Annotated in this window: 44 protein-coding genes and 1 pseudogene; 29 read left to right on the forward strand and 16 right to left on the reverse strand. The window is 34.3% G+C overall.

The annotated features are described in order from the left end of the window. Window positions 1-141: 141 nt before the first annotated feature. The 4 genes from FLA105534_RS19075 to FLA105534_RS19090 all read right to left on the reverse strand — a co-directional run bounded on the left by FLA105534_RS19075 (window position 142) and on the right by FLA105534_RS19090 (window position 3,767). Window positions 142-333: a hypothetical protein gene (locus tag FLA105534_RS19075; RefSeq protein WP_173967679.1), complete on the reverse strand. Its 192-nt coding sequence runs from the start codon at window positions 331-333 to the stop codon at window positions 142-144. Window positions 334-480: 147 nt separating this feature from the next. Next, window positions 481-945, reverse strand: coding sequence for an Mpo1 family 2-hydroxy fatty acid dioxygenase (locus FLA105534_RS19080; protein ID WP_173967680.1), 465 nt, complete (start codon window positions 943-945; stop codon window positions 481-483). A 628-nt stretch (window positions 946-1,573) separates the two neighbouring features. Beyond that, window positions 1,574-2,821 (reverse strand): TMEM143 family protein, encoded by a 1,248-nt coding sequence (locus tag FLA105534_RS19085; protein ID WP_173967682.1) that lies wholly within the window; start codon window positions 2,819-2,821, stop codon window positions 1,574-1,576. 478 nt (window positions 2,822-3,299) lie between these two features. Next, window positions 3,300-3,767, reverse strand: coding sequence for a hypothetical protein (locus FLA105534_RS19090; RefSeq protein ID WP_173967683.1), 468 nt, complete (start codon window positions 3,765-3,767; stop codon window positions 3,300-3,302). A 576-nt stretch (window positions 3,768-4,343) separates the two neighbouring features. Between FLA105534_RS19090 and FLA105534_RS19095 the strand changes: the two genes are divergently transcribed. Together FLA105534_RS19095 and FLA105534_RS19100 are read left to right on the forward strand one after the other, a co-directional pair. Further along, entirely contained in the window at window positions 4,344-4,556 is a 213-nt protein-coding gene (locus FLA105534_RS19095; protein ID WP_173967684.1) for a hypothetical protein, read from the forward strand. A 126-nt stretch (window positions 4,557-4,682) separates the two neighbouring features. Further along, window positions 4,683-6,212 carry a SulP family inorganic anion transporter gene (locus tag FLA105534_RS19100; protein ID WP_173967685.1) on the forward strand — a complete coding sequence of 510 codons (1,530 nt, stop codon included), beginning with the start codon at window positions 4,683-4,685 and terminating at the stop codon, window positions 6,210-6,212. Window positions 6,213-6,289: 77 nt separating this feature from the next. Here FLA105534_RS19100 and FLA105534_RS19105 read toward each other — a convergent pair whose 3' ends face one another. The 10 genes and pseudogenes from FLA105534_RS19105 to miaB form a co-directional block, all read right to left on the reverse strand. Then, complete coding sequence (locus FLA105534_RS19105; protein WP_173967686.1) at window positions 6,290-7,489, reverse strand: alkaline phosphatase family protein; 1,200 nt, start codon at window positions 7,487-7,489, stop codon at window positions 6,290-6,292. 304 nt (window positions 7,490-7,793) lie between these two features. Continuing rightward, window positions 7,794-9,422 carry a chaperonin GroEL gene (gene groL / locus FLA105534_RS19110; RefSeq protein ID WP_173967687.1) on the reverse strand — a complete coding sequence of 543 codons (1,629 nt, stop codon included), beginning with the start codon at window positions 9,420-9,422 and terminating at the stop codon, window positions 7,794-7,796. 127 nt (window positions 9,423-9,549) lie between these two features. Next, window positions 9,550-9,906: pseudogene (locus tag FLA105534_RS19115) on the reverse strand (four helix bundle protein). An 82-nt stretch (window positions 9,907-9,988) separates the two neighbouring features. After that, window positions 9,989-10,264: a co-chaperone GroES gene (locus tag FLA105534_RS19120; protein WP_012023920.1), complete on the reverse strand. Its 276-nt coding sequence runs from the start codon at window positions 10,262-10,264 to the stop codon at window positions 9,989-9,991. A gap of 143 nt (window positions 10,265-10,407) precedes the next feature. Next, complete coding sequence (gene secG / locus FLA105534_RS19125; RefSeq protein WP_173967688.1) at window positions 10,408-10,746, reverse strand: preprotein translocase subunit SecG; 339 nt, start codon at window positions 10,744-10,746, stop codon at window positions 10,408-10,410. A 3-nt stretch (window positions 10,747-10,749) separates the two neighbouring features. Beyond that, on the reverse strand, window positions 10,750-12,069 hold the full coding sequence (locus tag FLA105534_RS19130) for a tetratricopeptide repeat protein (RefSeq protein WP_173967689.1): 1,320 nt from the start codon (window positions 12,067-12,069) through the stop codon (window positions 10,750-10,752). Window positions 12,070-12,171: 102 nt separating this feature from the next. Beyond that, a complete protein-coding gene (locus tag FLA105534_RS19135; protein WP_173967690.1) occupies window positions 12,172-12,675 on the reverse strand; it encodes an LptE family protein in 504 nt (167 codons plus the stop codon). Window positions 12,676-12,852: 177 nt separating this feature from the next. Then, window positions 12,853-14,106, reverse strand: coding sequence for a sigma-54 interaction domain-containing protein (locus FLA105534_RS19140; protein ID WP_173967691.1), 1,254 nt, complete (start codon window positions 14,104-14,106; stop codon window positions 12,853-12,855). A 132-nt stretch (window positions 14,107-14,238) separates the two neighbouring features. Beyond that, a complete protein-coding gene (locus FLA105534_RS19145; RefSeq protein WP_173967692.1) occupies window positions 14,239-14,610 on the reverse strand; it encodes a GxxExxY protein in 372 nt (123 codons plus the stop codon). An 87-nt stretch (window positions 14,611-14,697) separates the two neighbouring features. Continuing rightward, on the reverse strand, window positions 14,698-16,143 hold the full coding sequence (gene miaB, locus FLA105534_RS19150) for a tRNA (N6-isopentenyl adenosine(37)-C2)-methylthiotransferase MiaB (protein ID WP_173967693.1): 1,446 nt from the start codon (window positions 16,141-16,143) through the stop codon (window positions 14,698-14,700). Window positions 16,144-16,461: 318 nt separating this feature from the next. Between miaB and topA the strand changes: the two genes are divergently transcribed. From topA to FLA105534_RS19190, 8 genes are all read left to right on the forward strand, one after another. Beyond that, window positions 16,462-18,978 carry a type I DNA topoisomerase gene (topA, locus tag FLA105534_RS19155; protein WP_173967694.1) on the forward strand — a complete coding sequence of 839 codons (2,517 nt, stop codon included), beginning with the start codon at window positions 16,462-16,464 and terminating at the stop codon, window positions 18,976-18,978. Between the two features lie 3 nt (window positions 18,979-18,981). Then, window positions 18,982-20,133 (forward strand): formimidoylglutamase, encoded by a 1,152-nt coding sequence (locus FLA105534_RS19160; protein WP_173967695.1) that lies wholly within the window; start codon window positions 18,982-18,984, stop codon window positions 20,131-20,133. Between the two features lie 263 nt (window positions 20,134-20,396). Further along, on the forward strand, window positions 20,397-21,800 hold the full coding sequence (gene porK, locus FLA105534_RS19165; RefSeq protein WP_173967696.1) for a T9SS ring complex lipoprotein PorK/GldK: 1,404 nt from the start codon (window positions 20,397-20,399) through the stop codon (window positions 21,798-21,800). A 66-nt stretch (window positions 21,801-21,866) separates the two neighbouring features. Then, a complete protein-coding gene (gene porL, locus FLA105534_RS19170; protein ID WP_173967697.1) occupies window positions 21,867-22,514 on the forward strand; it encodes a type IX secretion system motor protein PorL/GldL in 648 nt (215 codons plus the stop codon). Between the two features lie 51 nt (window positions 22,515-22,565). Further along, the gene (gene porM / locus FLA105534_RS19175; protein ID WP_173967698.1) at window positions 22,566-24,107 is read left to right on the forward strand and encodes a type IX secretion system motor protein PorM/GldM; all 1,542 of its coding nucleotides are present in this window, start codon (window positions 22,566-22,568) and stop codon (window positions 24,105-24,107) included. Between the two features lie 44 nt (window positions 24,108-24,151). Next, entirely contained in the window at window positions 24,152-25,141 is a 990-nt protein-coding gene (gene porN, locus FLA105534_RS19180) for a type IX secretion system ring subunit PorN/GldN (RefSeq protein WP_173967719.1), read from the forward strand. 225 nt (window positions 25,142-25,366) lie between these two features. After that, window positions 25,367-26,356 carry a type IX secretion system ring subunit PorN/GldN gene (gene porN, locus FLA105534_RS19185; protein WP_173967699.1) on the forward strand — a complete coding sequence of 330 codons (990 nt, stop codon included), beginning with the start codon at window positions 25,367-25,369 and terminating at the stop codon, window positions 26,354-26,356. A 74-nt stretch (window positions 26,357-26,430) separates the two neighbouring features. Next, entirely contained in the window at window positions 26,431-27,480 is a 1,050-nt protein-coding gene (locus FLA105534_RS19190; protein WP_173967700.1) for an NAD(P)/FAD-dependent oxidoreductase, read from the forward strand. 2 nt (window positions 27,481-27,482) lie between these two features. Here the strand turns inward: FLA105534_RS19190 and FLA105534_RS19195 are convergent, their stop codons facing one another. After that, window positions 27,483-27,866 (reverse strand): DUF983 domain-containing protein, encoded by a 384-nt coding sequence (locus FLA105534_RS19195; protein ID WP_173967701.1) that lies wholly within the window; start codon window positions 27,864-27,866, stop codon window positions 27,483-27,485. Between the two features lie 298 nt (window positions 27,867-28,164). Between FLA105534_RS19195 and FLA105534_RS19200 the strand changes: the two genes are divergently transcribed. From FLA105534_RS19200 to FLA105534_RS19285, 18 genes are all read left to right on the forward strand, one after another. Continuing rightward, the gene (locus FLA105534_RS19200; RefSeq protein WP_173967702.1) at window positions 28,165-28,740 is read left to right on the forward strand and encodes a TerD family protein; all 576 of its coding nucleotides are present in this window, start codon (window positions 28,165-28,167) and stop codon (window positions 28,738-28,740) included. A gap of 154 nt (window positions 28,741-28,894) precedes the next feature. Further along, window positions 28,895-29,560 carry an HAD family hydrolase gene (locus FLA105534_RS19205; protein ID WP_173967703.1) on the forward strand — a complete coding sequence of 222 codons (666 nt, stop codon included), beginning with the start codon at window positions 28,895-28,897 and terminating at the stop codon, window positions 29,558-29,560. Between the two features lie 2 nt (window positions 29,561-29,562). After that, window positions 29,563-30,369, forward strand: coding sequence for a phosphoribosyltransferase family protein (locus FLA105534_RS19210; RefSeq protein ID WP_173967704.1), 807 nt, complete (start codon window positions 29,563-29,565; stop codon window positions 30,367-30,369). A 4-nt stretch (window positions 30,370-30,373) separates the two neighbouring features. Continuing rightward, window positions 30,374-30,928: a TerD family protein gene (locus FLA105534_RS19215; RefSeq protein ID WP_017496982.1), complete on the forward strand. Its 555-nt coding sequence runs from the start codon at window positions 30,374-30,376 to the stop codon at window positions 30,926-30,928. Between the two features lie 8 nt (window positions 30,929-30,936). After that, entirely contained in the window at window positions 30,937-31,545 is a 609-nt protein-coding gene (locus FLA105534_RS19220; RefSeq protein ID WP_173967705.1) for a TerD family protein, read from the forward strand. 6 nt (window positions 31,546-31,551) lie between these two features. Continuing rightward, a complete protein-coding gene (locus FLA105534_RS19225) occupies window positions 31,552-32,640 on the forward strand; it encodes a toxic anion resistance protein (RefSeq protein WP_173967706.1) in 1,089 nt (362 codons plus the stop codon). 19 nt (window positions 32,641-32,659) lie between these two features. Next, window positions 32,660-33,625 carry a hypothetical protein gene (locus FLA105534_RS19230; protein WP_173967707.1) on the forward strand — a complete coding sequence of 322 codons (966 nt, stop codon included), beginning with the start codon at window positions 32,660-32,662 and terminating at the stop codon, window positions 33,623-33,625. Between the two features lie 12 nt (window positions 33,626-33,637). Next, a complete protein-coding gene (locus FLA105534_RS19235) occupies window positions 33,638-34,189 on the forward strand; it encodes a TerD family protein (protein WP_017496978.1) in 552 nt (183 codons plus the stop codon). Between the two features lie 21 nt (window positions 34,190-34,210). After that, complete coding sequence (locus tag FLA105534_RS19240) at window positions 34,211-34,870, forward strand: TerD family protein (RefSeq protein WP_173967708.1); 660 nt, start codon at window positions 34,211-34,213, stop codon at window positions 34,868-34,870. Continuing rightward, on the forward strand, window positions 34,870-35,283 hold the full coding sequence (locus FLA105534_RS19245; protein WP_173967709.1) for a hypothetical protein: 414 nt from the start codon (window positions 34,870-34,872) through the stop codon (window positions 35,281-35,283). The genes FLA105534_RS19240 and FLA105534_RS19245 overlap by 1 nt, the downstream gene beginning before the upstream one ends. 12 nt (window positions 35,284-35,295) lie before the next feature. Continuing rightward, window positions 35,296-35,934 carry a vWA domain-containing protein gene (locus FLA105534_RS19250; protein WP_017496975.1) on the forward strand — a complete coding sequence of 213 codons (639 nt, stop codon included), beginning with the start codon at window positions 35,296-35,298 and terminating at the stop codon, window positions 35,932-35,934. A 159-nt stretch (window positions 35,935-36,093) separates the two neighbouring features. Further along, window positions 36,094-36,729, forward strand: coding sequence for a vWA domain-containing protein (locus FLA105534_RS19255; protein ID WP_173967710.1), 636 nt, complete (start codon window positions 36,094-36,096; stop codon window positions 36,727-36,729). A gap of 1 nt (window position 36,730) precedes the next feature. After that, the gene (locus FLA105534_RS19260; RefSeq protein WP_173967711.1) at window positions 36,731-37,219 is read left to right on the forward strand and encodes a hypothetical protein; all 489 of its coding nucleotides are present in this window, start codon (window positions 36,731-36,733) and stop codon (window positions 37,217-37,219) included. Between the two features lie 252 nt (window positions 37,220-37,471). Continuing rightward, window positions 37,472-38,524 carry a TerY-C metal binding domain-containing protein gene (locus FLA105534_RS19265; protein WP_173967712.1) on the forward strand — a complete coding sequence of 351 codons (1,053 nt, stop codon included), beginning with the start codon at window positions 37,472-37,474 and terminating at the stop codon, window positions 38,522-38,524. Window positions 38,525-38,528: 4 nt separating this feature from the next. Then, complete coding sequence (locus tag FLA105534_RS19270) at window positions 38,529-39,935, forward strand: PP2C family serine/threonine-protein phosphatase (RefSeq protein WP_173967713.1); 1,407 nt, start codon at window positions 38,529-38,531, stop codon at window positions 39,933-39,935. 2 nt (window positions 39,936-39,937) lie between these two features. Beyond that, the gene (locus FLA105534_RS19275; protein ID WP_173967714.1) at window positions 39,938-41,449 is read left to right on the forward strand and encodes a helix-hairpin-helix domain-containing protein; all 1,512 of its coding nucleotides are present in this window, start codon (window positions 39,938-39,940) and stop codon (window positions 41,447-41,449) included. A gap of 29 nt (window positions 41,450-41,478) precedes the next feature. Beyond that, window positions 41,479-42,477 (forward strand): TerC/Alx family metal homeostasis membrane protein, encoded by a 999-nt coding sequence (locus FLA105534_RS19280; protein ID WP_173967715.1) that lies wholly within the window; start codon window positions 41,479-41,481, stop codon window positions 42,475-42,477. Window positions 42,478-42,718: 241 nt separating this feature from the next. Continuing rightward, window positions 42,719-44,632 (forward strand): ABC-F family ATP-binding cassette domain-containing protein, encoded by a 1,914-nt coding sequence (locus tag FLA105534_RS19285; protein WP_173967716.1) that lies wholly within the window; start codon window positions 42,719-42,721, stop codon window positions 44,630-44,632. Window positions 44,633-44,828: 196 nt separating this feature from the next. Here the strand turns inward: FLA105534_RS19285 and FLA105534_RS19290 are convergent, their stop codons facing one another. After that, window positions 44,829-45,791: an App1 family protein gene (locus FLA105534_RS19290; RefSeq protein ID WP_173967717.1), complete on the reverse strand. Its 963-nt coding sequence runs from the start codon at window positions 45,789-45,791 to the stop codon at window positions 44,829-44,831. A 62-nt stretch (window positions 45,792-45,853) separates the two neighbouring features. Between FLA105534_RS19290 and FLA105534_RS19295 the strand changes: the two genes are divergently transcribed. Continuing rightward, entirely contained in the window at window positions 45,854-46,723 is an 870-nt protein-coding gene (locus FLA105534_RS19295) for a diacylglycerol/lipid kinase family protein (protein ID WP_173967718.1), read from the forward strand. Window positions 46,724-46,923 lie beyond the last annotated feature (200 nt).

The raw sequence follows: 46,923 nt of genomic DNA on the forward strand, positions 1-46,923 counted from the left end.
ATGCATTCTCAAAATCAAATTCAAATGAGAAGATATAAAACAAAAAACAGTTGCAAGAGGGTTCTTGCAACTGTTTAATTAATTATTTTTATGTAATAATCTGTATCGCTTTTTTAGGACGAGACAATTTGTTAAAGGAGATTATTTTTCAGATCCCGCTTTTGGTTTTCTTGCCAGAATGTAAATTGAGACTAAAAAAACAATGATGTAAACTATCGCTAATGCGGGTTTCTCGAATTTTAGCTTTTCAAAGTCGAATTGTTTATAAATCGTTACTCCTAAAATGATTGCGACAACCAAAAAAGTAAACGATATTGATCTTTTTTTTTCCATTTTTTAAGGTTTTATAGGTATGTTTATTAGTATTCTTAGAATAGCGACAACTCTTCCGGCGGGTATGATTCCCAACAAAACAGGATGTAGCTGCTTTTAGATCTTAGCAGGTTTTTTGTTGATTTTTCCTTTTATTCCGGCAGAAAATTACTTTCTGGAAAATAAATTCTCTACCACCCAGGCAGGGCCAATCATTAAAAACTGAAGATCTTTTAGAAAAGAAGGTTTTTTTCCTTCGATATTATGTCCGTAGAACTGTCCGATCCAGGCAATCGCAAATACGCCGATGGAAAATATCCATAAAGGGAAAACCTGTCCGATATAAAAATTTACAACCAGGCAAATTGCTGATAAAACGGCAATCTTAAAGGCCATTGCTACTGATAAGCGAATGTAAAAAAGAAGTACAAAAACTAAAACAACAGCTGCCCAGTTTTCGATAACAGGAGCATTTAGTTTTAAAGTATCGGAAATGACATTGCTTGGAATACTCATTAATAAACCTACGATCGAAAAGTAAATAGCAGGTACGCAAACATAATGAATCGCCTTGTTTTTGGGGTTCTGATGACTTACTGCGTACTCATCAAACCATTGTTCTAATGTTCTCATTGTTTTGGATTTAGGATAGTAAATCTACTAAAATTTCCTTTAGTTTTATCTATTTTAAACTTTCGTAGAAAGGAATGTGGCTAATCTTCAGAAAAATACTGATGTAGGAGGGAATGGTAATTTAGCTGAAGACAATTCAGGGAATCCTTAAAGTGTAATAGAGTTTGTAATGATAAAGCAGATATAAAAATGGTTAGTATAAAAATTAAAGTTGCGTCATTTTAAAATTTCAATACTTCTTCGACTGCGAAAAAATGTTAAAATTTAGATTAAACACTCAAATAATAGAGCATATGTCTTATTTTGATAGTTTTATGGCTTTATTCGGTGTGCTATCCATTTTTTACTTATTAAATTTGACAAAATTTAAAGCAAATCTTGTTAAATAATCAAGTATGAGTGGGAAGAAAACTAAAAAAAAGAGAGTCATACAGGTTTATGTCACTTTACAACGCAAAGAAGATCAAACAGAGAAAGTAATAAACAAGTACAATTTTCATGAATATTTAGAGGTAAGAAATGATACTTTGGAAGATATAATCATAAAAGCAAGAATAATTTTTAGCGTACTTATTCTTCTCGCTTTTTTCGTTTCATTTATAACATTATTGATCATGAGAGTTATTGATTAATGACACTGAGAAGTTTCTTTCTGATTGTAATCAAAAACATTGTCCCACAGTGCGTCGATCGTACTGAGTGATTGATCTAGCGAAAGTACACTCCATTTTCCATTGGATTCAATACCAAGCCCCATATCTTTTAGTTTTAACAAAGCATCCTGAACATCAAAATCGAGGTCTGTATTTAGTTTTGTTGTAAACCATGATTCAATTTGAGTATCAAGTTCATTGGCGGTAATTGGGAATTCGGCTTTGAACAAAAATGTATAAGCCAGAATGGTTTCCTTTAACACCTCCTCTTCAGAAGAATTCAACAGCGAATAAAAAGCACCGCTGTTATTTCCAAGGTTTTTAAAATAAAGACTATCTGAAAGTATTTTGGAATATTTAATTTTCTTATTGACAAAGTTGCTGTATTGACGGAACAGATAAAGTGACAAAATGCCCAATGCTATTAAACCTTGGTTTAAAGAAGCTTTGCTGTTAAGTAAATCTATAGTTTCACCCGATTGATATGCTGCATACATACCGATCAAAGCAGGGATTACGGTTGTGCTTAAAAGTGAAATTCCACCTCCGATTCCGGGAACCCAAAAAAATAATTTATCTGTGGTAGACATTCTCGGAATGGCATTTGGAAATATGGTTTCGAGATCATTTTTAGGAACACGTTTAAAGATTTTTAAAGCGACTGACCCGGGTTCAATGGGCATTTTTCCCAATTTCACTTTCTTTTCTTTAATGTAATCCTCTTCGCTGTAATGGAGATAAATTAAGACACGATCATAATATTCGATTTCAATTTCTTTTTTCCAGAAAAAATATTTCTTAATCTTTTCTTTTGCTTTATGATGTCCCCGTACGTATAATTCGTAATCTTTAAAGGCATTAAAATCAATTGAAAGTTTTAAACCAATTAAGTCTGAATCTTCAAAAGCTTTGTCTAGTGTTTCCTGATCTATTCGGTGATAATTTCCCTGTTCTAAAACCGTAAGCAATGTTTTTTTGAAAATGGTGAAATCGCTTTTTCCTCTAAAACTTTTACGTTCTTTTGGACTCAAATCCGGATCAAACTGAGCATAGTTTTGTTTTAGATTTCGGTTAAGATTAAAAGATTCGTAATGAAAATAATGCTCAATAATATCGAACAGTTTTTTGAAATCATCAACTTTTTTCGAATCGTCAGCAAAGGTGCTAAGCTGTTGTTCCAGTAAGAATTCTTTGTTAAAAGGAATATAATGTTCTCGTGTCATAGAGATTTAGGGCTTTGTTTTTTAAGGCTCAAAGATACATAGGTTCAAAGTGATTTTGTTTTGATCATCATAGAGTTTTTTGGAGTTTGTTGTTGTTTTATATTCAACGAGGAAGAAATCTTTGCCGTTAACTAATATAAACTGAAGCAGGCGTAACAATTGAAGAAACATAATCAAAAAAAGTGAGACTTTTAATCGTTGGCATCGATTAGAAATCTCACTTAATTGTTCCAAAAAAAATGACATCAATTCATAATCTTCCCTTAGGAAAACTATAGTTTTAAATAAAAATTATTTACGGCAATTTTACCACTTAATAAAGATCTGACACCCCGTATTTATACCTGTTTTTAGGTTTTTTTTGCCACAATAATGCAAGCGTGAAAAGGTTGGTTTTCGCTTTGATAATGAGGTTTTTATTTTTTTTTAAAAGGATCCTCGACTTTGTAGTGCAGCTGAAGTAGAATTTTGTTTGATACTATTTTTGCTCAGTTTTTTTTAATTCTATTATTTTACTGATGTATTGTATCAGGTTTTCTTTCTCTACCGAAAAGGGGGCTTTTTCGTTTTCTGTACGCAGATACAAATCGGCGATACTTTGGGCATCCATATTTTTGTTTAGGTAATGGTATTCGGTATACTTTATAATGCTTTCTACAAAAAGTTCCTGTAGCTTACCTTTTTCTATAGTTTCTTCGTCTCCATTTTTTATTTTTTCTATTTCAGATTCTGGTAAATCAATGGTGAGGTAAGTAGTATTTACAGCCACATTAGAGAGCATTTCTTCTGTCGCTTTTCCTGAGGCATTGCAATAGGCACAGGGGCCTGGTGCCCATTTTAATTGATTGTTTAAACGTTTTATATCTTCCCAATCTACAAAACCTTTTCCGAGACATCTTGGGCATCTGGAATTTGATTTTTTAAACAGAAAATTAAAAAGAGTCATTTTTTAAAATTTGGTTAAGGTTTTACAGTCTCACGAAGATAATTTATTTATGTAAGAAAAATATCTTTAAAGCAGATTGTTTTTTGAGATTGTAAACATTTTAATAATAGAGAAAATATCAGATTTTTACTCTACAATAGGCCCCGTTTTTAAGTGCAGAAATTTGAGCAGAGAACCTGTAAGTCAGATGTTTTATATTGTTGTTTGTTCTTTAAAAAAATGTGGGATAATAGAATATTTTTATCAAGAGCAGAATCGAATTCAGAAAGTTTTGTTTAAATTTATGCACCTCAAATTTAAAGAGAATCTACAAGTTAAAGTAACCGGAGTTAAGAGCCGGGATTGCCTATAGAGCATTGCGTCTAAGATTTTTTTTTTAAAGCCAGTATTAAAATATTTTTAATGTTCGTGTAACAGAAATTGTGAACGAACATCTAAGTATAGGGTATCCTCATTAAGAAGCCCCTGGGTTATTTTAGATTCGGAATTTCTCATAATCCATTTTAGTAAGGATTTATAATTCAGCGTAGTTCTGTAATTCGTTGATTATTTCATGTATCATTAAAGTAGAAAAATATGGTTGTTGAAGTTTTTAAAACAAATGTGCAAAAAGAGGCAGATAAAAACTATGTCATTGCCGTTATTCAAACCCAGTTTCCCGATTATAAAATCAACTTTGATTTAGAAGATTGCGATAAAATATTGCGTATAGAAGGTATTGATCTGCAGCCTGACAATATTATCGATTATGTAAATTGTCTTGGATATACTTGTGTAAAATTAGAATAATTAAACTATGATAAATTTTATTGTTTTTTGCTTTTTACTGTTAGTGAAACAGTTTTAAGATTCGGTTTTAGAATAGGAAAGCTTTCTTTAATATATGTGCACATTATTTTTTAAATTTGTGTTCTTATGAAAAAAAAGTCTTCTCTTTTTGATTTCACTCAAAAAGTCAATTACAAAAACGAAATTTTAGCGGGATTAACAGTTGCTATGACCATGATTCCTGAATCATTATCGTTTGCAATTCTAGCCGGTTTTCCACCTTTGGTGGGATTGTATGCTGCTTTTATTGCGGGTTTGGTTACCTCTGTTTTTGGAGGAAGACCTGGAATGATTTCGGGTGGGGCAGGAGCGACCGTTATTGTTTTAATCGCTTTAATGAAATCGCACGGTATAGAATATGTTTTTGCAGCCGTCGCGCTTGGAGGTATCGTTCAGATCTGTGTTGGTCTTTTTAAGCTCGGAAAATTTATCAGACTGGTACCACAGCCAGTCATGTATGGTTTTGTAAACGGACTCGCGGTAGTAATTTTTATGTCACAGCTGGAACAATTTAAAACCGTTGTGAATGGACGAACTATTTGGCTACAGGGATCTCCGCTTTATATTATGCTGTGCTTAGTTCTACTTACGATTGGAGTGGTAGTGCTTTTTTCGAAGATAACAAAAACAGTCCCTGCTTCTTTGGTGGCTATTATGGTCGTATTTGCAATCGTACTAATCTTTAATATTGAGACCAAAACGATTCAGGATATTGCTTCTGTACAGGGAGGATTTCCTCCTTTTCATATCCCGAATATTCCACTTTCTTTTGAAACTTTAAAAATTATATTTCCGTATTCGGTAATTGTTGCAGCAGTTGGTTTAACAGAAGGTTTATTGACTTTGAACCTTGTTGATGAGATAACAGGTACAAAAGGTAATAGTAATAGAGAGTGTATTGCTCAGGGGAGTTCAAATATAGTGAATGGCTTCTTTTTTGGGATGGGCGGATGTCCAATGATTGCACAGACGCTGATCAATCTTTCTGCCGGTTCGAGAGCGCGACTTTCGGGAATAATCGCTTCTTTGACTATTTTATTAATCATTCTTTTTGGAGCGCCTGTAATTGGGAAATTACCAATGGCTGCTTTAGTAGGGGTTATGATGATGGTGGCAATTAAAACTTTTGAATGGACAAGTTTTAAAATTATAAATAAAATGCCCAAACACGATATTTTTGTTGGAATTCTGGTGGCGGTAATTACAATTTTATTGCACAATTTGGCTTTGGCGGTTTTGATTGGGGTGATTATTTCGGCTCTGGTTTTTGCGTGGGAAAGTGCCAAAAGAATTCGTGCCAGACATTATATTGATGAGGCAGGAATAAAACATTACGAAATTTACGGACCCTTATTTTTTGGTTCGATTGCTGCTTTTGTAGAGAAATTTGATGTTGCAAATGATCCTGACTATGTAATTATTGATTTTAAAGAAAGCCGAATTGCAGATATGTCAGCTATTGAAGCATTAAATAATTTGACGAAAAAGTACAGTCAGTTAAATAAAGTGATCGAATTGAAACATTTAAGTGAAGATTGTGTTGTTTTACTTAAGAATGCCAAAGCTGTTATTGATGTAAATGTAATTGAAGATACAACGTACAAAGTAGTCTCTTAATTAGATAATGTGGCAATTAGAAAAATTATGCGTAACGTATGGCAATTATCTAATTACCTAATTGCCACATTTCCGAATTATTTAAGCATGCTGCTGACTTCACTAAACTTTCCGTCGACTTCATCAATTTGCAAACCTAGGATGTGAGCAATTAAAGGATATACCGAAACATTCTGAAATGATCCTACTGTTTTATTTACTTTAAAAGCCGGGCCTTTTGCATAAAAAATGGCCTGCATGTCTTTCTCTTTGTTGTCATAACCATGCGTACCTCCGTTTACATCCTGAGAGGATTTTTTTACCAAACTGTAACTTTTTTTGGCTTCAATTACAAAATCATGGACTCTTGGATTAGTTCCGTAGTGCAGTCTTTTTGGAACCTCATTGGATTTCCAGAATTTAATATGAGGTACTTTCTTTAATGCATTTGTGATGGAGTCCTGAAAGCCCGGTTTTGCCTGTAAACTCATAATTGGATTAATCACGGCTTTGTAGCCCAGCCATTCGGGCTTCAGATAATCCAGAACCGCTACTTTTTTATCATTACTAATATTGGCCATTCCGTGATCTGAAACAATAATGAGATTGATTTGTTTTCCAATTGATAACTGATCCAGTTTAGAAGATAATCGCCCCATAAGCGTATCCATTTTTCTGATTGCTTTTTCATTTTCAAGAGAAAGCGGGCCAAACTTATGTCCGGTATGATCAGGTTCATCAAAATACAGGCTGATAAAATGCGGACGTTCTTTTTCAGGAAGCTGAAGCCATTTGATTACAGTATCGATTCGGGTTTCGTAAGGAATTTTGTCATCGTATTTTTTATAAATACCAGGTCTTTTCTGATCGGTATCTGAACCTGGCCAGAAAAAAGAAGCAGTCTTTATGCCCTGTTTTTCAGCAACATTCCAAATGGGATTTCCGCCATAAAATCGGGAATCATTTTTGGCATTTGTTGACAACGAGAAAGATTCGTTTAAAGCTGCATCATAAAAAACATTATTAATAATTCCGTGATGATCGGGATAAAGTCCGGTTACTATCGCATAATGATTAGGGAAGGTTTTACTTGGGTAAGAAGGTCGCATTGATTTGGCATGAACGCCCTGTTTTGCTATTTTATCGAGATTTTGAAGTTTAAAATGTTTGGCATAATCCCAACGAAATCCATCCATAGAAACTAAAATCACATAAGTATCTTTATTGGATTGAGCATTTAAAATAAAAGAAAGCGAGAAGAAAAGTACGGATAGGAGAGTGGTAAAATGCTTTTTCATTGTTGTAATTATTGAGTTACAAAGTTATTAATAACCATTTTCATCCGCAAAAACAGAATGTTAAACAATCATAAAGTAAAAATTGTTTGCCACGAATTACACGAATTTTCACGAATGCTATATCTGAAAGAGGTTGCCACAGATTAAAAGGATTAAATAGATTAATCTGTGAAAACCTTTTAGTTTGCGACAAAGAAAATATTCGTAAAGATTAGAAAAAACAATTCGTGAAAATTCGTGTAATTCATGGCAAAAAAAAACGCCAGATTAATATCCGGCGTTTTAAGTTTTAAAGAAAGAACGATTACATCATTCCTGGCATACCGCCACCCATTGGCATTCCGCCAGCGTTTTCTTCTTTAATATCGATTAATGCACACTCGGTAGTTAAGATCATTCCAGAAACTGAAGCAGCATTTTCTAATGCAACACGAGTTACTTTTTTAGGATCGATAATACCTGCTTTAAGCATGTCTACATATTCATCAGTTTTTGCGTTGTAACCAAAGTCACCAGAACCTTCACCTACTTTTGCTACTACTACAGAACCTTCAAGACCTGCATTTTCAACAATAGTTCTTAATGGAGATTCAACAGCGCGAGCTACAATTTGAATTCCGGTTGCCTCATCAGCATTATCCGCTTTAAGGTCAGCCAAAGCAGCTTTTGCTCTTAATAAAGCTACACCACCACCAGCAACAATTCCTTCTTCAACAGCAGCACGTGTTGCGTGTAACGCATCATCAACTCTGTCTTTTTTCTCTTTCATTTCAACTTCAGAAGCAGCACCAACATAAAGAACAGCAACACCACCAGCTAATTTAGCCAAACGCTCTTGCAATTTTTCTTTATCATAATCAGATGTAGTAGCCTCCATTTGACCTTTAATTTGGTTTACTCTGTTTTTGATGATATCAGCTTCACCAGCACCACTTACAATGGTTGTGTTGTCTTTATCGATAGAAACTCTTTTTGCAGTTCCTAACATTTCGATCGTTGTATTTTCTAGTGTATAACCTCTTTCTTCAGAAATTACAGTTCCACCAGTTAAGATTGCGATGTCTTCTAACATTGCTTTTCTTCTGTCACCAAAACCTGGAGCCTTTACAGCAGCGATTTTAAGAGCACCTCTTAATTTGTTTACTACTAATGTAGACAGAGCTTCTCCGTCAACATCTTCAGCAATAATTAATAATGGTTTTCCTGATTGAGCAACTGGTTCTAAAACAGGTAGTAATTCTTTTAAAGAAGATACTTTTTTGTCGTATAATAAGATGTATGGAGAGTCTAATTCAACTTCCATTTTTTCTGGATTTGTTACGAAGTAAGGAGAAAGATATCCTCTGTCAAATTGCATACCTTCCACAACATCTACAAATGTATCAGTTCCTTTAGCTTCTTCAACAGTAATAACTCCTTCTTTACCCACTTTTGCAAATGCAGTAGCGATTAGTTCCCCAATCACTTCGTCATTGTTTGCAGAGATAGAAGCAATTTGTTTGATTTTATCAGAATCACTTCCTACTACTTTTGCTTGTTTTGCAAGATCAGCAACGATTGCTTCAACCGCTTTATCGATACCACGTTTCAAATCCATTGGATTTGCTCCTGCTGCAACGTTTTTAAGGCCTTCTTTTACGATTGCCTGAGCTAAAACTGTAGCAGTTGTAGTCCCGTCACCCGCTAAATCATTGGTTTTAGAAGCTACTTCTTTAACCATTTGTGCGCCCATGTTTTCTAATGGGTCTTTTAATTCGATTTCTTTTGCAACCGAAACACCATCTTTAGTAACGGTTGGTCCACCAAATGATTTTCCGATAATTACGTTACGACCTTTTGGTCCAAGAGTTACTTTTACAGCATTTGCTAATGCATCAACACCACGTTTTAATCCGTCACGTGCTTCAATATCAAATTTTATATCTTTTGCCATTTTTTATTATTGCTTTAGGCAGTAGGCTTTACGCTTTTCTACTGCTGAATTAATATTTGTTTTTGCTTTAAGCTTTAGGCTTTAGGCTTTAGGCTTTTTTGGAAGCTTAGGGCTTATTGCTTACAGCCTACGGCTTAATTAGTATTTGCTTTAATTTGTAAATTTTGCTTTTTATATTATTGATTTTCTCGATTAGATTTTCTGCAACTTCATTGTTCAGATATTGCAGGTCTTTAATTAAAATCAAAAGATATTCGGTTTCATTTGCAGAACCCAAAGCTATGTTGAGAAATTGATTGAACTCTTTGTCGCTATTTCTTCCACATCCTTCACTAATATTAGTTGGAATTTATGAAGAGGCTCTTCTTATTTGACTTGTTAATCCATAAAGTTCTTCTTTTGGAAAAGTAGAAGTTATTTTATAAATCTCTAAGGTGAAAGAATGACTTAGCTGCCAAATGTCATATTTTTTAAAATCTCTCATTTTTTTGTAGCTTTAAGCTTTAGGCAATATGCTTTAAGCTTTCTGAAAAGCCTACAGCTTAAAGCTTATAGCTTACAGCAATTTAGATAATTGCAAGGATATCATCCTCACGCATAATCAAATAATCAGTTCCTTCCAGTTTTAATTCTGTTCCTGCGTATTTACCATAAAGAACAGTATCGCCCACTTTTACAGTCATTGTATGATCTTTTGATCCGTTTCCTACTGCAACTACAGTTCCTTTTTGTGGTTTTTCTTTGGCAGTATCTGGTATAAAGATTCCTGATGCAGTTTTAGTTTCAGCTGCAACAGGCTCAATAAGTACGCGGTCTGAAAGCGGTTTTATGTTTAAAGCCATGATTTTATTATATTATTAGGTTATACGTTTTTTAATGTTCTAGAAACTTTCAGAAACTGTGCCATGCTCATAAAACTGACATTATTTCTTAAAAAAAATGCCAGCTTTGACAGGCTGGCATTTTATATTGATATTGCAAATTATTATTTTGCTGCAGGTGTTGCCGGAGCAGGTGTTTGTTGAGCTGGAGCAGCTGGTGTAGCAGCAGGCGCTTCAGTTTTTTCAATGATTTTAGACTCACCGTCACTTAATGATCCTGTGAAACTTAAGCTTGAAAGCAAAATTAAAGCAATCAAAATAGTAGCCAATGTCCAAGTACTTTTGTCTAAAAAGTCAGTTGTTTTTTGTACTCCACCTAACATTTGAGTTCCGCTAATTGTAGAAGACAATCCGCCTCCTTTAGGGTTTTGTACCATGATTACTACGATCAATAGAAAGCAAACTATTGTGATTAAAACTAAAAAAATTGAAAATGTGCTCATTGTTTAAATATTATTGTTATTTTGTTGTAAAATCTTTATATCCGAAATACGGTCTGCAAAGAAACTAATTTTTTCTGGATATTTCAAAATTAATATTTCATATGCTTGTATTGCTTTTGTATATTTTTTTTGTTCTAAATATACTCTGGCTAAAGTCTCTGTCATTAAGTAAGAATTATCTTCCTTGTTTAAGTCAGATTGAACTGTTTGCGTTATTGCAGTCTGTTTGATAGGAGAGATTTTTGGATTGGTTTCGATGAATTTATCGATTAATTCCGCTTTTTTCTTTTTCTCTTCGTCAATTGTTTCAGTTTCAATTTTTGATTCGGTTACTTTTTCAGCCTGTTTTATTTCGGGTGAGGTTTCATCAGTTCTGTCAATAGGTTCCGTTCTGGATAATTGCAGCCATTCTTGAAAAGAATGTTTTTCATTAACAGAAAAATCTAAAGGCTGTCCTATTTCCAGATTTTCTTCTGCAACTTTTACACTCTCCGGAACTTCAACTTCTTTTAGTTCTTCAACTGCTTTAGGCTGTTCAGGAACAACTGTTGTTGCTTCTTTTATAGAATTTAAAATCGATTGCTCAATTGGATTAATTTTTACTTGCGGAATTTCTTCCTCTACGATTTCATCGAAAAAGGTTGGTGTTGGTTCTTTAGCCGGTGGTAATATAGGTTGTTCTATCGCTAAATTTGCTTCTGGCTGTTCCGTTTTTATGGGTTCTTCTACAGTTATTGGAGCGGCTTTTATAGGAGTGACAGAAACGGGTTGTTCGACAACAACTTCAACAGGTTTTTCTTCTGTTTTTACGGGTTCTTCAAAAGTTACTGCTGCGATTTCTTTTACAGCATCTAGAATAGATTGCTCAATGAAGGGTTTTACAGGTTCTTCTTCTATTTTTATCGGTTTTTCAAAAGTTACTGTTGCGGCTTCTTTTATAGAGTCCAGAATAGATTGTTCGATTGGATCAATTCTGATCTCAGTTGTTTTTTTTATTTCTTCAAATGAAACAATTTCACTGTCAAAAACTTTAATTTCCAGTAGGTCTCTTAGTTTTTTGTCGTAATATTCGCTTTGAATAGAGGTAAAAGCCTCAGAAGTAATAAAATCAAATAAAACGGTACGATCCGTAGTATGTGCTGCCGTAACTTTTAGGGCATAATTATACTTAAAGCTGTTTTGATCGTAAAGTCCTTTCAAGCGCAATGCTCTTGCACTTTGAAAATATGGGAACTCATTCAAAACACTTCCTAATGCATCTGCCTGCTTTTCTGTAATAGCATCAGGCTTGTTCATTAAGTAGGTATAATCCGTTACATTCATTTATTCTTTTATTTAATCGGTTAACTGTTTAATCGTTTTAATTGTTTGACTGTTTAATCGGTTGAACGGTTAAAGTTTTTAACGATTAAACAAATAAGTAAACTACCATTTTGCTAATGACTCATTGAAAATATCTTGGGTGATTCTTTCAAAAATAACCTGTAATGCTGTATTCAGAGTGGTTCCGGTAGGCAGTCCCTGTCCTTCGAAATCATAGTAGAATTCAAATGTTCTTTCGAAATCATCTTTTTCTTTCTTTTTGTTTGTGAATCTAACATTTACACGAACAGTCAAACGGTTTTGAGAAGCTCCCTGATTGGCAGTTGCTGTCATTGGAGTAGTTCTGTAATCTATAATTTCTCCTTCGTAAACTAAATCTCCACTATTGCTGACTAAGTTTAAATTGGTTTGATTTTGAATCAAATCCTGTAACGTTAAGGTAAAAGTTCTGTCGATTCCCGGTTCAATTAAATCAGCATTATTCTGAAAAAAGTTAACCTGAAAAGTTTTGGCATCGATGTTTCCTGTTCCCGTAAAGTTGTAAACCGAACAACCGCTTAACAGGAACAAGCTCATTAAGGCTAGTAAAGAATATATTTTTTTCATAATATCAATTGGGGTAAAATCCAATGTTTTAAATTCCAAATACCAAATTCCAATTTTTGGGAAACTCTATTTTTTTCAAATATAACAATTTGGATTTGAGCGCTAGCGAACTGGCGAAGCAATTTGGAGTTTATTTTTTAGATTCAGTTTTTAAACTTGGAATTTAAAATTTATTTGTTATAAATCGAATTGTTTAATTTTTCTGTACAAAGTTCGTTCGGAAATTCCTAATTCATCCGCCGCAGCTTTTCGTTTCCCTTTGTTTTTTTCTAATGACTTTTTGATCATTTCGATTTCTTTCTGTTCCAAACGTAAAACCTCTTCTTCTTCGATGGTTTCTGCAAACAAATAATTGTCATCCTGCATTTGATAATTTTCTTCGCGTGCAGTAGGGGTCATTACAGCGGTTCTTGGTTCTTCTTCAAAATCAATTTCGCTTTCGTTTTCCTGAGAGCCGTATATTTTCTGAATTAAATTCGGATTGATATCCTGCACTTTTGTGCCGTTTTTCATTAATTCTAAAGTAAGTTTCTTTAAATCATTCAGGTCACTTTTCATATCAAAAAGTACCTTGTACAAGATGTCTCTTTCGGTACTGAAATCACTTTCCTTTTTGTTTTCGTTAATAACAGAAGGCAAGTTACTTCCTTCGGTTGGCAAATACGATTGTAAAGTAGCTAATGAAATATCACGATTGGTTTCCAGAACCGAAATCTGTTCTGCCACATTTCGCAATTGACGAATGTTTCCGTTCCATCTGAACTTTTGAAGAAGCTGTACAGCATCATCGTCCAGCTTTAATGGAGGCATTTTGTATTTGTGTGCAAAGTCGGCTACAAATTTTCTAAACAATAAATGAATGTCATCGTTTCTTTCACGCAATGGAGGTAAAGTAATCTCTACGGTCGTCAAACGATAGTATAAATCCTCACGGAACTTTCCTTTTTCGATTGCATTGAACAAATTGACGTTTGTAGCGGCTACAATTCGAACATTGGTTTTTTGAACCTGTGATGAACCTACTTTGATAAATTCGCCATTTTCAAGTACACGAAGCAAACGAACCTGGGTGGTTAAAGGTAATTCTCCAACTTCATCCAGGAAAATAGTTCCGCCATCGGCTACTTCAAAATAACCTTCACGTGTGCTTGTAGCGCCTGTAAAAGCTCCTTTTTCGTGACCAAAAAGCTCACTGTCGATTGTTCCCTCCGGAATTGCTCCGCAGTTTACAGCAATATATTTTCCGTGTTTTCTGTGTGAAAGCGAATGGATGATTCTTGGAATATTTTCTTTACCTACACCACTTTCCCCGGTTACCATTACCGAAATATCAGTAGGCGCAACCTGAATGGCTTTCTCAATAGCACGATTTAGTTTAGGATCGTTTCCGATAATCTCAAATCGCTGTTTTATTGCTTGAACTGTTTCCATGTATGTTTTTGTTTCAAGTTTTATTTGTTTCAGGTTTCAGTCTATTGAATGGATTAGAGTATTAAAACCACAAATAATATTTTATCATTTGCCACGAATTTCACAAATTTTCACGAATTTTTTGAAATCGGGTTAATGAATAACTCTTTTATGTTGTAGTGACTTTTTATTAAAGTTAACAATAATTCCTAAATCACTATCAGCTAGTCTTAAATAATTAATTGTTTGAGCTGTGTATTCGTCTATAATATCTTTTGATGCTTTTACTTCTAAAATAATTTCATCATAAATAACAAAATCAGCATAGAACTTATGTGCTAAAACAATGTCTTTGTATTTAATGCTATATTCTTTTTCACGTTGAAAGGGAATATTGTGTTTTTTAAATTCATATTCTAAAGCATCTTTGTAAACAATTTCAAGCAGGCCTCCGCCAAGGATTCTATGAATTTCCATGCAAATGCCAACTATTTTAAAATATTCTTCCTTTCTATATAATTCCATCTTTGTCTTCTTATACAAACATATTGAATTATTAACTAAAGTAGGAAAATTAGTGTGAATTAGTGAGATTTGTGGCTAAAAAAAACTTTAATTCATTGCACTCAATCCAACCGCTTTACCTTTTAAAGTTCCACTAGTACAGCTTGTGATTTTTACGTTTACAAAATCTCCGATTTTATAATTTTCTTTAGGGAAAACTACCGTAATACTTTGTGAATTTCTTCCTGAGAATTCTTCAGTTGATTTTTTAGAGACTTTCTCGACTAAGACTTCAACCGTTTGTCCTACGAATTCTTCACTGCGAAACCAGGCATGCTTTTGTTGTAAGTCGACAATTTCCTGTAATCTTCTGGCTTTGGTTTCTTCAGCAACATCATCTTCCATTTTTCTTCCGGCCAAAGTTCCCGGACGCTCAGAGTAGGAGTACATATAACCAAAATTATACTTCACATATTCCATCAAACTCATGGTGTCCTGATGATCTTGTTCGGTTTCTGTAGGAAAACCGGCGATCATATCTTGTGAAATCGATGCGTTCGGAATAATTGCTCTGATTTTATCAATCAAAGTCATGTATTCTTCACGAGTGTGCAAACGATTCATTTCTTTTAAAATTCTGTTACTTCCCGATTGAACCGGTAAGTGAATGTGTTTGCAAATATTAGGATGTTTCGCAATAACGTGCAATACACTTTCATGCATGTCCTGCGGATTAGATGTCGAAAAACGGATACGCATTTTTGGAAAACCGACGGCTACCATCTCCAGTAATTGATCGAAATCAACTGCTGTTGCTTTCTGCATTTCAGAAGCATTTACGAAATCCTTTTTTAAGCCGCCGCCGTACCAAAGGTAACTGTCGACATTTTGACCTAATAACGTTATTTCTTTAAAGCCTTTGTCCCATAAGTCCTGAATTTCATTCATGATACTCTGAGGTTCACGACTGCGTTCACGCCCGCGTGTAAAAGGTACAACGCAAAACGTGCACATATTATCACAGCCACGGGTGATGGAAACCAGAGCAGTAATACCGTTACTCATTAAACGAACGGGTGAAATGTCTCCGTAAGTTTCTTCTTTTGATAAAATAACATTGATGGCATCGCGTCCTTCCTCAACTTCTGCTAATAAATTCGGAAGATCTTTGTAGGCATCAGGTCCAACAACAAGATCAACTATCTTTTCTTCCTCTAAAAACTGACTTTTTAAACGCTCGGCCATACAGCCCAAAACGCCTACTTTCATTTTCGGATTGATACGTTTTACCGCATTATATTTTTCCAGACGCTTGCGAATAGTTTGTTCTGCCTTATCTCGAATCGAGCAGGTATTTACCAAGACTAAATCAGCGTCTTCAAGAGTTTGTGTAGTGTTAAAACCGTTTTTAGATAAGATGGAAGCTACAATTTCACTGTCCGAAAAATTCATCGCACAACCGTAACTTTCAATAAAAAGTTTTTTAGTATTCTCAGGTTTATTTTCCAAAACGAGGCTTTCGCCTTGTTTGCTTTCCTCAATAATCTTTTCCATTGTATAATTTCAAAGTGCAAAGATAAGGTAAATGCCGTGAATCTGACAAGATGGCAGAGAAAAGATTTTAGATTTATGATTTTGTAATTTGTGGGATGTGACCTGTGAGTTGTGAGCTGTACTTTGTGATCTGAAATCTGAAATCTACAATCTAAAATCTCAAATCAACAATATAAAATCTACACCTATATATGTATGAAGAGAGATTACAGATAAATCTGCAATTTTAGGAAACATAATACTAAAATAACTCAAAAATGAGTTCGCGGGGCAGATATTTAAAAAAAATAGATACTTTTGTTGCAGAAAAATAGAGCAATGGCAAAGAATTTAGTAATAGTGGAGTCACCTGCAAAGGCGAAAACGATAGAGAAATTTTTGGGAAGTGATTTTCAGGTAGAGTCAAGTTATGGGCACATAGCCGACTTACCATCAAAGGAAATAGGGGTGGATGTTGAGAATGGTTTTAAACCTAAATATGAAGTTTCTCCGGATAAAAAAGCCCTGGTAAGTAAACTGAAAACACTATCTAAGAATGCCGAAATGGTTTGGTTAGCGAGCGATGAGGACCGCGAGGGGGAGGCTATTTCATGGCACCTGGCGGAAGAATTGAAACTAGATACTAAAAAAACGAAAAGAATTGTTTTTCACGAAATTACTAAGACTGCAATTCTTAAAGCAATCGATAATCCGAGAGAAATTGATTATAATCTGGTAAACGCACAACAGGCACGTCGTGTTTTGGATCGTTTGGTAGGTTACGAATTGTCTCCGGTATTGTGGAGGAAAATTAAAGGAGGTTTATCTGCAGGTCGTGTACAATCTGTTTCTGTACGTTTGATTGTAGAGCGTGAACGTGAAATTCAAAACTTTAATGCAGTTGCAACTTATTCTATTGTTGCAGAATTTGTAAATGAGGCTGGTAAAGCTTTTAAAGCGAAATTGCCAAAGAACTTCAATACTAAAAAAGAAGCCGAAGATTTTTTAAATAAAAACATCGGATCTCAATATCAGGTAGCCGATTTAGAAACTAAACCTACCAAAAAATCACCAACAGCACCTTTTACAACTTCAACGCTGCAACAGGAAGCAGCAAGAAAATTGTATTTACCGGTTGGAATCACCATGCAGTTAGCACAACGTTTGTACGAAGCCGGATTGATCACTTATATGAGAACCGATAGTGTGAACCTTTCTACTGAAGCGATGAATGCTGCTGAAGCTGAAATTATAAAATCATACGGAAAAGAATTTTCTAAGCCGAGAACTTTTGCGAACAAAAATAAAGGAGCACAAGAGGCGCATGAGGCTATTCGCCCTACTGATATGTCACGTCACACTGTGAACATCGATCGTGATCAGGCTCGTTTGTATGATTTGATCTGGAAGAGAACCCTGGCTTCACAAATGAGTGATGCGCAATTGGAAAGAACAAATGTAAAAATCGAGGCGAACAATCACGATGAAATTTTTACAGCTTCCGGAGAAGTTTTACTTTTTGAAGGATTCTTAAAAGTGTACCTGGAAGGACACGATGATGATGAAGAAGAACAGGAAGGAATGTTACCGGCCTTAAAAGTAAACGAAAAATTAGCGAACAACTATATTACTGCAACCGAAAGATATTCAAGACCTCCGGCACGTTATACAGAAGCTTCCTTGGTAAAAAAATTAGAGGAATTAGGAATTGGACGCCCGTCTACCTATGCACCAACAATTTCTACCATCATTAACAGAAATTATGTTGAAAAGGGAACCCTGGAAGGTCAGGAGCGTAATTATACCCAATTGACATTGCAAAATAGTAAAGTTGGAGAGAAACTGTTGAAAGAAAATACAGGTTCGGACAAAGGGAAATTAGTTCCAACAGATATCGGAACAATTGTTACTGATTTCTTAGTGAAAAATTTCGGAAACATTCTGGATTATAATTTTACAGCAAAAGTAGAACAGGATTTTGATGAAATTGCTGAAGGAAATATCGATTGGGCTACCATGATGCAGGAGTTTTACAATAAATTTCACCCAAATGTAAAAGAAGTTGAGGCTAATGCTGAACGTGAAAGTGGGGAGAGAATTTTAGGAAAAGATGCTGACGGAAGACAAGTTTCAGTTCGTTTAGGAAAATTTGGTCCAATGGCTCAGATTGGAGAAGCGGATGATGAGGATAAAAAGTTTGCCAGCTTAATGGCAGATCAGAATATTGGAAGTATTACACTGGAAGATGCTTTGAATTTGTTTTTACTTCCTAAAAGTTTAGGAGAGTATAAAGGAGAAGAAGTTGAAGTAAATAATGGTCGTTATGGTCCTTATGTACGTCACGGAAGTGTTTTTATTTCGTTACCAAGAGGAGAAGATCCTCTAAGTCTTTCTAAAGAGAGAGCTCAGGAATTGATCGATGAAAAAGCACTTGCTGATGCGCCAATTGCGGTGTATAAAGGAGAGTCGGTTCAAAAAGGAGTTGGTCGTTTTGGTCCGTTTATCAAATGGAATGGTCTTTTTGTAAATGTGAGTAAGAAATATAATTTTGATAATTTATCTCAGGCAGATATTGAAGAATTGATTGAAGATAAATTGCAAAAGAATATCGATAAAGTACTTCATAATTGGGAAGAAGAAGGAATTTTGGTTGAAAAAGCCCGTTGGGGTCGCTCTGTGATTACAAAGGGGAAAATCAAAATTGAATTGAGTAAAGATGTTGATGCTACAAAATTAACATTGGCCGAAGTTCAGGAAATGATTGCAAAAAAAACACCGGCTAAAAAGACACCGGCTAAAAAAACAACAACTGCAAAGAAAGCTCCGGCTAAAAAACCGGCTGCAAAAAAGAAATAAAGAATGGAATTTGATTTTTTAGAACCGGTTAACGAAGGGATTTTAAAATTCATTAGTTCGTTGTCTTCACAAGAGCTGGGTAGTAAAATAGTTTTGCATACTCAAGATCAGTTTCCGGATATTAGCAAAATAACTATTGCAATCATTGGTGTCTTGGAAGACCGTCGCAATGATGATGCTGTGAATGTGGTTAATTTGAATGCGGTTCGTAAAAGACTTTATAGCATGTTTCCTGGTAACTGGGATGCTTCGATTGCGGATTTGGGAGATATTCTCGCTGGTGATTCTGTTGCGGATACTTATTTTGCTTTGAAAAAAGTGACTTCTGCCTTAATAAAGAATAAAGTAATTCCTATAGTCGTTGGGGGTTCACAGGATTTGACTTATGCTTTGTATCGTGCTTATGATGATTTGGAGCAAATGGTAAACATGGTTGCAGTGGATAATAAGTTTGATTTTGGTAAAGAAAACGAAACGGTTTCGGCTAATTCTTATTTGACCCAAATTATTATCGATGAACCTAACAATCTTTTTAACTACTGTAATATAGGTTATCAAACCTATTACAATTCACAGGAAGAAATTGATCTGATCGAAAAGCTATTCTTTGATGCGTATCGTTTGGGGGAAATTTCAAATAATATCGCATTGGCGGAGCCTGTTTTCAGGGATGCTGATTTGGTTAGTATTGATTTGAATTCGGTAAAATCATCAGCTTCAGGAAACATGATTTCATTTGAGCCAAACGGTTTCAACGGAAAAGAAATATGTTCATTGGCCAGATATGCCGGAATTAGTGATAAAGTTTCCTGCTTTGGAATTTTTAATCATAATAGTACAGCACCAGAATCGGCTATTATTGCACAAATAGTGTGGTATTTTATCGAAGGATATCACTACCGATCGAAGGAATACCCTTTTGGTAGTAGAGCAACGTATTTAAAATATATTGTTCCTCTGGAAGATGAAGAGTTGATTTTTTATAAAAGTGACAAAACGGACCGTTGGTGGATCGAAATTCCGTTCGAATCAAATGGCCACAATAAATTAAAAAGAAATACGTTATTACCGTGTTCATACGACGAGTATCTTTCTGCTTGCAATCAGGAATTGCCGGAAAGATGGTGGAAAGCACAACGAAAAAATGCGTTATAAAATGAAATTTCAGCAGAAATCTTAATTTTTTAGTACTTTAAGAATACTGTTAAATGATATTAGTAGGAAAATAAACGCAAGGCTTTTAAAAATGCGTTTTACGTCGATTTTTTGTGTTAGTTTATCGATGAAATATTTTTTTTTTATTTTATTTAACATTATTTTTGAACGGTAAAATAAATTTCGCAACTAGTATTGTTTTTTAGATAAATAATAAATACGTTTACGGACTTATAATAATGAATAGATAATCCCAAATTTATATGAAGAAGTTTATTGCATTTGCAACAATGTTAACACTGGTAATTGGCTGTGGTAAGTCAGGTGACAAAGGTGAGTTAGTTGGTGTTACAGGAGGTAAATGGCATCCTGAGAAGCCTTATGGAATGGCATTAGTTCCTGGTGGATCTTTTATTATGGGTAAATCAGATGCTGATTTAGCTAATGTGGAGGATGCTCCTACTAGAACGGTAACAGTTCGTGCATTTTATATGGATGAAACTGAGATCACCAATAGTGAGTACCGTCAATTTGTAGAGTGGGTAAAAGATTCTACAATGAGAGTTCGTTTAGCAATCTTGGCTGATATGACCGGGCAAAAACCTGCTGGAGACTCTAAAGGTAAAAAAGGCGGCAGTATTGCTGATTATGCATTTAATGATTCAGATCCGGAGAAAATGACGGCTTATGATAAATATATGTATGATAACTACTATAGCGTAGGAACGAAAGATGATCCGTATGCAGGTAGAAAATTAAACAAAAAAGTTAAGTTAATTAAAGATACAAAAGCTTACCCGGACGAGTACTATACTGAGGTAATGGATTCTATGTATTTACCAATTGAAGAGTCTTACAATGGCTTAAGAACAATTGATGTAAACAAATTGAAATTCCGTTATTCTTGGATGGACATTCAGGCTGCAGCAAAAGCTAAAGTTGGAAAAAGAAAAGACTTCGTTAAAACCGAACAAGTAAGTGTATATCCTGATACAACAGTTTGGATTAAAGATTTTGCTTATTCTTATAATGAGCCAATGCATAATGATTATTTCTGGCATAAAGCTTATGGAGACTATCCGGTAGTGGGTGTAACCTGGAAACAGGCAAAAGCATTCTGTGCATGGAGAACTTTGAACAAAAACAGTTATATTAAATCTAAGAAAAAAGGACGTGACTTAGTAAATTCTTTCAGATTGCCAACAGAGGCAGAGTGGGAGTATGCTGCAAGAGGGGGTCTGGAATCAGCTACTTATCCTTGGGGAGGTCCTTACACTAAGAGTGACAGAGGTTGTTTCTTAGCAAACTTCAAACCAAGTAGAGGAGATTATGCTGCCGATGAGGCGTTATATACAGTTGAAGCTAAATCTTACGAAGTTAATGGTTATGGTTTATATAACATGGCCGGAAACGTTTCTGAGTGGACTGATTCAGCTTATAATCCAAATGCATACGAATATGTTTCTACAATGAATCCAAACGTAATTGACGGAAACAATCAAAGAAAAGTTGTTCGTGGAGGTTCTTGGAAAGACGTTGCTTATTTCCTACAGGTAAGTACACGTGATCACGAATATGCTGATTCTGCAAGAAGTTATATTGGTTTCAGAACTGTACAAGATTACATGGGAACTCAGGCAACAGGAAGCGGAAAAAAAAGAAAGTAAATAATTAAAATCAAATTCAATAACCAAATCAAATCTATTTTAAATTAAAACCTAAAAAAAAGTATTATGGCATTATTAAGTAAAAAAGCAATGAATTTCGCTTATGGTATGGGAGCGGCAGTAGTAATTATTGGAGCTTTATTCAAAATTACTCACTTTGAAATTGGACCATTAACTGGAACTGTGATGTTATCTATCGGATTGGTAACTGAGGCGGTAATCTTTGCTCTTTCTGCTTTCGAACCAGTTGAGGACGAATTAGACTGGACTCTTGTTTACCCTGAGTTAGCAAATGGTCAGGCTAGAAAAAAAGCTGACAAAGTTGAAACTACATCTGATGCCCAAGGATTGTTGTCTCAAAAATTAGATGCAATGTTGAAAGAAGCTAAAATTGACGGAGAGTTAATGTCAAGCTTAGGAAACAGCATCAAAAATTTCGAAGGAGCTGCAAAAGCAATTTCTCCAACAGTAGATTCTATTGCAGGACAAAAGAAATATGCTGAAGAAATGTCTATGGCTGCTGCACAAATGGAATCATTAAACAGCTTATACAAAGTACAATTAGAAAGTGCTTCAAGAAATGCACAAGCAAACAGCGAAATTGCTGAAAATGCTTCTAAATTAAAAGAACAAATGCAATCTATGACTGCAAACATTGCTTCATTAAACAGTGTTTACGGTGGTATGCTTTCTGCAATGAGTAACAAAGGATAATTAGTTTTTGACTATTATATTAAATTTATTAATAAGAACTAATTAGAAAAAATGGCAGGAGGAAAATTAACCCCTAGACAGAAGATGATTAACCTGATGTATCTGGTTTTCATCGCAATGTTAGCAATGAACGTATCAAAAGAAGTTATATCTGCTTTTGGTTTGATGAATGAAAAATTTGAAGATGCAAACACTTCTTCAGTTACTACAAATGCAGGTTTATTAACAGCTTTGGATCAAAAAGCTGCTGAAGCAAAAGGAGAATTCGCTATTGCTGCTGCAACTGCCCATAAAGTTGAAGCAATAACAAAAGATTTTTACAGTTTTATCGGAGGTTTAAAAACTCAGGCTGTAAAAGGATTTGAAGTAGATAAAGAAACCGGAAAAATGCCTTATGAGTCTATGGACAGAGGTGATAACATCGACGACTGGTTTACAGGAGACGGTTATACTAAAAAAGGGAATGAAATTATCGCTAAAATCGAGAAATACAAATCAGATATTAAAGCTGCTTTAGGTACAGACAAAAAATATGCTGATATTATTTCAGAAGTAGAGAAAAAATTTGATGTTTCTGATGTGAAAAACAAAGACGGTATCAAAGAAAAGTATTTGGCATACCACTTTAAAGGATTTCCTGCAATTGCTTCTGCTGCAAAACTTTCAGCTTGGCAAAATGACGTTCAAAAAGTTGAAGCTGACGTTTACAACCGTGCTTTAGGAAAAGCTGCTGTTGCTGCTGCTTCTTATAGTAACTATCAGGCAATTGTTGTTTTAGACAAAAATGCTTACTTCCAAGGTGAAAAAGTTACTGGTAAGGTAGTTTTAGGACGTTACGACGAAAACACAAAACCAACTTCATTCCAGGGTCCTGGACAAATTGTTAACGGACAAGCGGTTATTTCGTTAACTGCCGGAGGTGTTGGAGAGCAAAGTATTAATGGACAATTTACTTTCTTAGAAGATGGTAAAAACATTCCACTTAAATTTGCCGGAAAATATGTTGTAGTACCAAGACCAAACTCTGCTACAATCTCTGCTGATAAAATGAATGTAGTATATAGAGGAGTTGTTAACCCAATCTCTGTATCATTCGCAGGTGTTGATGCTAACAAAATTGTTGCAAGTGCACCTGGATTAGTTTCAGCTGGTAAACCAGGGAAATATAATATGAACCCAGGTTCAGGTACTGAAGCTACAATTTCTGTTACTGGTACATTGCCAAACGGAGATAAAGTTACAGATAAGAAAACATTCAGAATTAAAGGTATTCCTGGACCAACAGGAACAATCAGAGGAGAAATGGGTGTTGTTAAAGGACCTAAATCTAACTTAGAGATTGCTACTATTGGTGCTAAATTACTTGATTTTGATTTTGAAGTTGGTTTAGATGTTGTTGGATTTAATTTAAAAATTGCCGGACAGCCTACAGTTGTTGTTAATGGTAATAGATTAAATGCACAATGTAAATCAGTTCTTGCAAGAGCTGGAAAAGGAGACCAGGTTACTATTTCTGAAATTAAAACTAAACTTGTTGGAGCTGGTAGTTATTTATTGCCAAGAACTGCTCCGGTAATTTACGAAATACAATAATAAAGTAGGTAAAACTACATTCAATATCTTATAATGATATCATGATGAAAGTAAGAAATTTTTTAATAGCTATTGTTTCTATCGCTGGAGGTTTTTCTTCCTATGCACAATCGAATTTGCTTAATGCAAAAACACCGGCTCAGATAGGACTTAAGACTCCTGCGCAACTTATTTCTGATAACGATAAGCCTTTGGCTTACGGTTATGTAGATGATAGAGATATCTTAATGGGAAAAACTACTTGGGAAATTATTGATTTAAATGAAAAAATCAACTTTCCAATGTACTTTCCGGTTGATACAGCTAATATTGGTTCTGACAGACGTTCACTTTATGACGTTTTGACGAAAGCTGTTAAAAACGGCAAAATAACTGAAGTGTACAGCGACAGTTATTTCAATACTAAAAAATCTTTGAAAGATATTCAGGGTGCATTATCTCGTATTGATACAACAGATGCAGGTAGAGAATTAATCAACCAATATCCGGACGACTACAAAACACGTGTTGTGAAGAAAAAAGTTGTTACCGGTACAGGTAAGAAAAAAGTTGTTTCTTATGTTGATGAAACTGTTGGGCCAACAAGATCGGTACCAGCTGAGTATATCCTGAAACAAGACTTAACTGCTGCAGATGTTACACAGTATAAAATTAAAGGATACTGGTATTTTGACAAACGTCAAAGCGAATTGAAATATCGTTTGCTTGGAATTTGTCCAGTAACTCCGGATGTTTACACTATGAATAGTGACGAAAAAGATTATATTGAGTTGTTTTGGGTTTTCTTCCCTAACGCCAGAGAGGCGCTACACGAAGCAAAAGCATTCAACGATAATAACTCTGCACTTCCAATTTCATTTGATCAGATCTTAAATTCAAGACGTTTTAATGCTGTTGTTTATAAAGAAGAAAACTTGTACGGAGATCGTGAGATTAAAGATTACATGAAAGACAACGCACAAAACCAATTGTTAGAATCTGAAAGAGTAAAAGAGAAGATTCGTAACTTCGAGCAAGATATGTGGAACTACTAAGTATCTGAATAACAATATATCAAAAACTCTTACTACATTTGTAGTAAGAGTTTTTTTTTGCCCATTAATAAAAGAATTAATTGCTGAATCCGAAGGGATTGGAATTTCTTTTATAAGCTGTTTGGGATACCTTTATGGTGCTCTTATTTGGTTTTTTCATTATATGTAGGAAAAAGAACAATAAATAGTGTAAGTTTGCGTTCAATAGATTTTAATCATCTCATTATGAAAGTAAGAAAGTTTTTAATCGTTATTGTTGGAGTTATCGGAAGTTTTAGTTCTAGTGCACAATCAAATTTACTGAATGCAAAAACAGCAGATCAGATTGGGATAAAGAAGGCGTCTCAGATTGCTGCAGACAATGATAAACCTTTGTCCTACGGTTATGTAGATGATCGGGATATTTTAATGGGAAAAACGACCTGGGAGATTATTGATTTAAATGAAAAAATCAATTTTCCATTGTATTTCCCGGTAGATACGGCAAATATTGGTTCTGACAGGCGTTCGCTTTACGACGTTTTGACCAGAGGAATAAAATCGGGCAGAATCACTGAAGTATATGCCGACAGTTATTTTAATACTAAAAAATCGCTTAAAGATATTCAGGGCGGACTATCGCGTATCGATACCACGGATGCGGGTAGAGAGTTAATCAATCAGTATCCGGACGACTACAAAACTCGTGTTGTGAAGAAAAAGGTTGTTACAGGTACGGGTAAGAAAAAAGTGGTTACCTATGTTGATGAAACGGTTGGTCCGACCAGAACTGTACCAGCTGAGTATATTCTGAAACAGGATTTAACAGCAGCAGATGTTACTCAGTATAAATTGAAAGGATACTGGTATTTTGACAAACGTCAGAGTGAATTGAAATATCGCTTACTTGGAATTTGTCCTGTAACCCCCGATGTTTATACAATGAATAGCGACGAGAAAGATTATATTGAGCTGTTCTGGGTGTTCTTTCCCAATGCGAGAGAAGTGCTGAATGAGGCAAAAGCATTTAATGATAGTAATTCTGCGCGCCCAATTTCATTTGACCAGATTTTAAATTCGAGACGTTTTAATTCGATTATCTATAAAGAAGAGAATGTTTATGGAGATCGTGAGATTAAAGATTACATGAAAGACAACGCGCAAAAGCAATTGTTGGAATCTGAAAGGGTGAAAGAGAAGATTCGGGACTTCGAACAAGATATGTGGACCTACTAAGGTTATTAATGACATTATACCAAAAACTCTTACTACATTTGTGGTAAGAGTTTTTTTATTTTACCTTTTTACACATGTTGGATTATATAATTGTCGGATCTGGATTGGCTGGAATTTCATTTGCTGAAATTGCACTTAAAAACAATAAGTCTATAGTAGTTATAAATGATGAGTCGCAAAATTCATCAAGGGTTGCCGGAGGATTGTATAATCCGGTGATTTTAAAACGTTTTAGTGAGGTTTGGAAGGCGGAAGAACAGCTGTCTTTAATGGACGAATTCTATGAGACCATCGAAGGTAAGCTGAAAACGAAGGTGAATTTTAAACTTCCTATTTTAAGAAAATTTTTCTCTATAGAAGAACAGAACAATTGGTTCTCGGCTTCGGATAAACCACTCTTAGCACCATTTCTTTCTACCAAATTAATCTTTAAAAAATACAATGGTATTGATTCTCCGTTTGACTATGGAGAAGTTTTGCATACAGGATATGTTGATACCGCTCTGTTATTGGATAAATACCACGAATATTTGCTTCAAAACAAATTATTACTTCAGGAATCGTTTGACTATGCTATGTTGGTTATTGAGGAAGATTTTGTTCAGTATAAAGAATATCAGGCTAAGCATATTATTTTTGCAGAAGGTTTCGGATTACATGCCAATCCGTTTTTTCAGGATTTGCCATTAGATGGGACTAAAGGGGAACTTTTTGTTATCAAAGCACCTGATCTTGATTTAGATGTGATTGTAAATACCAGTGTGTTTATTTTGCCTTTAGGGAACGATTTGTTTAAAGTTGGTGCAACTTACAATTGGAAAGACAAAACGGATACACCAACGGAAGAAGGAAAAACAGAATTAATTGATCGTATAGAGGAAATTATCAATTGTGATTTTGAAATTGTTTCACATTTTGGCGGAGTGAGGCCAACTGTACGCGACCGAAGACCAATTATAGGAACGCACAACCAATACCAATCCCTGCATATTTTAAATGGGTTAGGGACTCGTGGTGTAATGCTTGGGCCGGCAATGGCCAAAGGTCTGTTTGAGTATATCGAAAACCAGGAAACACTGGATCCAACAATTGATATTCGTCGTTTTTACAAAAAAAGAAAATAACTTTATTGCTTTCCGGCGTTAGGGTCGTAAGAAACAAACATGTTGATGTACAGGTTTCTGGAAAGTCTTAAGACAAACGGGAACAATAGGATTAAAGTAATAACGATAATCAAAAAAGATTCTTCGATAGAGGTTTTAAAAAACACAAAGGAAACAATAAAAGCTGCAATGCCTACTGCAACATTTAAACCGTAGCTAACATACATAGCACCGTAAAAAAATGACGGTTCTATTTGATATCTTAACCCACAATGACTACAATTTTCGTTCATTTTTAGCACCTTAGTCAAATGAAGCGGATTTCGGTCTGAATACATACTTTCTTTCTGACATCTGGGGCAGCTTCCTGTTAGTATACTGTTTAGTTTGGATCCTTTTTTTAACATGATGACAATTCAGTTATTTGTTGAAGTTATAGAGAATTATTTTTTGCTTTTAGAGTAAAACCTTTCGATTCGGAGAAAAAAATATTCAAAAATTAATCTTACAAAGAAGAGTTGAACAAATATACTATTTTAGTTTGTATTTTTTGCACAAACGAGGCTATGACTGTCTGACGAGTTTTTTTTAATAACAAAACTCAATTTGTTAATAAATATTTCTGCTTTTACGGGAACCCTCATTTTTACTTAGCTTGCTTTTCGTATCATTGTATGTTTTAATTTTTTTTAAAAGGATATTTTAATGGCAATAAATTTACAGAAAGGACAAAAAATTGATATTGGTTTATCAAGAATTACTATCGGATTAGGTTGGGATCCAAATGAAGGAACAGGACATAATTTTGATTTGGATGCTTCGGCGATAATGATCAATTCTGATCGCAAACTTCTTGGGGAAAACTACTTTGTTTTTTATAATAATCTTGCCTCTCCGGATGGAGCATTAGAACATACTGGGGATGATCCGACAGGTGGTAACAGTGATGGTGATGATGACGAAGCGATTAAGGTTGATTTGAGTAAAGTTTCTCCCGAAGTTAAAGAAATCCTTTTTGTGGTGACCATTGAAGACTTTGAAAGAAGGAAACAAAATTTTGGACAGGTAAGAAATTCATATATCCGAATTGTAGATGACGCCACAGGTCAGGAAATTGCCAAGTATGAATTAGATGAGGATTTTTCTATCGAGACCGGTGTAGAATTTGGAAGATTGTACAAACGAAATGAGCAATGGAAGTTTGAGGCTTCCGGAATTGGCTACAGAGCCGATTTAGGATTCTTTTTAGAAAAATATTATTCAGGAGAAATAATTAAATAGCGTTTGATCTTTAAATGTTAATCGGGTTAAGGATATTGTTCTTTACAATGATTTATAAAGATGTTCTTAGAAGCAAACCGCAATCAATAGAAAGAAAGCTAATAGGTAAATTATAATAAACAGATATTTCTGTAAGCATTTTAAAAGTATTCATTTGAAAATAGATTATAAAAAATATTCCCATATCTCGTTCGATTTATGGCTTACATTGATAAAATCCAACCCCGAGTTTAAGAAGGAAAGGAATTTATTGTTTAAAGATTTCTTTGAAATCGATAGTACGATCGATAAGGTAAATGAGGTGGTGAGATATTATGATGTTCTGTGCAATAATATTAACGAAAAAACAGGATTGAATATAGATACGTATGAACTTTATTACCTAATTTTAAGCGCACTTGAAGTTGATATAAATAAATTTGAAACGGATAAATTAAGTGAGTTTTACGAAGAAACGGAAGCTTTATTTATAAAGTATAAACCAGAATTGATTTTTCCGGATACGAAGAAATTATTTCAGGAAATGACGAATGAAGATAAGTCTATAAATATCTTGAGTAACACAGCCTTTATCAAAGGCAGAACCTTAAGAAAGTTATTGGCACATTATGAATTGACAGATTATTTTAAATTTCAGATTTACTCTGACGAAGTTGGATTTTCAAAACCAAACAATGAAATTTTTCAATTGGTTTTTGACGAGATTAATACCTTTAAAAGCGCACAAAAAAAACAGATATTGCACGTTGGAGACAATAGTATTGCCGATTATAGTGGTGCAATTCGTTTTGGATTTGATGCTTACCTATTAAAATTATAAAAGTGAATAAAAGTTACAGCTTACATAAGATTCTTGACAGCGATAATTGTCCGTTTAGAGAAGAGGAATACAGTAAATTTAAATTTGGTGACAAATCGTATGCGGAGAAATTTGCAAAAAATTTGTTCGAAGGTTTCGTGTCAGAATTTGGAGAATTGTTGTTGTCGGAACAAGAAATTGTTATTCTGCCAAGTCCATTCTTATCCATACCAACAGCCTCGAATTTTTTGTGTTCTTATTTTAAAAAAGAGCTGAATAGTTTTTTATTCAAAAATGGTAAAAAGACAAGTATAGAATCTAAAATCTACAGAAATCAAACCTATGTTACAGATTACGGAAATTTAGATTTTGATGAAAGGGTGAAGTTAATCTCAAACGATACCTACTATATCGATCGTAATTTTATAGATGGAAAGCTTTGCATTTTTGTTGATGATATTAAAATTACCGGTAGTCACGAACATACTGTCAATAAGATTCTAAATCAATACAATGTAAATGGAGATTTTGTTTTTGTGTATTTTGCAGAATTAGTGAATAAAGGCATTCATCCTAAAATTGAAAATCATTATAACTACTATGCTGTTAAAAATGTTGAAGATATTGTTGACATTATAAACAGTCCTTCTTTTCAATATAATACCAGAATCGTCAAATTTATTTTAAGTTTAAATGAAGACCAGTTTAGGTATTTAGCCGACAATATTTCAATCGAAAAAACGAATGACTTATTTCATCTGGCAATAAGCAACAATTATCATCAGATTCTAGAGTATAAATCAAACATTAATGTAATAAAAATAGATTAAAACTATGGCTATCAATTTACAAAAAGGACAACGTGAAAACATAAATGCACCTAAATTTACCATTGGTTTAGGATGGGATACAAACAGCAGCAGTACAGGATCAGGTTTTGATCTTGATGCGTCGGTATTTATTTTGGGAGATAACAGAAAAATTATATCAGATTCTCATTTTGTTTTCTATAACAATCTAACCTCACCAGATGATGCAGTAATACATACAGGTGATAATTTAACCGGAGACGGAGACGGAGATGACGAGCAGGTAAAAATTGATTTGACTAAAATCAATTCAGCAGTAAAAGAAATTTGTGTTGTTGTAACCATTCATGATGCTGAGAACAGAAAACAGAATTTTGGTCAGGTTAGAAACTCTTTCATTCGTATTGTAGATGACAGCAATAACAGTGAAATGGTTAAATATGAGTTAGAAGAAGATTTCTCAATAGAAACGGCTGTAGAGTTTGGAAGAATTTACAACAAAGACGGGCAATGGAAATTTGAAGCTATTGGCGTTGGAATGAAAGGCGGATTAGAAGATTATTTAAATAAATACAATTAAAAAAAGATATGGCAATTAATTTAGAAAAAGGGCAACGTATCAATCTTGAAAAAAGTAACGGTACTAAATTACAAAATATTTGTGTTGGTGTAAACTGGGGAGCAATCGAGAAAAAGGGGCTTTTCGGGACTAAAAAAGAAGCAGTAGATTTAGATGCAAGTTGCGCTGTTTATGATGACAATAAAAATCATATTGACTCTGTAAATTTCAAAAAATTAATATCAAACGATCGTGCGATCAAGCACAGTGGTGATGATTTAACCGGAGATTTAAATGGTGATGACGGTTTGGATAATGAGGTGATTACTTTAGATTTTTCGCAATTATCACCAGCTGCAAATCACGTTGCATTTTTTATAAATAGTTTCAGAGGTCAGGATTTTAAAGACATTCCTTTCGCATCTATCAGAATTTACGAAGGAACTCCAACAAGAGTAAGTCAGGAATTTGCCCGTTATGATGTTGCAAATGATGCTTCTTTTGCCGGAAATGTTTCTATGGTTTTGGGTGTTTTTTACAAAAGAAACGGAGATTGGAAATTTAGTGCAATTGGAACACCAACAAATGATAAAAAGTTGGAACAAACTATAGTTACCATTCAACAAAACCATCTATAAAAAATTATGTCAGAAAATCAATTAGTTACTCAAGAGAATACCGCATTAATTGATAAGGATGGAAATGTAAACTTAGCTTCAATTTCTGAAACGGAAGTTAATAGTTACAAATCGATTTCGAATCAGTTGAATGAAAATGATACTAATTCAATCTTGAATTATGGAGCCGAAATCCAGAATTCAATTGCGAAGCAAAGTGATACTTTTTTAACCAATGTTAGAACTTATAATTCAGGTGAAGTTGGTACGTTGATAAATGACTTGCTTACAGAGTTAAATTATGTTGATGTAGATCAGCTGGATCAGGGACCATTTAAACGTTTCCTGTCTAAAATTCCGATTCTGAACAAATTGGTAACCGATGTAAAGAAATTATTCCAGCAATACGATAAGATTACTGTAAATATTGATAAGATCAGTAATAAAGTAAAGGCGGGAATGATCAATTCTGTAAAAGATAACAGTGCGCTTCAAACTATGTTTGACGGAAATGTGAATCTTATTAAAGAGATGGAAAAACACATTATTGCGGGACAAATTCGATTTAAAGAATTGGGTGAAGAACTTGCCGTAATGGAAGGGAATCCGGCTCAATACCAGGATTATCAAATTTCAGATAAAAGGAACTTTATTAATCGTCTGGACAAACGTCTGGCCGATATGAAAATTGTTCGCTTTATTATGCTGCAGTCTTTGGCACAAATTCGTGTGGTACAAAATAACAATACTTCAATTGCAGAAAAAGCACAATCAATTCTAACTACAACCATGCCGGTTTGGAAGAATCAATTAACGCTTGCGGTTGCGTTACAAAGACAAAAACAAAATATCGAAATACAGCGAAGAGTATCTGAAACAACAAATACCATTTTGCAGAAAAATGCTGAAATGTTAAAACAAAACAGTATTGAAGTAGCAAAAGAAAATGAAAATACAGTTGTATCTCTTGAGACTTTAAAAATGACAACAAAATCATTGATTGATACGTTGACAGAAGTAAAACAAATTCACGATCAGGGTACTGAAACCAGAAGACAACTTGATGCCGGATTACAAAGTCTTGAAGTTGAACTAAAAAAAGGAGTGATAAGCTAATTGAACAGAAATCAGTTAAATGCAAGAGGAAGAGGAACGGTATGTTCAAATAATAAAAGATAGTAATAGAAAACTTGTGATTTTAGAATTGTTATCCAATTTCTTTAGTCACAAGGATTTTGTTGGTGTTTTAATAAAAACAAGAATTATTCACACTCTTTTTGAAAACAATAAAACATTAGACATAAATAAATTAGAACTCTTTCATATACAGTTTACAAGCAGTTTTATTGAGTTGTTTCAAAAATTAAAAAAATCAAAAGAACAGCAGTATCTTTTAATTTCTGATGAGATTTATATCAATGACGATATCATAACCAAATTAAAATCAGAAATTGGAGAATCCGGATTTGCTGAAAAAGCAAAGACACATGCGCAAAATATGTCCGGAAAAATTGAAGTACTCTATAGTATGTTTGTCAATGAAAGTTCAGATTTTTTTAGTTGGAATGAAATTACAAGTTTTTCAGACCGTGTCAAACTAGAGTATTATCGGGAGATCACAATTGAAGAATATGAGAAAATAGCCTCTTTAAATAAGAAGCTGTATGAAAATAAGCATGCAAAATTTGAAAAGAAACTTTTAGGAAGACTAAATATCCTGAAATTTAAAATTAAGTTTTTGTGTGGGCTGGTTTGTAATAATGAAGTTATCGAGATATTCGAATTTAGAGACTCTAATGATAAATTTATTTTTATAGCTAATGAAAAAGCATTTTATTTTTTAGATGATGCAGTAGTAGAAGAGATTAATCTTGCTAAAAATGATTCAGTTAAGGGTGAGATTATCACGCAATTAAAAGAAAAAAACTCAGCATTAACATTCGAGTTAAGTACAATAAAAACATCATTTCCTGAAAATGTAAACGGTGTATTGCGAGAATATCTGAATAAAATTTCCTCAATGGATTTTATAGAAGAGCTTCAAAATGTAGATGAGCAAACCAATATTTTAAAAACAATGTTAAATATTAATATTAAATAAAAGAAAATTAAAATGGCAATTAATTTAGAAAAAGGTCAAAGACAGAGTATCGATGCTCCAAAATTTATTGTTGGACTTGGCTGGGATAGTAATTCAAGTAACACAGGAGAAGGATTTGATTTGGATGCTTCCGTTTTTTTAGTGGGTGCTAATGGAAAAATTCCAAATGATAACCATTTTGTTTATTATAATAATTTGAAATCGCCAGACGGAGCTGTAACACATACGGGAGATAATTTGACCGGAGCAGGAGACGGAGATGATGAAAAGATTCAGATAGATTTGTCTACAGTATCACCGGATGTGAATGAAATTTGCTTTGTTGTGACGATTCACCATGCTGATACCAGAAGACAAAATTTTGGTCAGATTAGAAATTCATTTATCAGAATTGTAGATCAAACGAATACTGAATTGGTGAAGTACGAGCTTGATGAAGACTTTTCTATTGAAACAGCTGTCGAGTTTGGAAGACTTTACAAAAGAAACAATGAGTGGAAGTTTGAAGCCGTAGGTATTGGTATGAAAGGTGGCTTACAGGATTATTTAAATAAATACAACTAATTTAAAACACTATTAACAAACATGGCTATTAACTTAACTAAAGGACAAAAAATTGATTTAAGAAAATCAAGTGGTGAATCATTAACAAACTTTTGCGTGGGTGTAAACTGGGGTGCAATTGAAACAAAAGGATTTCTGGGATTATCAAAAAACGTAGTAGAAATTGATTTAGATTTGAGCTGTGTGTTGATTGATGATCAGAATAAACTTTGCGATCATTTGTATTCTCCTTTATACAGAGTCGAAGTATTACAGCAATTTGGTCTTCCAAAAGGTAAATTGTTAAGTGTTGATGGTGCTTTAAAACACACAGGAGATGACCTTGCAGGTGATACTGGTGGAGATGATGGTTTAGATAATGAAATTATTACTGTTGATCTTTCTAAAGTTGATGCCAAAGTAAATCAGATCTTTTTCTTTTTAAATAATGCAGGAAAAGAAGATTTCTCACAAATTCCGTATGCTAAAATCAGAATGTATGAAGGTACTCCAACCAGAGTAGTTTCAGAATTTGCTTCTTATAATGTTTCTGCTGATTCTCAATATGTAAACAAGCGTTCTATCATTATGGGGAAATTATACAAACGTAATGGAGAATGGAAATTCAGCGCAATAGGTGATCCTACCGATGACACATTTTTAGGACAGACTATTCACAAAATAGTACAGTCTTATCTGTAATGCAAATCAAAAATATCGACGGACTCAGCGTTTCTCAAATTAGAGACATGGTTCAGCAGGGAGGCAAATTTGTTGTATTCCCGTACACAGTGTCGTTTATATTAATGACCCTAAAAAGAAGTTCTGATATTTATTTCATTAAGGCGAATGAAAATACGTTTAAGTATTCATATGGTTTTGTTTTTCTGAATCTGATCGTTGGTTGGTGGGGGATTCCCTGGGGACCGATTTACACAATAGGTTCGGCATATCATCATGTAGTAGGAGGTAAAGATCTGACCCAAGCAGTTCTGAGCCATTTAATGCAACATGACCCTGAAGCAAATACCAATACTTATACTATAAATGGTATAGAAAGCTCTAATGAAAGAAGTGAAGTAACCGAAGCACCAATCTATAATATTCCTGTATAAATCACATTTACTATGAGAAGACTGCCTGTGTACTTATTATTAGATACTTCCGGTTCAATGACCGGAGAACCTATTGAAGCTGTGAAAAACGGCGTTCAAATGATGGTGAGCTCGTTAAGACAAAATCCACAAGCCATTGAGACGGCTTTTTTAAGTATTATTACATTCGATACTACAGCGCAGCAAATTATCCCATTAACGGATTTGGCTTCTTTTCAAATGGTCGATATTAAAGCAGCCGGAGTGACAGCCTTTGGAGATGCATTGAGATTAGCGGCACAAAAGATAGAAACCGAAGTTGCCAAAACAACAACAGAACAAAAAGGGGACTGGAAACCATTGGTATTTATTATGACTGACGGAATTCCAACCGATAATTGGGAAAGTGGTCTTAATGAATTTAAAAAAGCAAAAGTTGCCTACACCATTGCCTGTGCAGCTGGTGGAGGAGCCGATACCGCTATTTTAAAAAGGATCACAGATAATGTAGTAAGTCTGGATACAGCGGATAGTTCCAGTATTGGGAAATTTTTTCAATGGGTCACAGCTTCGATTGGAGTAACTTCAACAAAAGTAGAAGACTTCGGTAAAGAATTTACAAATTTAAAAGAATTGCCTCCGCCTCCGTCTGAACTAAACATTGTAGTTTAAATTTCGGCGAGGCAGAGTTTATATTGCCGTTTTAATTCAATAAACTTTTTCGTATTACGTCTTTTTTAAAAGAAGTTATACGCATTAAGTATGCTTGTGAATTTCTAAAACTCATGTTAGTAGTAAAGTAATTCCATTTATTAAATCATTTTTAAAGTTATGAGAAGACTACCTGTTTATTTTTTGCTGGATACTTCCGGTTCGATGTATGGAGAGCCCATTCAGGCGTTAAATAATGCCTTAAGTGGTATGATTAACACTTTGCGCTCAGATCCTCAGGCTTTAGATTCCCTTTGGATTAGTATTATAACTTATGATCGTGAAGTAAAAGAAATAGTACCCTTAACAGAGTTAGTTCACTTTCAGCTTCCTGAAATCACCTGTCCACAAAGCGGTCCTACAAATACAGGAGCAGGTTTGGATTTTGTGATTAAAAAGGTAAAAACAGATGTTATAAAAGGCTCGGCAACTCAAAAAGGAGACTGGAAGCCATTACTATTTGTTTTTACAGATGGGAAACCTAGTGATATTCAGTTTTACAGAGAAAAAATCACCGAGATACGAGATCTGAGTTTTGGAGCTGTTGTAGGTTGTGCAGCCGGACATATGGCCAACGATTCTATTTTGAAAGAACTGACAGATAATGTAGTGCATTTGGCATCAGCTGATAGTGCTACATTGAAACAATTTTTTAAATGGGTTTCTGAAACAATCGAACAAGGGAATAAAAGTCAGGGAACGGGTGAAAGTGTTACATTGCCGCCTCCGCCAAGCGAAATAACAGTAGTGATTTAGTATGGAAGTACTGGGCACCCTGATCACGATTATTAGTATAATTGTACATATTGTTCAAAAAGTAAATGAATCCTCCTCCGGGAGCGATGACAACAGAAACTCTTATAGGGACGTAACTTATGAGGTTGTTCATGAGTTTACACCACAGGAAAAATTAGAAAACATGAACATTGACAGTTTAAACATTTGTTATAAAACTGCCGGAATTAATGGCTTCTCTATTGAAAACGCAAGACGTACTTTGCTTAATCATTACGTGCAGGATGATTTTTATATCGATGATGTTATTATACGTCAGAATTGTATGTATATAAAAGTAATGCATGCTATTCCGTATAGCGGCAGGAATAAATGTTATGGGGCTTCTTTTTCAATCAATTTTATGACTGTAAATGATGGTGTCGCTGTTTATGGAGCAAAGAAAATAAATGCCGATGAAGAATTGGTTTTTAAAGAAATCGCAAACCAATTAATATACGCAGTTTCCTAATGTATTTTATAAAGATATTTATTCAAATTCTAATTGTTGGGTTGTTTTTATACTCCAAATTATTGCCTTATAAAGATAAATTGAATCCACAGTACAGGAGTATTTTTGATTTTTTCAATAGTATTTTTTCACCCCTATTCAATTCTCTAAAAACAATGATAAAACCTTTTCAGGTTGGAGCGGGTTTAGCGGTTGATATGACGCAGATTCTGCTTTTAGTTATTTTTTTAATGTTATTAAATTTCCTTTAAAATGAGAAGATTACCCATATATTTTTTAATTGATATTTCGGAGTCAATGGTTGGAGAACCAATTCAGCAGGTTGAAGAAGGATTGGCTACCATAATTCAGGCTTTAAAAACTGATCCGCATGCTCTTGAAACTGTTTTTGTTTCGATTATAGTGTTTGCAGGACAGCCCAGAACATTAGTGCCTTTGCAGGAAATAGTAAGTTTTTATCCGCCTAAATTTCCAATTGGCAGCGGTACTTCTTTAAGCAAAGGACTGGGGCATTTAATGTATGAGTTAAGAAGTAATATAGTTAAAACTACTTATGAGGTAAAAGGTGATTGGAAACCTATTGTTTTTTTATTTACAGACGGCGTTCCTACTGATGACAGTCAGGCAGCAATAAACGAATGGAAACAAAACTGGCAGCGAACAGCCAACTTAATTGCGATTTCTTTTGGTAGCGAAACAGATACAAAATTATTAGGCGAGCTTACAGAAAATGTACTGCATTTTAAAAATACCAATGTACAATCGTATAAAGAGTTTTTTAAATGGGTAACAGACTCCATAAAAACAAGCAGTATAAGTGTTGAAAGTAATTCGAATGGTTTTGAATTGGCGAAATTAGACGGAGAAACACTTTCGAAAATAGATTTAACCAAAGAAAGTCCAAATCGTCAATATGTCGATGATAATTTTGTAGTTCTAAACGGAAAATGTCAAAATACCAAAAGACCTTATTTAATGAAGTACCGCAAAACTATCGCGGAATCTATTTATGCAGGAATAGAATTATCTTCAAAAAACTACAAGTTAGTAGGCGCATATCAGGTTGATAACTCTTATTTTGAATTAGCAGATTCGGCTAATTTTAGCAATAAAGTAAATACCGATGAACTTATTGGCGGACCAACTTGTCCGTGTTGTGGAAATCAGATTGCTTTTGCCGTTTGTGTGTGTGAAAAAATACATTGCATTGGTGACGAAGATATAAGTACTTGTCCTTGGTGTAACAATCAGGGAAGTTATGGCTGCGGTGAAGGCGGGTTTGATGTAAACAGAACACAAGGATAATTTCATGGAGGAAACCAAAAGATATATTCAGTCTTTTTTATCCCAAAAGAAAATTGACATTTCTGCAGATAAAGCAGCCCTTTTCGAGGCCTTTATAGCCAATGAAAAAAATGTCAATGCAGTAAAAATAATTCAGGAAAACCAAAAAATGATTATGCAGAATTGGATATTGAAAAACAGAATAGACGATATTTTGACACAAACGGTCTCAATACCAAACGGCACAGTAAATAAAAATTATCAGGCAAAAATTGATTTCAATGCTTTGAGCTGGAATGATTTTATTTTTTTTGAAATAGAAGGCTTAGAAAGTACAGGTCTTGAATTTAATGCGAATGATGAGCTAATTGGAACTCCAAAAATAAGCGGGGATTTAAAAATAAAAATACTATTTAGAGTTCAGGGTGAGCCGGAAGATTCGGTTTTAAACGAAAAAACACTAACACTGATTATAAATCCGGATCCAAAATCGTTGTGGAAGGATTTGGAAAGCGATAAAACCGATGCGCTCTGGAAACCGGATAATGAAATTGTTGCGACTAAATTTTTAGATAAGAATATTGTAGTGGCTTCTAAAAGAGGCCGTAGTCATGCTAATAAAGGTTCTTTTAGAGAAGACGATTTTACTTTTAAAAATCTTGGCGAAATTGGATGGAGCGTTCTGGCGGTTTCGGATGGTGCAGGTAGTGCAAAACTTTCAAGACAAGGTTCGAAAATAGCCTGTGATTCGGTTATTCAGTATTTTGAAGAAAATTTAAACACAGAAGGTTTAAAGGAATTTGATGGGGTTTTAAGCGAGCATCATCATAAAGCAACCGATGAAACTTCAAAAAAAATAAGTCATTTTGTATATCATAATTTGTCAAGAGCGGCTCATTTTGCACATCAGGAAATTGAAGAATTTGCGATCAAAAATGAAGCTGATCTGAAAGATTTTCATGCAACTTTAATTTTTGCTCTGGTGAAGAAATATGATTTTGGATATGCCATCTTAACTTTTGGAATAGGGGATTGTCCAATCGGATTATTGAATAAAGATCTGACAGAGGTTAAGTTAATGAATTGGATTGATGTAGGCGATTTTGGAGGAGGAACACGATTTATAACCATGCCGGAAATTTTTCAAAGTGATAAATTTTCTACTCGATTTGGATTTAAATTGGTTGATGATTTCTCTTATTTGATGCTGATGACGGACGGGATTTACGATCCTAAATTTGTTGTTGAAGCCAACCTGGAAAAGATTGATAAATGGAACGAATTTCTTGAGGATCTAAACGGAAAAAATGAAGACGGAAATAAAGTTGATTTTGATAAGGGAAATACTGAAATTGCCAACCAGCTTTCAGCTTGGATGGATTTCTGGAACCCGGGAAATCATGATGACAGAACCCTTGCCATAATTTATTAAGTATGAGTGTAATTACAGTAAAATCAATTAATGACACCGTGAAGACCTATCAATTTGTTGATAATGGTGAACCCATGCGTGGCGGTGTTAAAGATGTTTATTTTAGTCCGGATAGAAAATATGTTGTTGCTATTTTTAGAGATAAATTAGATTTCAATCAAAAAGAGAGATTACAAAGAATCACAAATAAATATCTGGCTCAGATCCAGAACGGAGATGCAGGAGATTATTATTTAAATGAAGTATACAGATGGCCTACAGATGTTATAGAACATAAAGGTTTGACGGGTATAATCGTTCCGATTTACGACGGTAAATTTTTCTTTAAAAAAGGATATGCTACGAGTGACTTAATTCAGGGAAAAGAAAAAAACGGGAAATGGTTTGCAGGTCCTAAATTCAGAAACCCCCATTTCCCTCTTAGAGTCTCGAATTCAGAATTAGGAGACTGGCTGAGTTATTTTCAGGTTTGTGTCAATTTAACCCGGGGTGTAAAGAAAATGCATGCTATGGGATTGGCCCATTCTGATTTGTCGTACAATAATGTTTTAATCGATCCAATTCAAAGATCGGCCTGTATGATTGATTTGGACGGATTAGTGGTGCCGGGTTTATTTCCTGCGGAAGTAATTGGCACAGCAGAATTTATCGCTCCCGAAGTACTTTCGACCAAACATTTAAACAAAACCGATCCTGACAGAAAATTACCGAGTCGATTAACGGATCTGCATGCATTGCCGGTTCTTATTTACATGTTTTTACTACACAGACACCCTTTGAAAGGAGGGAAGGTTCATGATCTTGATACCGAAAAAGATGATTTACTGTCTATGGGAGAAAAAGCAATGTTTATTGAACATCCAACGGATGAAACGAATAGACCCAAACTCAATCAGGTTTCTAAATGGGATTTACCATGGGCAGATATTAACCAATTGCCATATTCGATTACGGGGCCTTATTTAAAAACCTTATTCGATAAAGTTTTTATAGACGGATTGCACAATCCGATGCAAAGACCTAATGCTGAAGAGTGGGAAATAGCATTACTCAAAACAACAGACTTAATGCAGAAGTGTCACAATGCGGCGTGCGAGCAAAAATGGTATGTTTTTGATAACACAAATACACCAAAGTGCCCATTTTGTAATACTCCTCACAAAGGTACGCTGCCAGTCTTAGACCTCTATTATCAGTTTCAGGAAACAGTATGGAAACCCGAGAATCATAGATTAATGGTTTATAACGATCAGTACTTGTTTCAATGGCATGTAAATCGTAATATTGCCCGCAATGAAAAATTAACGCCACAGCAAAAAGTACCGGTTGGTTATTTTACCTATTTTAATGATAAATGGGTATTTGTCAACCAAAAGTTAACTTCATTAAAAGACTTAACCGAAGACAAAGAAATTCCTATTGGAACTATGATAGAGCTGACTGACGGAAAAAAAATACTTCTTTCAAAAGAAGAAGGAGGAAGAGTCATTATGGTTACAATGGCCAATAAATAAATTTAAATTTAACTTAATTAATATTCAAAATGAATCAGCACCCTATTTTTTCAGAACATCCGGGATTAATAATCGTTTTCGCGATTGCAGTAGTCATCATGCTATTGTTGGATTTAGGAATTTTCAACAAAAAAAGCCATGAAGTAAGTAATAAAGAAGCAGTAACCTGGTCATTAGTATGGATTAGTTTAGCGATGATTTTTAGTGGTTTGGTTTATTACTTTGCGGGATCGGCGAAATTTTACGAATTTCAGTCGGCTTATTGGATTGAAAAAGCACTTTCAGTAGATAACCTTTTTGTATTTATATTAGTATTCAAGTTTTTTGACGTAGCCAACCAAAACAAACACAAAGTTTTATTTTGGGGTATTATCGGAGCATTGGTCTTGAGAGCTATCTTTATCTTTTCGGGAGCTTTCTTAATCGAACTTACCTATTTAAACAAGCTTTTAAGTCTGGTTGGAGTAGCAGGGTTCAAGTACGATATCAACTTAATCATGACAGCTTTCGGATTGTTTTTGGTTTATGCAGGAATCAAATCATGGTCTGCTGGTGATGATGACGATGAAGAGGATTACAACAATACCAGAGGAGCAAGATTAATCAGAAAGTTTTTCAGCGTTAGCGATAAATACGATGGAGATAAATTCTTTACATTCGAAAACGGAAAAAAACTGGCAACACCACTTTTGGTAGTAGTAGCTGTAATTGAGTTTACCGATTTATTGTTTGCAGTAGATTCTATACCGGCAATTTTTGCCATTTCTAGTGATCCGTTTATTCTTTATACGTCTAACATTTTTGCAATTTTGGGACTTAGAGCCTTATTCTTTTTATTGGATAACTTTATTCACTTGTTCAGTAAATTGCAATATGGTTTGGCTATAATTCTTTCGTTTATTGGAGTGAAAATGATTATTTCTCCATTTTATCATATTGAATCTTTGTATTCATTACTTGTAATTGGAGGGATTCTGGCAATTTCGGTAATTGCATCAGTAATGTTACCGGAGCCAAAAGAGGCATAAGGAACACGATAAATATTTTATTAAACGGATAAAAGCCTTTTAGACTTCTATCCGTTTTTTTATTATTCAAACAAAAGAGGTTAAAGGCTAAAAAAGAGTTTTTATCGCGAAATAAACCAGTACGATTTGTTTTTAAATCGACAGTCGAAACTTAAATTAATTGTCATACTTTTGCACTTTCAAAAAGTAAAGTAAATAAGGTACTTAAAACCTTTACTGCTTGCAACAATAGTTACACATTATGCTTAATATACACAATCTTTCGGTTTCTTTTGGAGGAACATATTTATTTGAAGAAGTTACTTTTCGTTTAGGTGCTGGCGACCGTGTAGGTCTTGTTGGTAAAAACGGAGCAGGTAAATCTACAATGCTTAAAATGTTAGCAAGAGATTTTGCTCCTGATTCCGGGGTTATTTCCCAGGAGAAAGATATCCGAATGGGTTTTTTGCGTCAGGATATTGATTTTGAACGCGGAAGAACTGTGTTGGAAGAAGCGTATGAAGCCTTTACAGAAATTAAAGTTGTAGAGAAAAAACTAGAAGAAATCAATCATCAATTGGTTACCAGAACCGATTATGAAAGTGAAGAATATGGCCAGATCATCGAGGATTTATCTGATTATACCCATCGTTTTGACCTTCTTGGAGGTTACAATTATGTGGGAGATACAGAGAAAATTCTTTTAGGATTAGGTTTCAAAAGAGAAGTTTTCAATAACCAAACTGAAACATTTTCGGGAGGTTGGAGAATGCGTATCGAGTTGGCCAAACTGCTATTGCAATCCAATGATGTATTGCTTCTGGATGAGCCAACCAACCACTTGGATATCGAGAGTATTATTTGGTTAGAGAGTTTCCTGCGTAACTATCCGGGAGTTGTGGTAATCGTATCGCACGATAAAATGTTCCTTGATAACGTTACCAACCGTACCATCGAAATCTCATTAGGAAAAGCGTATGACTTTAATAAGCCGTATTCTCAATATTTAGAATTGCGTCATGAAATTCGTGAAAAGCAATTGGCAACTCAAAAGAATCAGGCAAAGAAAATTGAAGAAACTGAAAAATTAATCGAAAAGTTCCGTGCAAAAGCTTCCAAAGCTTCAATGGCGCAATCGTTAATTAAAAAGTTAGATAAAGTAGAAAGAATTGAAGTAGATGAGGATGATAATTCGGTAATGAATATTTCGTTTCCAGTTTCAAAAGAACCGGGAAAAGTAGTAATCGAAGCTGAGAATGTTACCAAAGCTTACGGAGAGAAAACGATTCTGAAAGATATTAGTTTATTGGTAGAAAGAGGAAGTAAAATTGCCTTTGTGGGACAAAACGGACAAGGAAAATCGACTTTCATTAAAGCTCTTGTAGACGAATTTGAGTACCAGGGGAACATCAAATTAGGACATAATGTTCAGTTAGGATATTTTGCTCAAAATCAGGCTGAATATTTAGATGGAGAAATTACGTTGCTTCAAACTATGGAAGATGCTGCTACAGACACAAACCGTATGAAAGTTCGTGATATGTTGGGATCCTTTTTATTCCGTGGAGACGATGTTGAGAAAAAAGTAAAGGTACTTTCAGGAGGTGAACGTAACCGTTTGGCACTTTGTAAATTGTTGTTGCAGCCTATCAATGTGTTGTTGATGGATGAGCCTACGAATCACCTGGATATTAAATCGAAGAACGTTTTAAAAGCAGCACTTCAAAAATTTGGAGGAACCCTATTATTGGTTTCTCACGATAGAGATTTCCTTCAGGGAATGTCGAACATCGTTTACGAATTCAAAGATCAAAAAATAAAAGAATATTTAGGAGACATCAACTACTTCTTAGAGCAACGCAATCTAGAAAACATGCGTGAGGTTGAGAAAAAGGATGTGGCGAAAGCTGCTGCTCCAAAAGAAAGCAATAAAACGTCATACGAAGATCAGAAAAAAGGAAAAGCACTTCAAAATCGATTGAGTAAAGTAGAGAGTCAAATCAAACAATTGGAGAAAGACATTCAGCACGATGACAAAATGCTGGCTTCTAATTACGACAAACATATCGAAGATGCTTCGTTTTTTACTGCATACAACAAAAAGAAAAAAGATTTAGATCAATTGTTGCTGGACTGGGAAATTGTTCAGGAAGAGATTGATAACTTTAATGCTTAATTAGTTTTCAGTCGCGGTTCTCAGTATTCAGTCTTAGTTTTCAGTTTTGAAACGAATATATAACTTTGTCAAAGGTTGAACTTTGACAAAGTTTTTTTATGTCTAAAGTTTACTATCCCTTACAAAAAAGCAGAAGACACACTATATGTACTCCATGCATTTCACAAATCACATTTCACAAATCACATCTTACATTTTACGAAATAAGACCGATAGATTTAGAGTGCATAATGGCCTCACTGCTGTCTTTATAGTAACAAACGGAAACCTCTAAATTTTCGAGGTTTTTCATAATTGTTTTGGTGGCTTCTTTTTTGTGTTTTCCAGTTTGTCGGATGTAAACCGCCTTTACGGTTACGGGAAATATTTTACAGATCCGCTCATACAAAATGGGATCGTGCTGTGAATCATCTCCTAATAAAACATATTTAAGATTGGGGTAGAATTCTAAAACGTGTTTTATTTTATCAAATTTATGGTCGTGATTTCCGCGTCCGCTCATGAAGAAATCGGGGACTCCTCTTTTGATGTCTTTCAATAGAATTACGGCCCTTGGCAGATGGTGTATTTTGGTGAATTTGACAATAAAACGATACAAATTCCATTCGCTGCTGGATACATAAAAAAAAGCATTTTCTTCTTCTTTATTATTTCTTCCGGCTGAACTCAAAGCCTGATAATGTGGTACTACATCTTTAAAAACCTTGCGGTCATTCACATTTTTAAATAAGAGAACATATATTTTTCGAAAGAAATTTCCGGTGTGCGAGATCAGAAAAGTATCATCAATATCGGAGATAATGCCTAATTTACCTTTGTGAGGCCGAATGAAACTGCCCTTTTCGGTTATGGTTTCTGTTTTATGTTTAATACTGACTTCATATTCAATCCACCCAAAATGAGTTTCTTTTTCCAGCGGAATACAAAACTTAAAATAGCCGTCGTCCAATGTTTTGGTGTGAATCTCCTGATTGCCGCATTTTAGATAAATATCAAAATTTTTAATAGTTTTTATCCTGAACTGATTGATAATTGAAGTAGCATTTTTGAAATTTTTCTTCTGAAAATCATATTCATACGTTCTTCTGAAAACATGTCCCATTACAATTAATTCTTCTTCATTGGCGTAACCGCGATATAATTGTAAAATTGGTTTCATTAATTATGTATATTTATAGATGATGTAAATTAATTATTTTAATTGATTTTAAAAATAAAACTTTGAAAAAGAATATTCTATTTGTCGTAAACCCGATTTCGGGAGATCTGGATAAATCCGATTTAATAGCTGATGTACAGGAGTTTGCAACCACTCATCATTTTGATTTGGAAGTTTATGAAACTACTGGTAAGAACGATCAAAAAAAGGTACAGGCACTTTATAATCAGTATCAACCCGAACGCATTGTGGTGGCTGGGGGTGACGGAACCATAAAAATGGTGGCCGAAGCTATGGAGCAATTTGATATCATTATTGGTATTTTACCCGCTGGTTCGGCTAACGGATTGTCAGTAGATTTGAATCTGCCGGACACCATCGAGGAGAATCTGAAAATAGCTTTTCTGCATCATTATATCGAAATGGATATGATTTGTATTAACGGTAAAAAAAGTATCCATTTGAGTGATATTGGAGTCAATGCAAACTTGGTAAAGAATTACGAAGAAAGTAATTTACGTGGTTTTTGGGGTTATGCATTACAAGCATATTCGGCATTAAAAGAATCCGAAGAACCTTTTGTGGCTACTATTTCGGCTAATAATGAAACGGTTGAACATACGGCGCGAATGATTGTAATTGCCAATTCTCAAAAATACGGAACAGGCGTAATTATTAATCCAAATGGCGCAATGAACGACGGAAAGTTTGAATTGGTAATTTTAAAAAGCCTTGATTTGTTGTTAATCGGGAAAATAATTACTGGAAATATGCCAATTGATTCTGATGATATCGTAATTATTTCGACAGACCAAGCGACAATAAAAACAGATTATCCCGTAAATTTTCAGATCGATGGCGAATATTGTGGCGCGCAAACTGATTTAGAAATTCATATTTTGCATAAGCAAATGAAAATTGCGGTGGCTTGAAAGTGAAGTTTTAATTTGAAAAAAAAGAATAAAGACAAAAATCATTTTAGAGTTAAAATTTATACAAGGGGTAATAAAGAAGGTAAAATCTTAACTAAAAAGAGTAAGTTTTTAAATGTAAAAAAGTACTTTAGTTTTTTATAATAACCCCGCCACATATTTATTAATAATGAAAAAAATATTTTTCACAATTTTTATTC

The organism is Flavobacterium collinsii (assembly GCF_902804485.1).
Classification (GTDB): domain Bacteria; phylum Bacteroidota; class Bacteroidia; order Flavobacteriales; family Flavobacteriaceae; genus Flavobacterium; species Flavobacterium collinsii.

Bases quoted from the DNA above. Each gene is read 5' to 3' on its own strand.
- FLA105534_RS19100 (WP_173967685.1), top strand. From the start codon at position 4,683: ATGAAAAAAAAGTCTTCTCTTTTTGATTTCACTCAAAAAGTCAATTAC.
- FLA105534_RS19245 (WP_173967709.1), top strand. From the start codon at position 34,870: ATGCAAATCAAAAATATCGACGGACTCAGCGTTTCTCAAATTAGAGAC.
- FLA105534_RS19120 (WP_012023920.1), bottom strand. From the start codon at position 10,264: ATGGCTTTAAACATAAAACCGCTTTCAGACCGCGTACTTATTGAGCCT.
- FLA105534_RS19265 (WP_173967712.1), top strand. From the start codon at position 37,472: ATGAGAAGATTACCCATATATTTTTTAATTGATATTTCGGAGTCAATG.
- FLA105534_RS19240 (WP_173967708.1), top strand. From the start codon at position 34,211: ATGGCTATTAACTTAACTAAAGGACAAAAAATTGATTTAAGAAAATCA.
- FLA105534_RS19135 (WP_173967690.1), bottom strand. From the start codon at position 12,675: ATGAAAAAAATATATTCTTTACTAGCCTTAATGAGCTTGTTCCTGTTA.
- FLA105534_RS19225 (WP_173967706.1), top strand. From the start codon at position 31,552: ATGTCAGAAAATCAATTAGTTACTCAAGAGAATACCGCATTAATTGAT.
- FLA105534_RS19275 (WP_173967714.1), top strand. From the start codon at position 39,938: ATGAGTGTAATTACAGTAAAATCAATTAATGACACCGTGAAGACCTAT.
- FLA105534_RS19200 (WP_173967702.1), top strand. From the start codon at position 28,165: ATGGCAATAAATTTACAGAAAGGACAAAAAATTGATATTGGTTTATCA.
- FLA105534_RS19145 (WP_173967692.1), bottom strand. From the start codon at position 14,610: ATGGAATTATATAGAAAGGAAGAATATTTTAAAATAGTTGGCATTTGC.
- FLA105534_RS19255 (WP_173967710.1), top strand. From the start codon at position 36,094: ATGAGAAGACTACCTGTTTATTTTTTGCTGGATACTTCCGGTTCGATG.
- FLA105534_RS19260 (WP_173967711.1), top strand. From the start codon at position 36,731: ATGGAAGTACTGGGCACCCTGATCACGATTATTAGTATAATTGTACAT.
- FLA105534_RS19280 (WP_173967715.1), top strand. From the start codon at position 41,479: ATGAATCAGCACCCTATTTTTTCAGAACATCCGGGATTAATAATCGTT.
- FLA105534_RS19290 (WP_173967717.1), bottom strand. From the start codon at position 45,791: ATGAAACCAATTTTACAATTATATCGCGGTTACGCCAATGAAGAAGAA.
- FLA105534_RS19080 (WP_173967680.1), bottom strand. From the start codon at position 945: ATGAGAACATTAGAACAATGGTTTGATGAGTACGCAGTAAGTCATCAG.
- topA (WP_173967694.1), top strand. From the start codon at position 16,462: ATGGCAAAGAATTTAGTAATAGTGGAGTCACCTGCAAAGGCGAAAACG.
- porL (WP_173967697.1), top strand. From the start codon at position 21,867: ATGGCATTATTAAGTAAAAAAGCAATGAATTTCGCTTATGGTATGGGA.
- FLA105534_RS19215 (WP_017496982.1), top strand. From the start codon at position 30,374: ATGGCTATCAATTTACAAAAAGGACAACGTGAAAACATAAATGCACCT.
- FLA105534_RS19090 (WP_173967683.1), bottom strand. From the start codon at position 3,767: ATGACTCTTTTTAATTTTCTGTTTAAAAAATCAAATTCCAGATGCCCA.
- FLA105534_RS19085 (WP_173967682.1), bottom strand. From the start codon at position 2,821: ATGACACGAGAACATTATATTCCTTTTAACAAAGAATTCTTACTGGAA.
- FLA105534_RS19190 (WP_173967700.1), top strand. From the start codon at position 26,431: ATGTTGGATTATATAATTGTCGGATCTGGATTGGCTGGAATTTCATTT.
- porN (WP_173967719.1), top strand. From the start codon at position 24,152: ATGAAAGTAAGAAATTTTTTAATAGCTATTGTTTCTATCGCTGGAGGT.
- FLA105534_RS19195 (WP_173967701.1), bottom strand. From the start codon at position 27,866: ATGTTAAAAAAAGGATCCAAACTAAACAGTATACTAACAGGAAGCTGC.
- FLA105534_RS19130 (WP_173967689.1), bottom strand. From the start codon at position 12,069: ATGAATGTAACGGATTATACCTACTTAATGAACAAGCCTGATGCTATT.
- FLA105534_RS19105 (WP_173967686.1), bottom strand. From the start codon at position 7,489: ATGAAAAAGCATTTTACCACTCTCCTATCCGTACTTTTCTTCTCGCTT.
- FLA105534_RS19095 (WP_173967684.1), top strand. From the start codon at position 4,344: ATGGTTGTTGAAGTTTTTAAAACAAATGTGCAAAAAGAGGCAGATAAA.
- groL (WP_173967687.1), bottom strand. From the start codon at position 9,422: ATGGCAAAAGATATAAAATTTGATATTGAAGCACGTGACGGATTAAAA.
- FLA105534_RS19220 (WP_173967705.1), top strand. From the start codon at position 30,937: ATGGCAATTAATTTAGAAAAAGGGCAACGTATCAATCTTGAAAAAAGT.
- porM (WP_173967698.1), top strand. From the start codon at position 22,566: ATGGCAGGAGGAAAATTAACCCCTAGACAGAAGATGATTAACCTGATG.
- FLA105534_RS19270 (WP_173967713.1), top strand. From the start codon at position 38,529: ATGGAGGAAACCAAAAGATATATTCAGTCTTTTTTATCCCAAAAGAAA.
- FLA105534_RS19075 (WP_173967679.1), bottom strand. From the start codon at position 333: ATGGAAAAAAAAAGATCAATATCGTTTACTTTTTTGGTTGTCGCAATC.
- secG (WP_173967688.1), bottom strand. From the start codon at position 10,746: ATGAGCACATTTTCAATTTTTTTAGTTTTAATCACAATAGTTTGCTTT.
- FLA105534_RS19250 (WP_017496975.1), top strand. From the start codon at position 35,296: ATGAGAAGACTGCCTGTGTACTTATTATTAGATACTTCCGGTTCAATG.
- FLA105534_RS19235 (WP_017496978.1), top strand. From the start codon at position 33,638: ATGGCAATTAATTTAGAAAAAGGTCAAAGACAGAGTATCGATGCTCCA.
- FLA105534_RS19140 (WP_173967691.1), bottom strand. From the start codon at position 14,106: ATGGAAACAGTTCAAGCAATAAAACAGCGATTTGAGATTATCGGAAAC.
- FLA105534_RS19160 (WP_173967695.1), top strand. From the start codon at position 18,982: ATGGAATTTGATTTTTTAGAACCGGTTAACGAAGGGATTTTAAAATTC.
- porK (WP_173967696.1), top strand. From the start codon at position 20,397: ATGAAGAAGTTTATTGCATTTGCAACAATGTTAACACTGGTAATTGGC.
- miaB (WP_173967693.1), bottom strand. From the start codon at position 16,143: ATGGAAAAGATTATTGAGGAAAGCAAACAAGGCGAAAGCCTCGTTTTG.
- FLA105534_RS19230 (WP_173967707.1), top strand. From the start codon at position 32,660: ATGCAAGAGGAAGAGGAACGGTATGTTCAAATAATAAAAGATAGTAAT.
- FLA105534_RS19285 (WP_173967716.1), top strand. From the start codon at position 42,719: ATGCTTAATATACACAATCTTTCGGTTTCTTTTGGAGGAACATATTTA.
- porN (WP_173967699.1), top strand. From the start codon at position 25,367: ATGAAAGTAAGAAAGTTTTTAATCGTTATTGTTGGAGTTATCGGAAGT.